Source organism: Fictibacillus nanhaiensis, assembly GCF_042686385.1.
Lineage (GTDB): Bacteria > Bacillota > Bacilli > Bacillales > Fictibacillaceae > Fictibacillus > Fictibacillus nanhaiensis.
Window position 1 is genome coordinate 1 of record NZ_JBHUPF010000001.1, and the last position, 55,521, is coordinate 55,521.

Sequence of the window (55,521 nt, forward strand, 5' to 3'; positions counted from 1 at the left end):
TAGGAGTCTGGGCCGTGTCTCAGTCCCAGTGTGGCCGATCACCCTCTCAGGTCGGCTACGCATCGTCGCCTTGGTGAGCCGTTACCTCACCAACTAGCTAATGCGCCGCGGGCTCATCTGTAAGTGTTAGCCGAAACCAACTTTCAAAAAGAAGAAATGCTTCTTCTCTTATTATCCGGTATTAGCCCCGGTTTCCCGGAGTTATCCCCGTCTTACAGGCAGATTACCCACGTGTTACTCACCCGTCCGCCGCTAAATCAGAGGAGCAAGCTCCTCATCATTCGCTCGACTTGCATGTATTAGGCACGCCGCCAGCGTTCATCCTGAGCCAGGATCAANCGTGTGTCGCTCGTTTTGGCGACTTTTATAAGATACCACCGTTGCCTAGTTGATGTCAACCGCTTTTTTTAGTGATTCTTATTTTGTTTATTTCGTTTGTTTGAGCCGCTGTAAAAGCGACAAGAAGTAATATACCATCTTCTAGATAATATGGTCAATAGTTTTTTGAAAAAAAGTTAATTTCTTTGTTTTCGCCTCAAATACCTTCTGCAATCTGAAGGCTTAGCGAACCTACAGAATAAACGGTAAATGATCTGATATCTCTCTTCTAAAACGGATTTAACGATAGCATCTATCTTTTGATCTTCTAGATCAAACCTTAGTTCCTCCATCTCCTTTTTTAACACATACTCAAATTCATGAAGTTCTTGGTGATTCAATAGCACTCCTACCAAAGACAATGGACGACACCCCGCTAAGTTTTTTTCTTTTACCATTATGGCCATGAAAAGTAGGAGTTATTATTTTTTACGAATGTCTAAATTTTCGGTATATCTTGTCCCTTTTATCATAGATATTTTGTAAGGAAGATGGACAGGGGGTAGATGATATTATGAAATTTTTCTTTGTTATTAACGGCAAGAAAGTAAAACAATACATGGTTGTTGTATTTGCTGCTTTCTTTGCTGCTTCACTTGCTTTTGTAGGGCAGCAGCAATTATCTGTATTTTCATCTAAAGATGGACCACGAGCAATTTATAAGGGAGAAGACCAAGGAAACAAAGTCTCTCTTACGTTTGATATCAGCTGGGGCGATAAGCGTGTTACACCAATCTTGGATGTCTTAAAGGACAAAGGCGTCAAAAATTGCACTTTTTTCATATCCGCCGCTTGGGCTGAACGACACCCTGAGATCGTTGAACGAATTGTAAAAGATGGTCATGAAGTAGCAAGTCTTGGGTATCAATACAAAAGTTATACCGATTGGGAAGACAAACAGATCAAAAGAGATATTCTTTTAGCTCAGGAAAAGATTAAAAAGGTATCTGGAAAAATGACTTCTCTTATCCGTCCGCCTAATGGGAATTTTGATGAGCGTGTCCTGAACATCTCTGAGGATCTCAACCATACGGTCGTTCATTGGAGCATCGATACGAAAGATTGGAAAAATCCTGGCGTAGATCGTATTGTGACGACAGCTACCGATAAGACGAAAGCTGGCGACATTATCTTACTCCATGCATCTGATTCTGTTAAGCAAACGCACAAAGCACTTCCTACGATTATCGATAAACTACGTGACGATGGATTTAAATTTGTAAGTGTAAGTGAGATGATCGCGAACACGGAAGCTAACAGTAAAGAGGTTAACTGATATAAAAAAGCCCCTGCCTATAAGGCAGTGGGCTTTGTTTGTTTAGACGATTTAGATTGGTTAGACTGCAAAAGTCGGTGCAGCATTAAAATTTGATACGTATTACAAAGCATGATCGGAACAAAGCCCATCCAAAGCGAAAGAGTATTGTTTTCTTTTAACACCGGCACCCACTCTAAAATGGTGACGACTGTGATAAAGAAAAGCGTTGGTATGAATGCTACATTCGATGTTTGTTTTACTTTTACATATGCAATGATCAATCCGTAGATTAAAATCGCTAACGGAATAAGAATGTAGTTAATGAGGCTGTCGCCTTCTTTGTGAAAGGATGTATATCGTAAATAGAACAGATCGAACAGAACGACTGCAATCAATACAAGTTGTACACCATTCCAAAGACGATGACTTTTAAAGATACCAAGTCCAAAGCGATGAACGGTTAAATATGCAAAAAAGCCCATCTGACTAAATACACTGAACAACGCACCGAAACCGATCAATCCAAAAATATATAGAAGAACTTCTAAAGCACTGCTGTCTTCCGGAAACTTTAATATAAGACCAACTGTGATTGCACTAACAATCCCAATTAACAATGTGGTAAAAAATAAAAAGATCCAACTTCTAATTTTCACGCTTGTTTTCCCCCTCTAACATGCTCCGTAACGATTGTACCAATGTCTTTTTTAAATTGCCAGTTTTCCTTTAAATAACCAGTATAAATACGTGCTAAAAATCAATCCTATTAGTATCGAGCTCAACTTGAAAGGAGGAGGAATTACTTTGAAAAAAATATACATTTTTCTCTTTTGTATCTCTCTTGCTGCTCTTTCGGGCTGTGCTCAAGAAGCCCAAGGCAGTTCTCAGGTCGATTACGAAGCAACAAAAAAGATGCTTGTCGATCTATTGAAGACAGATGAAGGAAAGAAAGCCATCAAAGAAGTGTTATCTGATAAAGAAATTCAACAAGACATACTTATTGATCAAGAAGTCATCAAACAGACGATTGAAAAGCAGCTTCTTTCTGAAAAAGGTCAGAAGTTTTGGCAGACCCTTTTTAAAGATCCGAAGTTCTCAGTAGCTTTTGCAAAAAGTATGCGAAAAGAACACGAGAAGTTGATGAAGGATCTTATGAAAGACCCACAGTATCAAGCAGAAGTGATGAAAATCATGCAAAATCCACAAATTGCAGAGAAGTTATTATCTCTTGTGGATACACAGCCTGTTAGAAAAGAAATGAAAAAAGTGATGCTTGAAACGTTCGAGAGTCCAATCGTACAAGCACAGATTCAAGAAATGTTAAAGAAAGTGGCTCATGAAGAAATTGATCAATCCATTTCTAAAAAAGGAAAAGAAGCTTCATCCGGCGGTGGACAACAACAACAAGATTCAACGAGCCCACAATAAAAGCCTCCCGACACTCGGAAGGCTTTTTTCTTTAGTTTGTTTTATCAATGATTTTCTTTGCCATCTGAATATAATGTTCACCGATCGGATGTGTTTGTTCATACACACTCGGCGCAAAATCATCTTCTTTTATCTCAGGTTGACCAAGCGGTATTTGGCCGAGCAACGGCACATTCAACTCTTCCGCTAAACGTTTTCCGCCGTCTTTACCGAATACGTATTCCTTCTCACCTGTAGACCCGCTTTGGAAGTAGGACATGTTCTCTACGATACCAAGAACTTCATGGTTGGTCTTGATTGCCATCGTTCCTGCACGTGCTGCTACGAAAGCTGCTGTAGCATGAGGTGTTGTTACGATTACTTCTTTACACTTCGGAAGCATCTTGTGAACATCCAAAGCCACGTCACCTGTACCTGGTGGTAAGTCTAGAAGAACATAATCTAGATCTCCCCATTCTACTTCGCTAAAAAAATTCATAAGCATCTTCCCGAGCATCGGCCCGCGCCAGATAACAGGTGCGTTATCTTCAACGAAAAATGCCATGGATATGACTTTTACATCAAAACGTTCAACAGGAAAGATGCGATCGCCTTTTACTTTCGGACGCTCAGTAATTCCCATCATATCTGGGACACTAAATCCGTAAATATCAGCATCGATCAATCCGACCTTTTTTCCAAGCCTTGCAAGAGCAACAGCTAAGTTGACAGATACCGTTGATTTTCCAACTCCGCCTTTACCACTAGCGATCGCGATAAATTGTGTCTTGCTGTTTTCGGAAAGAAGAGTCGTTGGTGCACTCTGCGCTCCCGCTTCACTAGGGTTCACAGCCGTAATGTCGTCTCTTTTCTCAAAACGAAGTCCGACAGATTCCACTCCTGCGTTTTTCAACACTTGAACGATCTGCTGCTGCAGCTGCATTTGTTCCGGTGTTCCTGTATGTGCTAAGCCGATCTTCAGCCCCACATATCCTTCTTTGATCTTCAACTCACGGATACTTCCAGAGTCGACCATGCTTTTATGTAAATAAGGGTCTTGAATAGGACCTAACAGCTCGATGACTTTTTCTTCTGTAAGCACATAGACACATCCTTTACCTGTAAAATTCCTTTTCAGTATATCACAACCCCCACCGACAATCATGTAAGCGGTTTTTTAGATGTGTAATTTTGCTCAAGCGAGGAGGCCCGCTACGGTAGGTATGAGCACTAACTGTAGACTTTTATGAAAATACTGTCCACTTTTCGAATTTTACTGTCCACTTTTCGAATTTTACTGTCCACTTTTACACTTTTACTGTCCACTTCGGTATTTTTACTGTCCACTCCAGGTTTTCCGCCCCGAAAGCGAGCAGCTAAAACGCAATAAAAAACACCCCCTCTAATCAAGAGGAGATGCTGGTGGGGTTTCATTTGTATAAAAGCGCAGCATCCCTTGGTAGATCGATGCCGCTATACTTTTCTGGTACGACTCTGTTTTTAACAGCTCACGTTCTGATGGATTGGATAAGAAGCCGACTTCGACTAGCGCTCCAGGTACTTCGGCCGTTCGAAGCAAGTATAGACCTTCTATGGATTTTGCGAATCGGTTCGTATTGTTTAAATTTCTCTTGATTTCATCTTGAATAAATTTAGATACCGCTTCGCCGTCTTCTTTTCCAGGATGATAAAAGACTTGAGCGCCTCTCCACCGGGATGAAGGCAAAGAATTGAGATGAATCGAAATGAATAAGTCCGCATGATTTTCGTTAATAATTCGTTTTCGTTCTTTTAAATCTTCATACTTGCGATGACGTAATTTTTTTGTTCCCTCGTTTGCGAGATCAGTGTCCGTCTCTCGTGTCATGATAACGAGTGCTCCCGCTTCTTGTAAATAATCTCGAAGCAGAACGGAAATGTTTAACGCGATTTCCTTTTCAAGAACTTCTCCATCACCAACCGCACCACCGTCAGCTCCCCCATGACCTGGGTCGAGAACGATAATCTTCCCAGAGAGTGGCATGTTCCACGATCGCCACGAATCATCATCTAAAAAATGATAGGTGAAAATAAAGATAAGGACTGCGCATCCAAGTGCAAATGCGGCTCCCTTCACCCACTTCTTCATGTTTCGTCCCCCTATACAAGCCATATAACATTATGTATATGGGACAAGAAGAAATTTATAACTGATTATTGTAGCTTCATGCGGTAGCGTTTTTCACCGTTTTTATAGCCTTCCATCCACCAGATATGAACGAATGCCTCACAGCAAAGATGAAGAGATTCCATCATCATCTCTGTTCCCCAGCACCAGAACTGCCAATATTCAAAAAGACCGTCTGCGATTGCCTTTTGTTTAGCATATGCCCGTTCTTTAATCTTTTCCAACGTTTCCCCGTGATACGCAAACCGGCTATAACCTGCTCCTAAAAGATAAGAATCGATCGCCATGTCGATGCACGCATCCTCAATATCGTTCTGATAAAGAAGCGAGTATTGAAAAAATGGTTGAAACAAACGCTGAAATTCTTTTTTTATAGTTGCCAAGGATAAGTCCCGAAGTACCTTTCGCTCGAACGTTTCTTTTTTGAAGCGCTGCTTTTCTTTAAAGTTGTTTAAAACGATTGCCATGATTACCTCCCCTTTCATCGTGTTGTGTTTTCCATATCATTATTTTCTCCAGAGATGTCTACACGACACTTCATAAAAGATGGGAATAACCTTACTGCTTGTGGCGGGGATATATGTAGAACCAAATTGGATCAGCCGTTAGACTTAATTTTTCTGATTTCGACTTAATTATTTTTAATTTAGACTTAATTATTTGGATTAAGACTCAATTTTCCTCGATCAGGCTTAATAGTTCCGGAATTAGACCCAATCTTTCCTAATCAGACGCGATTCATTACAAACAAAAAACCCCGCTCTCGAAAAGAGAACAGGGTTTTGATAAACGTAATAGAAATTAACGTTTTGAGAACTGAGGTGCACGACGAGCGCCTTTAAGTCCATACTTCTTACGCTCTTTCATACGAGCGTCACGAGTAAGGAATCCAGCTGCTTTAAGAGAACCGCGGTACTCAGGATCTGCTTCTAGAAGCGCACGAGAGATACCGTGACGGATAGCTCCTGCTTGTCCAGTGTATCCACCGCCATGAACAGTAACTAATACGTCATACTTGTCAGTTGTTTCAGTTGTGTTAAGTGGTTGCTTAACGATAAGCTTTAAAGTTTCTAATCCGAAAAATTCGTCAATGTCACGTCCGTTGATTACGATACGGCCTTCACCAGGAACTAATCGTACACGCGCTACGGAGTGCTTACGACGTCCAGTGCCATAATATTGTACTTGTGCCACGTAAATACCCTCCTTTTTATCCGCGTAACTCGTAGTTTTCAGGTTTTTGTGCTTGGTTGTTGTGCTCAGCTCCAGCGTAAACGTGAAGCTTTTTGAACATTTGGCGACCAAGGCTGTTCTTTGGAAGCATACCTTTGATTGCTAGCTCAAGCATTTGAACTGGACGAGTTGTACGCATTTCTAATGCAGTTCTCGTACGCAGTCCACCTGGGTGACCAGTGTGGCGGTAGTAAATTTTGTCTGTTAATTTCTTACCTGTTAATTCAATCTTCTCAGCGTTGATGATGATTACGTGATCACCAGTGTCAACGTGTGGTGTATAAATAGGCTTATGCTTACCGCGAAGGATAGATGCAACTTCACTGGATAGACGTCCAAGTGTTTTGCCTTCAGCGTCGATCACAAACCATTTACGTTCTACTTCAGAAGCTTTCGCCATGAAAGTCGTACGCATGTGTTTTCCCTCCTGTATCTTCAATCAAATTCATTATATTCATGTGAACATTTCCCGAGATATCTACACGGGGCATGTGGACGATATCTGTAGAAATACCAAATAATATCTTATAATATATAAACAACGATGTCAAGCGTATCCTAAATATTATTCCGTTTTATCTGCATAATCTACACGAAAGAGATAGAGTCCGTTTGCCGGAGCTGTTTTTCCAGCTAGCGCACGGTCCTTGCCTTTTATAATCGCAGAAATCTCTTCCGGTTTGAGTTTCCCTTGTCCAACTTCTAATAGGGTACCAACCAGAATCCGAACCATGTTATATAAGAATCCACTACCTCTTACCTTTAGCGTTAAGACGTTCCCTTCTTCTAAAACATCTAAAGCAAAGATCGTACGAATTTTATCTTCCACTTCCGACTTTGCAGATGAAAAAGAGGTAAAGTCATGTGTACCTAAAAATAACGATGCAGCTTGTTTCATATCCTCTACGTTTAAGGAGTAAGGAAAATGGAACATATGATTTCTTTGGAACACATCTGGTTGATTACTTCTTAAAATTTTATAGTGATACTCTTTACCTGTTGCAGAGAAACGAGAATGAAACGCATCGCTTACCATCTCGACGTCTTTAATCAGAATATCATTCGGGAGCATCGCATTCAATGCTTTCCCCCAAGCTTCTGATGGAATCTCCATATGTGTATCAAAATGAAACACTTGACCGATGGCATGAACCCCTGCATCCGTGCGCCCTGAGGCAAAGATCCCTACAGGTTCCCCTTTGTGCATCTTTTGCAGGACGGCCTGTATCGTCCCTTGAACCGTTCTGCCGCTAGGCTGTATTTGGTATCCAGCAAACTCAGTACCGTCATAAGCTACGGTTACTTTCATACGAGCCATGTTCAATCTCCTTTTAATTGCGTAATAAGAATAGCGAAAGGGTCAGCAAGGCTAATAGCAGCAGAGCAAACGTATCACGCTGATGCCACGCTAGCGCACGAAGTCGAGTTCTGCCTTCACCACCACGATATCCTCTTGCCTCCATCGCTAGAGCGAGTTCTTCAGCCCGCTTGAACGATGAAACAAATAACGGTACCAAGAGCGGTACAAAAGCCTTTGCTCGTTCTTTGATCGGTCCGCTCGTGAAATCAGCTCCACGTGCCATCTGCGCTTTCATGATCTTTTCCGTCTCTTGTAAAAGCGTTGGAATAAACCGGAGTGAGATCGACATCATTAACGCGAATTCATGAACAGGCAGTTTCCACTTTTTTAATGGACCTAACAAGTGTTCTAATCCATCTGTAATGTCGATCGGTGTTGTGGTTAAGGTCAAAAGTGACGTCATCATAACAAGAAGCAAAAGTCTTAGTGCGATGAATATCCCTTGAATCACTCCGCCTTCGTAAATTTCAAGAAAGCCTGCTTTATAGAGCAGATCCCCTTCTTTTGTTAAGAAGATATGCAAAAGCATCGTAAACACGACGAGCAAAAGAATCGGCTTTAATCCTTTATATAAAAAACGGAATGGAACTTTTGACAGACTGATCGTTACGACTGTAAAAGCGATCAGTACTCCGTAAGTCACCCAGTTGTTCGCCAGAAAGACGATAAACAAATAGAAGAAGGCAGCAATAAGCTTCGAACGTGAATCCATTCGATGAAGTGGAGAGGAAGCTGGATAATACTGCCCGATGATTACATTCTGCAGCATACTAGTTCCCCCTCTTCTTCAGACTCTGACTAACTTGTTTAGCCAGCTCTTCTACTGTAAATTTCGTTAAAGCAAGATGAAGACCAGACTTCTCGTTCCACTTTTGTAAAAATTGAACGGTCTCTGGTACATCTAATCCCGCTTTCTTTAGTGCTTCTCGCTCATTAAAGATATCCGTCGGCTTACCATGGAGATACAGTTCACCTTTATGCATCACAGCGATCTCATCTGCGTATCTCGACGCATCCTCCATACTGTGAGTAACAAGTATCGTAGTAAGGTTGTTTCTCTCATGCAGAGAATAGAACAATTCCATGATCTCTACACGCCCAGCTGGATCTAGACCTGCTGTAGGCTCGTCCAAGATCAGCACTTCGGGATTCATAGCAAGGACACCTGCAATCGCCACACGGCGCATCTGGCCGCCGCTTAAGTCAAAAGGAGACTTCGTTAGAACACTTTCTGGTAGTCCTACCATCTCGATCACTTTAGCAGCTGTTAGCTTCGCGCTCTCTTCTGACATACCAAAATTCCGCGGCCCAAACATAATATCTTTTTCTACCGTTTCTTCAAAAAGCTGATGTTCAGGATACTGAAAAACAATTCCTGCCTTTTTTCGAAGGGATTTCAAATCTTGCTTCTTACCGCCAGCTTTGAGTTCAGTACTGCCCATCTTTATCGAGCCCGCTGAAGGCTTTAACAATCCGTTAAGATGTTGGATAAGCGTAGACTTTCCAGAGCCAGTGTGCCCGATCAACGCAAGGAATGTACCATCCGCGATGTCGAGGTTAATATCGTGCAGGGCCCGTCTCTCGAACGGAGTTCCCTCCATATATCGATGCTCTAAACGGTTTATGCTAATTTCCATAATGCATTCACCAGCTCTTCCTGCGTTAAATAGCTTTTATCAAGCTCCACACCTTGTTGGCGAAGAGCCTCACTTAACTTTAGTGAAAACGGTAAATCCAGACCGGCCGATTTCAACAGTTCACGCTGCTGAAAAATGTCTTCAGGTATCCCCTCAGCTGCCTTCTCTCCCATTTTCATGACGACAACTCTGTCTGCACTTAGCGCTTCCTCTAAATCATGAGTGATGGAAATGACAGTGATGCCTTCTTTTTTATTCAGTTCGCGCACGGTATCGATCACTTCAATTCTACCGATCGGATCAAGCATCGATGTCGCCTCATCCAAAACGATAACAGAAGGTTTCTGCGCCAATATTCCAGCAATCGCGACTCTTTGCTTCTGACCACCGGATAACTGATGAGGTTCCTGGTTTAAGAAAGCTTCCATTCCCACTCTTGCTACACTTTCATTGATACGCTTAACCATCTCTTCACGCGGTACGCCGAAATTTTCAAGCCCAAACGCAATATCATCTTGTACGCTTGTGCCTACGAACTGATTATCAGGATTTTGAAAGACCATCCCTACAAGTCTTCTTACTTCCCAAATGTCGTCAGGACGGCCTGTCGTGTACTGTGAGACATATACAGCACCTTCACTAGGCAACAACAGTCCGTTGAGCATTTTTGCCAATGTGGACTTCCCAGAGCCGTTATGGCCCACGATTGAAAGCCATTCCCCTTTATGCACGTCTAGCGTTACACCTTTAAGTGTAGGTGTCTCTTCTCCCGGATAATTAAAGGTCACATCTTTAACGGTAATGATGTTTTCCATGTGACATCCTCCTCTTAACTGCTGCTCATTCTAAGCTGCTCTCTGCTCGTAGTAGTTTATATAAATTATTTTCAACAATGATGGGCGGCGAACTTTCAATAACTTTTCTAAAGGTTTTTTCTTTGGAATTGTTTGCCCCTTCATTGAAAAGTTGATTGGAGCGCATGGTGTGAGACTCTCGGCTAGGACAAGCGGTCAGTCCGAAGAGTGGAAGTGGCTCGTTCAGCCCCGACTAGCAAAAGGTAAATGGGTTTGAAGGCGCACTCTGCCTTCTGAGCTATTTACCTTTTGACCTCGAGGGGCTAGCCACTGCAACTTGACAGGTGAGACCCTTAAGGCGCAAAGCGGCAAGGGGCTCACCGCCTGCCCCGCGGAAAGCGAGCACCTGGAGCGCAAATCAACTCTCACAAATACTACTAGATTTTTCAATAAAAATAAAAAAGGGCAAGATTGTCATTGAAGACTTGATCCCGCCCTTTCATACGTTTTATTAAACTAATTCAATGATAACCATTGGTGCACCATCACCACGGCGAGGGCCGATTTTTGCGATGCGAGTGTAACCACCGTTACGCTCTGCATAGCGAGGTGCAAGATCACTGAAAAGCTTTTGTAGAGATCTTTGTCCAGACTCAGCGTCTGCTACTTCGTTACGAAGGAACGATGCAGCTTGACGGCGAGCATGAAGGTCTCCACGCTTACCAAGCGTAATCATTTTCTCAGCAAATTTACGAACTTCTTTTGCACGTGCTTCTGTAGTTTCAATACGCTCGTTGATGATTAAATCAGTAGCTAAATCACGAAGCATTGCTTTACGAACCGCAGATACACGACCTAACTTTTGGTATCCCATGCTTGTATTCCCTCCTCTGCGCGTTTCTCTCTCGTCTTGAAAAAGCGCGTATTACGAATTAATCGTCAGCGCGTAATGAAAGACCCAGCTCTTCAAGTTTCTCTTGAACTTCTTCAAGAGATTTCTTTCCAAGGTTGCGTACTTTCATCATGTCTTCTTCAGACTTATTCGCAAGTTCTTGAACTGTATTAATGCCAGCACGCTTTAGGCAGTTATAAGAACGAACAGAAAGATCAAGTTCTTCGATCGTCATCTCAAGTACTTTTTCTTTTTGGTCTTCTTCTTTTTCTACCATAATCTCAGCGTTCTGAGCTTGATCTGTTAAGCCAACAAAAATGTTTAAATGTTCGCTAATGATCTTCGCACCAAGAGAAACTGCTTCCTCTGGACGAATGCTCCCATCTGTCCATACATCAAGCGTTAGCTTATCATAGTTTGTTACTTGTCCTACACGAGTGTTTTCCACTTGATAGTTCACACGCGAAATTGGCGTGTAAATGGAATCAACAGGAATTACTCCGATCGGCAGGTCTTCGCGTTTATTGCCTTCTGCCTGTACATAACCACGACCACGTTTTGCATGAAGCTTCATTTGGAAATGAGCTCCTTTTGCTAGTGTTGCGATATGAAGATCCGGGTTAAGGACTTCAACATCGCTGTCATGCGTAATGTCGCCAGCTGTTACAACACCGTCACCTTGTACATCGATTTCAAGTGTCTTCTCTTCATCAGAGTAAATCTTCATTGCAAGTTTCTTTAAGTTTAAGATGATGGTTGTAACATCTTCAACTACACCTTCAACTGTAGAGAACTCATGCAATACGCCATTGATCTGAATAGATGTAACTGCTGCACCAGGTAGTGAGGACAACAAGATACGACGCAAGGAGTTGCCTAGTGTAGTCCCGTATCCACGTTCAAGTGGTTCAACAACAAACTTTCCGTATGTGGCATCGTCGCTGATTTCAACCGTCTCAATTCTTGGCTTTTCGATTTCGATCATTCAACTGAACCCTCCTTCAAACGTCGAATCTCGGCTGGAGGTTTCCAGCCGAAATTCCCCATAGGCATTCCGACTTATCATTTACCAAAACTTTCACTATAACCATTATAGACAAGTTATAGAAATATATACCGTGTATATTGTTACACGCGACGGCGTTTTGGCGGGCGGCAACCGTTGTGAGGTACAGGAGTAACGTCACGAATAGCTGTTACTTCTAAGCCTACCGCTTGAAGGGCACGGATTGCTGCTTCACGTCCAGCACCAGGTCCTTTAACGGATACTTCCAACGTTTTCATACCATGTTCCATTGCAGTTTTACCAGCTGTTTCAGCTGCCATTTGTGCTGCGAACGGAGTAGACTTACGAGAACCTTTAAATCCTAGGTGACCAGCAGTCGCCCAAGAGATTGCGTTCCCGTGCGTGTCAGTGATCGTAATGATCGTGTTGTTGAATGTAGAACGGATATGTGCTACGCCGACTTCAACATTCTTTTTGACACGACGTTTACGTGTATTAGTCTTACGTGCTTTTGCCATTTAGAGTTTACCTCCTTTACTTACTTTTTCTTATTCGCTACTGTACGACGAGGTCCTTTACGAGTACGGGAGTTGTTCTTCGTGTTTTGACCACGTACTGGTAATCCACGACGATGACGAACACCACGATATGCTCCGATCTCGATTAGACGCTTGATGTTTAGTGATACTTCACGACGAAGGTCACCTTCCACTTTGTGTCCATCGATGACTTCGCGGATTTTATTTAATTCATCTTCAGTAAGATCACGAACGCGTGTATCTTCAGAAACTCCAGCTGCAGCAAGAATTTGCTGTGCTTTTGTTTTACCGATACCGAAGATGTATGTTAAAGAGATTACTACTCGCTTATCACGAGGAATATCTACACCTGCAACACGTGCCATAATTTTTGCACCTCCTGTATATTAACCTTGTTTTTGTTTATGTTTCGGATTTTCACAGATCACCATTACAGTGCCTCTGCGGCGAATCACTTTACATTTTTCACATATTGGCTTGACTGATGGTCTTACCTTCATTTTTTATAACCTCCTTATGTCACGGAGTACATTGATTATTTAAAACGATACGTTATACGACCACGTGATAAGTCATACGGAGACAATTCTACGGTTACTTTATCCCCTGGAAGAATTCGAATGTAGTGCATACGAATCTTTCCAGAAACGTGCGCTAGAACTTTGTGTCCGTTTTCTAGTTCAACACGAAACATGGCGTTCGGAAGAGGCTCAATTACTGTACCTTCGACCTCAATAACATCATCTTTAGCCATCGACTTGATCTCCCTTCTTCAGAGCAATGACTTTCTCGTCGGAAAACTTCGCTACTGCATAACGCAATTTGCCATTGGTTACACGACCTGTTTCAAGAATGCTTTTAACAACTTCCGGAGAAGTAAAATCCAGCAGTTCTAAGTGGTTTAGGTTCTTGCGTTTGGCTCGATCAAACTTTCTTTTGTCACCATCTGCTACAAGGACGAAACGCCCATCGAGAATACCGACAATCACACCTAACCGATCTGCGTCTCTTCCTTTTAGTATCCGAACCAGTTGACCTATGTTCGGTACCGAATCAGATTCGCTTACCATCTCATCACCTTCACTTAGATCTTTGTTAAGATTTCAAAGCCTTCTTCCGTAATGACAACCGTGTGTTCAAAGTGAGCACACCATTTGCCATCCGTTGTGACAACCGTCCAGTTATCGGATAATGTTCGAACATAGCGAGTTCCCGCATTAATCATAGGCTCTATTGCTAGAACCATGCCCTTTTTCAGCACCGGCCCTTTACCAGGCGGTCCATAATGAGGAATTTGCGGGTCCTCATGTAAGTCCTGGCCTATTCCGTGTCCGACGTATTCGCGAACAACAGAAAACCCTTCACTCTCAGCATACTTTTGTATCTCATGAGAAATGTCAGTTAACCGGGCACCGGCTTTTGCTTTTTCAAGTCCTTTATATAAAGACTCTTCGGTTACATCCAGAAGTTTTTGAGCTTCATCTGAAATCTCGCCAACTCCATACGTCCAAGCGGAGTCACCGTGGTATCCTTTGTACTTCGCCCCAATATCTATAGAGATAATGTCGCCATGGTTGAGTACGCGTTTACCTGGAATTCCGTGCACAAGTTCTTCATTTACAGAAGCACAGATGCTTCCACTAAAACCATTATAGTTTTTAAATGAAGGAATTGCACCTTGGCTGCGGATAAACGTATCAGCAATTTTATCCAGTTCCTTAGTAGTTATGCCAGGCTTAATGTGTTTTTTTAACTCTTGATGAGTTAAGGCAACAATGCGACCTGCCTCCCGCATGATTTCAATCTCTCGCGGTGTTTTGCAGATTATCATTTCGCCAATCCCCCAATAAGTTGGTCAATGTCTTGAAAGACTTTGTCGATATCCTGATCACCATTCATGTTTTTCAGGTAACCTTTTTCACCATAAAAATCAAGCAGTGGTTTAGCCTGCTTCATGTTTACATTTAAACGGTTTCGAACGGTCTCTTCATTATCATCTTGACGTTGGATAAGCGTACCGCCGTCTTTATCACATACTCCTTCAACCTTTGGCGGGTTGAATATTACATGATACGTGCTTCCGCATGTTTGGCAAATCCGACGACCTGTTAATCGCTGCATAAGCTGATCAGAATCTACTGAAATGTTTAACACATAATCAATCGTTCTTCCAAGCTCTGTTGTGATTTCTTCTAATGCTTCCGCTTGGGCAACTGTCCGAGGGAATCCATCAAGTAAAAATCCTTTTTCGCAGTCTTTTTTAGAAAGTCGGTCACGTACGATACCGATTGTAACTTCGTCAGGAACGAGGTTACCCGCATCCATGTACGATTTTGCCTCAAGTCCAAGAGGAGTCTCCTCTTTAATTGCTGCTCGGAACATATCTCCAGTAGAGATATGAGGTATTCCGTATTTCTCAACAATTCTTTCTGCTTGAGTACCCTTACCTGCTCCGGGCAATCCCATTAAGACTAGATACATCTAATCCCTCCATAAATCACAATCGTCTTTTTTTAAGAGCATATGGGAAGATGAATCTTCCCGTGCTCTTATTTTATGAAGCCTTTGTAGTGTCGCTTGATCAGCTGACTCTCAATTTGCTTCATGGTGTCTAGTGCCACACCTACAACAATCAGCAAGCTTGTTCCACCAATTTGAATGGCTGGCGGAAGGTTCAAACCTGGAATTGCTGTAAAGACAACTGGCAGGACTGCAATTGCAGCCAGGAATAGAGATCCAACAAATGTTAATCGATACAGAATTCTTGTTATATAAGTTTGAGTGTTAGCTCCTGGACGAATGCCAGGAATGTATCCACCCTGCTTCTTTAAGTTTTCCGCCATTTGCTCCGGATTTACTTGGATGAACGTATAGAAATACGAGAATCCAATAATAAGGAGCGCATATATAATCATTCCGACTGGTTTCGTGTAGTCAAACGTGTTGATAATCCAAGTCGTAACATCATTCTGTCCGAAGAAGCCAGCAACAGTTCTTGGCGTGATGATCAAGGAAATCGCGAAGATAACCGGGATAACACCTGCTGCATTAACTTTAATCGGAAGATGAGTGGACTGGCCGCCAACAGGCTTTGTTCCAACGACTCGCTTTGCATACTGAATCGGGATTTTCCGAACACCTTGTTGAATAAAGATAACACCCATAATAATGAGTACAATCGCAAGAGCAAGCAGTACGATCGTTACAATATGCATGAATAACTGATCGTTACCACCTTCAAATTGCGTTGTGAAAAGCTGGTTAACTGCTGTAGGAATAGCTGCGGCAATCCCCGCAAAAATCAGAACTGAAATTCCGTTTCCAATCCCCTTAAGGGTAATCTGCTCACCTAACCACATTAAGAATGCAGTACCTGCAGTTAAAACTAACGCGATAAAAAGATACGTAGACATACTAGGGTTTTGAATAAGTCCTGGGAAAAGATTGTTAAAACCGATAGACATACCGATTGCCTGGATAAAACCAAGAACAATAGTTCCATAACGAGTGAATTGAGCTAACTTCTTACGCCCAACTTCACCTTGCTTACTCCACTCCGTAAATTTAGGAACAACGTCCATCTGCAGAAGCTGCACGATGATCGATGCTGTAATATACGGCATGATACCCATAGCGAAAATGGAGAAGTTCTGTAAAGCTCCACCGCCAAACGTATTCAAAAAACCAAAAATGTTAGCACTGTCGCCTGTACTGAATTTCAGTACATCGCGATTTACGCCTGGTACTGGGATAAATGTTCCTAGACGGAACACTACCAGCATAGCAAGTGTAAACAATATCTTGTTTCTCAGATCACCCACACGCATAATGTTGGAGATTGTCTGGAACATTAGATCACCTCAGTAGTTCCGCCCGCTGCTTCAATTGCTTCTTTAGCAGAAACAGAGAATTTGTGCGCCTTAACTGTAAGCTTAGCTTCTAACTTGCCATTTCCTAGAACTTTGATTCCGTTTTTAAGACTGCTAACTACTCCTGTTTCGATAAGAAGTTCAGGAGTAACTACTGTGCCCTCTTCAAAACGAACTAGCTTCTCAAGATTTACAACTGCATACTCTTTACGAGTAGGGTTTGTGAATCCGCGTTTCGGTAAACGACGTGCTAGTGGATTTTGTCCACCTTCGAATCCAGGTCTAACACCACCGCCTGAACGAGAGTTTTGACCTTTATGACCACGACCACTTGTTTTACCATTGCCTGATCCGATACCGCGACCTACACGGTTGCGAACTTTACGGGATCCTTCTGATGGCTTCAACTCATGAAGTTTCATCTGAGCACCTCCTCATGATTTATTTATCTTATTAAGCTTCTAATTCTTTCACTGTTAAAAGGTGAGACACCTTGTTAACCATACCGCGGATAGCCGCGTTATCTTCGTGTACAACCGTCTGGTGCATTTTGCGCAAACCAAGTGTCTTAACAACGATACGTTGGTTTTCAGGACGGCCGATAACACTACGAGTGAGGGTGATTTCTAATTTCTTAGCCATCTAAAGTTCCCTCCTTAACCTAAAAGCTCTTGTACTGATTTACCGCGAAGTTTCGCAACGTCTTCAGCACGCTTTAAATTTTTCAAACCTTCGATAGTTGCACGAACCATGTTGATTGGGTTGTTAGATCCAAGTGACTTAGAAAGGATGTCACCTACACCAGCAAGCTCCAATACTGCACGTACAGGTCCACCAGCAATTACCCCAGTACCTTCAGATGCAGGCTTAAGAAGTACGTTACCTGCTCCAAAGCGTCCAATTACTTGGTGAGGAATTGTTGTTTTTACGATCGGTACAGTTACTAAGTTCTTCTTAGCATCTTCAATCGCCTTACGGATCGCTTCTGGTACCTCTTGGGCTTTACCAGTACCGAATCCAACGTGACCGTTTTTGTCACCAACTACAACTACTGCAGCAAAGCGGAAACGACGTCCACCTTTTACTACCTTAGCTACACGGTTAACGGTAACGACGCGTTCTTCAAGTTCAAGTTTGTTAGGGTCGATACGCATCAGGTTCCCTCCTTCGATTAAAATTCTAACCCAGCTTCACGAGCTGCGTCTGCTAATGCTTTAATACGTCCGTGATATAAATATCCGCCTCGGTCAAATACTACCGATTTGATTCCTTTTTCAACTGCGCGCTTAGCGATTTCTTGACCAATCGCTTTAGCAGCATCTACGTTTCCACCGTTTTCTACACTTACACCTTTATCAAGGGAAGATGCAGATACAATTGTTACACCTGCTTGATCATCGATCAATTGAGCATAGATGTGCTTTGTAGAACGGAATACGTTCAAACGAGGACGTTGTGCTGTTCCGCTTACAACGCGGCGAACACGAGCATGTCTTTTCTTACGAGCGACATTCTTATCTGCTTTCGTGATCATCCTTTGCACTCCTTTCCGCTACCTAACGGCTTTATTTACCAGTTTTACCTTCTTTACGGCGAACGAATTCACCTTCGTAACGAATACCTTTACCTTTGTAAGGCTCAGGTGAACGAACTGAACGGATGTTTGCAGCAACTTCACCAACACGTTGCTTGTCAATACCCTTAACGATTACCTTCGTGTTAGAAGGTACTTCGATGTCGATTCCTTGCTCAGGAACGATTTCAACAGGATGAGAGTAACCTACGTTAAGTACAAGCTTGTTACCAGCTTTGGAAGCACGATATCCAACCCCGATAATTTCTAGAGCTCTTTCATAACCGTTAGTTACACCGATAACCATGTTGTTTAGTACGCTACGAGTTGTACCATGCAATGCACGGTGCTCTTTGTGGTCGCTCGGGCGTTCCACAGTAATTTCGTTATCTTGAACATTAATCTTAATGTCAGCATTGAATTTGCGAGAAAGTTCACCTTTAGGGCCTTTTACAGAAACCGTGTTGTCAGTTGCAACATCGATCGTAACGCCACCTGGAACTTCAATCGGTTTGTTACCTACGCGAGACATGTTGACACCTCCATTCGCTATTTATTACCAAACGTACGCTAGTACTTCGCCACCCATTTGTGATTGGCGAGCTTCTTTATCAGTCATAATGCCTTTAGAAGTAGATACGATCGCAATACCAAGTCCTCCAAGTACACGTGGAAGATCAGTTGATTTTGCATAAACACGTAGACCAGGCTTAGAGATACGCTTAAGACCTGAGATTACACGCTCATTGTTAGAACCGTACTTAAGGAAGATGCGAATCATTCCTTGTTTGCTATCCTCTACATATTCCACATCGCGAACAAAACCTTCACGCTTTAGGATTTCTGCGATTTCTTTTTTCATATTAGAAGCAGGAAGCTCCAATTTATCGTGACGAACAGTGTTTGCGTTGCGGATACGAGTAAGCATATCTGCAATTGGATCTGTCATAACCATTACTAGTTACCTCCTTCCCTTTTTTCAGGGTATTACCAGCTGGCTTTTTTAACGCCAGGAATTTGACCTTTGTAAGCAAGTTCTCTGAAACAAATACGGCACAGTTTGAACTTGCGGATTACTGAATGAGGACGCCCGCAACGTTCACAGCGCGTATATTCTTGCACTCCGAACTTTTGCTTGCGTTGTTGCTTAGCAATCATGGATTTCTTTGCCACGGGTAAACCTCCTTTGGCTAAAGGTTATTTTTGGAACGGCATTCCGACTTGTGTAAGAAGCTCACGTGCTTCTTCGTCAGTGTTCGCAGTCGTTACGATAACGATGTCCATTCCGCGAACTTTGTTTACTTTATCATAGTCGATCTCTGGGAAGATCAATTGCTCTTTAACTCCAAGCGTGTAGTTACCGCGGCCGTCGAAAGACTTCTTGGAAACCCCGCGGAAGTCACGTACACGTGGAAGGGAAACGCTGATTAACTTATCAAGGAAGTCATACATGCGCTCTCCGCGAAGTGTAACTTTTGATCCGATCGGCATACCTTCACGAAGTTTGAATCCAGCGATAGATTTCTTAGCACGCGTGATCACAGGCTTTTGACCAGCGATTGCTGTAAGTTCCTCTACTGCTGTATCTAACACTTTAGAGTTGGATACTGCTTCACCAACACCCATGTTGATAACGATTTTTTCGATCTTTGGTGCTTGCATTACTGAAGTGTAATTAAACTTTTCCATTAGAGATGGTAAGATCTCTGCTTTATATCGCTCTTGTAGACGGTTCATTATGTGTCCTCCTTTCACTCTGAGACTTATTTATCTAGGGTTTCACCAGATTTTTTGGCCACACGAACTTTTTTCCCATCAACTACATTGTAGCCTACACGAGTAGGAGCACCAGTTTTAGGGTCAAGAGGCATTACGTTAGAAGCATGAATTGGTGCTTCTTGGCTAAGGATTCCACCTTGTGGATTAGCTTGAGAAGGTTTTGCGTGTTTCTTAACAACGTTCACGCCTTCAACAAGCACTCTGTTTAGCTTCGGATAAGCTTCAAGGATCACACCTTGTTTACCTTTATCCTTGCCGGAAATAACTTGTACTTTATCGCCTTTTTTCACATGCAATGGCATTGTGATGTTGCACCTCCTTACAAGACAATAAACGCCTTGCTAGTAAATATATTAAAGAACTTCTGGAGCAAGAGATACGATTTTCATAAATTGCTTGTCACGAAGTTCACGTGCTACTGGTCCGAAGATACGAGTTCCTCGAGGACCTTTATCATCCTTAACGATTACAGCCGCGTTCTCATCAAAGCGGATGTAAGATCCGTCGTTACGGCGCATACCACGCTTAGAACGTACCACTACCGCTTTAACAACGTCACCTTTCTTAACAACGCCACCTGGTGTTGCGGACTTAACCGAACAAACGATAATGTCACCAACGTTAGCGTACTTACGACCAGAACCACCAAGAACTTTAATGCAAAGTAACTCTTTCGCACCGGAGTTATCAGCTACTCTTAAACGGGATTCTTGTTGAATCATGCGAATGGACCTCCTTTCGGATATGAGTATAATCCGAACAATTTATTAAATAATTACTGCTTCTTGTACTACTTCAACTAGACGGAATCGCTTGTCTTTAGAAAGCGGACGCGTTTCCATAACCTTTACGATATCGCCAATTTTAGCAGTGTTGTTTTCATCATGCGCTTTTAACTTTTTAGAGTATTTAACGCGCTTGTTATATAAAGTGTGAGTCTTGTAAGTTTCTACAAGCACTGTAATCGTTTTGTCCATCTTGTCAGAAACAACACGACCAGTGTACACCTTGCGCTGGTTACGTTCACTCATTGTGCGAACCTCCTCTCAAGATTTAACCGTTAGTAATCCCAAGCTCTCTTTCACGTAAAACCGTTTTTGCACGGGCAATTGCTTTACGAACTTCACGAATGCGGGCCGGGTTTTCAAGTTGACCTGTCGCTAGTTGGAAACGAAGGTTAAAAAGCTCTTCTTTAAGTGCTTTTGCTTTTTGTTCAACTTCTGCAGTGGTCAGGTTACGAATATCATTAGCCTTCATTTGTGTCACCACCCACTTCTTCGCGTTTAACAAACTTACATTTTACAGGAAGTTTGTGTGCTGCAAGACGCAACGCTTCGCGTGCCACTTCTTCAGAGACACCTGCGATTTCAAACATAACTTTTCCTGGCTTAACTACAGCTACCCATCCTTCAGGAGCACCTTTACCAGATCCCATTCGGACTTCTAGAGGCTTTGCAGTGTAAGGCTTAGACGGGAAAATTTTGATCCATACTTTACCGCCACGCTTCATATAACGAGTCATCGCAATACGAGCTGCTTCGATCTGACGGTTAGTAATCCAGCTAGCTTCAAGAGCTTGCAAACCGAATTCTCCGAAATGAACTTCAGTACCGCCTTTTGCGTTCCCACGCATTTTACCGCGGTGTTCACGACGATATTTAACACGTTTTGGCAATAACATAATTATTTGCCTCCTTCCTCTTTTTTCGTTCCTCTTGTTGGAAGGACCTCACCACGATAAATCCAGATTTTAACTCCAAGCTTACCGTAAGTTGTGTCTGCTTCAGCAGTACCGTAATCGATGTCTGCACGAAGTGTGTGAAGAGGAACTGTACCTTCACTATAATGTTCAGCACGAGCGATATCAGCTCCGCCAAGACGGCCTGACACTTGTGTTTTGATACCTTTCGCACCCATACGCATTGCACGTTGGATCGCTTGCTTCATAGCACGACGGAAAGATACACGGTTTTCAAGTTGACGAGCGATGTTTTCAGCAACTAGCTTAGCATCAACGTCAGCTTGTTTAATTTCAAAGATGTTTACGTGAACTCTTTTACCAGTGATGTCGTTAAGGGCTTTACGAAGTGCTTCAACTTCAGATCCACCTTTACCGATAACCATTCCTGGTTTAGCAGTTTTGATTGTGATATTCACACGGTTAGCTGCACGTTCGATTTCAACACCTGATACAGCAGCGTCTTTTAAACGCTTTTCAATATAAGAACGGATCTTAAGGTCTTCATGTAAAAGATTAGCGTAATCCTTTTCAGCGTACCATTTTGAATCCCAGTCACGGATGACGCCAATACGTAGACCTATTGGATTTACTTTTTGACCCACGTCTTAACCCTCCTTCTTTTCAGAAACAACGATTGTGATGTGGCTAGTACGTTTGTTGATACGGCTTGCGCGACCCATCGCACGAGGACGGAAACGCTTAAGAGTAATACCTTCATCAACGAACGCTTGCTTAATCACCAAGTTGTTCGGTTCCATTTCATAGTTGTGTTCTGCGTTTGCGATAGCAGACTTAAGCACCTTTTCAATTACAGGAGAAGCTGCTTTAGGCGTCAAACGTAGAATCGCAAGTGCCTCACCTACTTGCTTGCCTCGAATCAAATCGATTACGATGCGAGCTTTACGAGGAGCAATACGCACTTGTTTAGCAATTGCTTTTGCTTCCATTTTGTGTACCTCCCCTCAATTAACGTCTTGTTTTCTTATCATCAGCTGCATGGCCTTTGTAAGTACGAGTAGGTGCAAACTCACCTAACTTGTGACCGACCATATCTTCTGTGCAATAAACCGGCACGTGTTTACGACCATCATAAACAGCGATTGTGTGACCGATGAAGTCAGGGAAAATCGTAGAACGACGAGACCAAGTTTTAACTACTTTCTTGTCGTTAGATTCATTAAGTGCCTCGACCTTTTTCATCAAGTGGTCATCTACAAAAGGCCCTTTTTTCAAACTGCGACCCATTTGAGAACCTCCCTTTGTGTTTGCGCTACGGCTCGATTGAACCGTAGTACAATCACATTATTTTTTGCGACGACGTACAATGTACTTGTCAGTTTGGCTATTTTTCTTACGAGTTTTATATCCAAGAGTTGGTTTACCCCATGGAGACATTGGTGATTTACGTCCGATTGGAGCGCGTCCTTCACCACCACCGTGTGGGTGATCGTTAGGGTTCATTACAGAACCACGAACTGTTGGGCGGATACCCTTCCAACGAGAACGACCTGCTTTACCAACGTTTACAAGTTCATGCTCTAAGTTTCCAACTTGACCGATTGTTGCGCGGCAAGTAAGAAGGATCATACGAACTTCACCAGAACCAAGACGAACTAGCGCATACTTTTCTTCTTTACCAAGAAGTTGAGCTTCAGCACCAGCTGAACGAGCCAATTGTCCACCTTTACCAGGCTTAAGTTCGATGTTGTGAATTGTAGAACCTACAGGAATGTTAGCTAATGGAAGTGAGTTACCTACTTTAATATCAGCTTCAGTACCGGACATGATTTCTTGCCCTACTTTAATTCCTTTTGGAGCTAAGATATAACGCTTCTCACCATCTGCATAGTGGATTAGCGCGATGTTAGCCGTACGGTTTGGATCGTACTCGATTGTAGCAACGCGACCTGGTATTCCGTCTTTGTTACGTTTGAAATCGATGATACGATACTTACGCTTGTGTCCTCCACCTTGGTGACGAACAGTTAGTTTACCTTGGTTGTTACGCCCAGCTTTTTTGCTAAGAGGAGCAAGCAAGGATTTTTCTGGTTGGTCAGTTGTAATTTCAGCAAAGTCAAGCTGAGACATGTTACGACGACCGTTAGTTGTCGGTTTAAACTTTTTGATACCCATTGTAATTTCCCTCCTTTACGAGTTCTTTTTAAACTCCTTCAAAAAAGTCGAGTTCTTTGCTTTCTGGAGTTAATGTAACTACAGCTTTTTTACGTTTAGAAGTGTAACCAGTATGACGGCCTACACGCTTAAACTTACCTTTGTAGTTAGCAGTGTTAACAGATTGAATTTTCACGCCAAAGATTTCTTCTAGTGCGCCTTTGATTTGAGTCTTAGTTGCACGAGGGTTAACTTCGAACGTGTATTTTTTGTCAGCCATTATTTCAGTAGAACGCTCTGTAATAACGGGGCGCTTAATCACATCACGAGCTTCCATTATGCGAGCACCTCCCCTACTTTTTCCACAGCGTCTTTAGTCATAAGAAGCTTGTCGTGGTTTAACACGTCAAGAACACTAACGCCGTTAGCCGTAACAACTGTTACGCCAGGGATGTTACGTGCAGACAATGCAACAGCGTCATTGTAATCAGCAGTTACAACTAATGCTTTACGATCTGCGGATAGATTTGCAAGTACTTGCATCATTTCCTTTGTTTTAGGAGCTTCGAATGCAAGTCCTTCTAAAACGATCAAGTCGTTATCTAGAACCTTAGAAGATAGCGCTGATTTAATAGCTAAGCGACGAACCTTCTTAGGTAATTTGTAAGAATAGCTTCTTGGTGTTGGTCCGAAAACCACTCCACCGCCAACCCATTGTGGAGAACGGATAGATCCTTGACGAGCACGTCCAGTACCTTTCTGTTTCCAAGGCTTGCGTCCACCACCAGCAACTTCAGAACGGTTCTTTACATCGTGCGTTCCTTGGCGCTGTGATGCTTGCTGCATAATAACAGCGTCGAAAAGCACGCTTTTATTTGGTTCAATACCGAAAACGGAATCGTTTAATTCGATATCGCCAGCTTGAGTACCATCTTGTTTAAATAATGCTACTTTTGGCATCAGATTGTCCTCCTTCCTTATTTAGCATCCTTTGCTTTAACAGCAGAGTTAATTGTAACGTAGCTCTTTTTCGCTCCAGGTACGTTACCTTTGATTAGTAGAAGATTACGTTCTGCATCAACTCTTACAACTTCTAAGTTTTGTACAGTTACTGTATCTCCGCCAGTACGACCAGGTAATGCTTTCCCTTTGAAAACACGGTTAGGGTCAACTGCACCCATTGAACCAGGACGACGGTGGTAACGGGAACCGTGGCTCATTGGCCCGCGTGATTGCCCGTGACGTTTGATAACACCTTGGAATCCTTTTCCTTTAGATGTACCAGTAACGTCTACAGCGTCACCTTCTGCAAAAATGTCAGCTTTGACTTCCTGACCAACTTCGTATCCCGCAACATCAACATTACGGAATTCTTTAACGTAGCGCTTAGGGCTCGTGCTAGCTTTAGCCGCATGTCCTGCTTGTGGCTTGTTAGAACGAGAGTCTTTTTTATCATCAAATCCAAGTTGGATAGCTTCGTAGCCATCATTCTCAACGGATTTCTTTTGAAGAACAACGTTAGGAGTTACTTCTACTACAGTAACTGGAATTAGATCTCCGTTTTCTGCGAAAACTTGAGTCATACCAATTTTTCTACCTAAGATTCCTTTGGTCATTCGTCACACCTCCTATTAATAAGTAAAATATTTATAAGCAAACGTGAAATTATAGTTTAATTTCGATGTCTACACCAGACGGTAGATCCAAACGCATTAACGAATCAACTGTTTGTGGTGTTGGCTCGATAATATCGATCAAGCGCTTATGAGTACGCATTTCGAACTGCTCACGAGAGTCCTTGTACTTATGAACCGCACGAAGGATCGTGTAGATCGCTTTCTCAGTAGGTAGCGGGATAGGACCTGATACCTTTGCTCCTGAACGCTTAGCAGTTTCTACGATTTTTTCAGCTGATTGATCAAGAATTCTGTGATCATACGCCTTTAAACGGATACGAATCTTTTGCTTTGCCATTTTTTTCCCTCCTTTATTCGCCTATTTTGATAAACAGACATTGCTCCGCGGAAATTCAACCTGATATCACCAGCCATGGCAAAGGGGCCTAGTGTGTCAGCAACCTTCCGGATCATCGCAGTGAATGACCAACATTACTTATTATAGAGAAAAGCAACGCCCAATGCAAGTGTTATTTGCATTTATTTATTGCTAATCGCACTTTTTCTATTATAGAGACTTTATTCACGGATTTCAACTTCCTTTTTCTTCTTTTACCTATTTGAATGTGTTTCTTCTATATATAGAAGAGATGCGATTGGTGGTGGTGAATTTAGTTGCACAGCGGCGCGCATATAGTTGATTTTACAACTCGCGGATTTATGGTGTGAACTCGCGGGATTAATGATGAAACCGGCGGGAATATGTGTAAAATTTGCGGGATTATGCTTCAAATTTCAGGGAATTACGGTTTGATACATCGTTCAAATTGATCCTATATCTATTTTCCTTTTCCTTAATTGTTTTTTAAAACAATTTTATATGTTGTATTAATACTTTTTTCTATAAGAATGATCCTTTCAAATCCTTGTCTACTTTGACAGTTGATTGGAGTGGAAGTTGCGAGACTCCTGCGGGACAGGCGGGCAGGTGAGACACTTATACGTGAAACGTACGAATGTGGCTCATCGCATGCCCCGCGGAAAGCGAAGCACTGGAACGGAAATCAACTACTTTCACAATCAACAAAGCTTATGAAGACTTCCTTTACTAAAAACGAATCCAAAATAAAAAAACACCCTCCAAAAGGAGAGTGTTTTTATAAAAGAGTAATAAGATTACTCAGTGATTGTTGCAACTACGCCTGCACCAACTGTACGTCCACCTTCACGAATAGAGAACTTAGTTCCTTCTTCGATAGCGATTGGAGCGATTAGTTCTACAGTCATCTCAACGTTATCTCCAGGCATAACCATTTCTACGCCTTCAGGAAGTTGGATGATACCAGTTACGTCAGTTGTACGGAAGTAGAACTGAGGACGGTAGTTAGAGAAGAATGGAGTGTGACGTCCACCCTCTTCTTTTGAAAGAACATAAACTTCTGATTTGAACTTAGTGTGAGCTTTAACAGTACCTGGCTTAGCAAGAACTTGTCCGCGCTCAACATCGTCACGGGAAACCCCACGAAGAAGTGCACCAATGTTGTCACCAGCTTCAGCATAGTCAAGAAGCTTACGGAACATTTCAACACCTGTTACAGTTGTTGATTTTGGCTCTTCAGTAAGACCAAGGATCTCAACTACGTCACCAACTTTTACTACACCACGCTCAACACGTCCAGTAGCAACTGTACCACGACCAGTGATTGAGAATACATCCTCAACTGGCATCATGAATGGCTTTTCAGTGTCACGTGGAGGAGTTGGGATATAAGAATCTACAGCGTCCATTAGCTCGTAGATTTTAGCTTCCCAATCAGCGTCTCCTTCAAGAGCTTTAAGAGCAGAACCTTTGATTACAGGAATGTCATCTCCTGGGAAGTCATACTCAGAAAGAAGGTCACGAACTTCCATTTCTACTAGCTCAAGAAGTTCTTCGTCGTCTACCATGTCACACTTGTTCATGAATACAACAAGGTAAGGTACACCTACTTGACGAGAAAGAAGGATGTGCTCACGAGTTTGTGGCATTGGGCCGTCAGCAGCAGATACTACTAGGATCCCACCATCCATTTGTGCTGCACCAGTGATCATGTTCTTAACATAGTCAGCATGTCCTGGGCAGTCTACGTGTGCATAGTGACGAGAATCAGTTTCATACTCAACGTGTGCAGTTGAGATTGTGATTCCACGTTCGCGCTCTTCTGGAGCACCGTCGATTTGGTCATAAGCCATTGCTACACCCTTACCGTTTTTCTTAGCAAGAACAGTAGTGATAGCAGCTGTTAAAGTTGTTTTACCATGGTCAACGTGACCGATAGTACCAATGTTAGCATGCGTTTTGGAACGATCAAATTTCTCTTTACCCATGAGAAAGATTCCTCCTTAAATATGTTTACATATAGTAGATTTTTTATTTAAAACAGACAGATTGTACTGCCCATTTTAGATTACATGAAAATGTTGTTTCTTACAACCGAAGAGATTAAGCTCCAGTTGATTTTTTGATGATTTCTTCAGAGATTGACTTAGGTACTTCTTCGTAGTGATCGAAGTGCATTGAGTAAGTACCGCGGCCTTGTGTACGAGAACGCAAGCTAGTTGCATATCCGAACATCTCAGCAAGTGGAACCATCGCTTTAACGATTTGTGCGTTACCACGAGCTTCCATACCTTCAACACGTCCACGACGAGAAGTTACGTCACCCATGATATCACCCATGTACTCTTCAGGAACCGTTACTTCAACTTTCATGATCGGCTCTAGAATTGCAGGGTCACACTTTGATTTAGCGTTCTTAAGTGCCATTGAACCGGCAATCTTAAACGCCATTTCGTTGGAGTCAACATCATGGTATGAACCATCAACGATACGAGCTTTAAGGTCAAGTAATGGGAAACCAGCAAGCATTCCGTTTTTCATTGATTCTTCAATACCAGCTTGAACTGCAGGGATGTATTCACGAGGAACTGCCCCACCAACGATTTTGTTTTCAAATACGAATCCAGATCCTTCATCACCTGGCTCGAATTCGATCCAAACGTGACCGTATTGTCCACGACCACCGGACTGACGAACGAATTTACCTTCGACTTTAGCAGCTTGGCGAATTGTTTCACGGTAAGCAACCTGAGGAGCACCCACGTTTGCTTCTACCTTGAATTCACGGCGCATACGGTCAACTAGGATATCAAGGTGAAGCTCACCCATACCTGCGATGATCGTTTGTCCAGTTTCTTCGTTTGTTTCAGTACGGAATGTTGGATCTTCTTCAGCTAGCTTAGCAAGCGCCATACCCATCTTGTCTTGGTCTGCTTTAGACTTCGGCTCGATAGATAGTGAGATAACTGGCTCTGGGAATACCATGGATTCTAAGATAACAAGGTTCTTTTCATCACAAAGTGTATCACCAGTTGTAGTGTCTTTAAGACCTACAGCAGCTGCGATATCTCCAGCGTATACGATAGAGATCTCTTCACGGGAGTTTGCGTGCATTTGAAGGATACGTCCAACACGCTCGCGCTTTCCTTTAGTAGAGTTCTGTACGTATGATCCAGAGTTTAGTGTACCAGAGTACACACGGAAGAATGTTAACTTACCAACATAAGGGTCAGTCATAACTTTAAATGCAAGTGCAGAGAATGGTGCTTCGTCACTTGATTCACGAGTTACTTCTTCTTCAGAGTCAGGAAGTACACCTTTGATTGCTGGTACATCGATTGGCGATGGAAGGTAATCAAGAACCGCGTCTAGCATAAGCTGAACACCTTTGTTCTTAAATGCCGAACCACACATTACTGGGTAGAACTCAACGTTACAAGTTCCTTGACGGATACCTGCTTTAAGTTCTTCGTTCGTAATTTCTTCGCCTTCTAAGTACTTCATCATCATTTCTTCATCTAGCTCAGCAACCGCTTCGATAAGTTTTCCACGGTATTCTTCAGCTAAAGGCATGTGCTCTTCCGGAATATCACGAACTTCGATATCAGTACCAAGGTCGTTTCCGTAGAATACAGCTTTCATTTCGATAAGGTCGATGATTGCTTCGAATTGGTCTTCCGCACCGATCGGTAATTGGATCGGGTGAGCGTTAGCACCAAGGCGGTCATGAATCGTTTTTACGGAGTATAAGAAATCCGCACCGATTTTGTCCATTTTGTTTACGAATACTACACGAGGCACCCCGTAAGTAGTCGCTTGACGCCAAACTGTTTCTGTTTGTGGTTCAACACCTGATTGAGCATCAAGTAATGCAACCGCTCCGTCTAATACACGTAATGAACGTTCTACTTCAACTGTAAAGTCTACGTGTCCTGGTGTATCAATGATGTTGACACGGTGACCTTTCCATTGAGCAGTAGTAGCAGCGGAAGTAATCGTGATTCCACGCTCTTGTTCCTGCTCCATCCAGTCCATTTGTGAAGCTCCTTCATGAGTTTCACCGATTTTGTGGATACGGCCAGTATAGTAAAGAACACGTTCAGTAGTCGTTGTTTTACCAGCATCGATGTGAGCCATGATACCGATATTACGAGTATTTTTTAAGGAGAATTCTCTAGCCATGAATTTCTCTCCTTCCCTTTTTAAAAGGAATTTTTATAGTGTTTTAGAGACAGTCCGAGAACTGTCTCTATTATGATTTTACCAACGGTAGTGAGCAAACGCTTTGTTTGCTTCTGCCATTTTGTGCATATCTTCGCGCTTCTTAACTGAAGCACCAGTGTTATTTGCAGCATCCATGATCTCATACGCAAGACGTTCTTCCATTGTCTTTTCTCCGCGTAGACGAGAGTAGTTCGTTAGGTAACGAAGTCCTAGTGTTGTACGACGCTCTGGGCGAACTTCAACTGGTACTTGGTAGTTAGCTCCACCAACACGGCGAGCACGAACTTCAAGGACTGGCATGATATTTTTAAGAGCTTGTTCAAACACTTCCATAGGATCTTGGTTTGTACGTTCTTTAATAAGATCGAACGCATTGTACAAGATTGTTTGAGCTACCCCTCTCTTACCGTCAATCATAATTTTATTGATTAGACGAGTTACAAGCTTAGACTTGTAAATTGGATCAGGTAACACATCACGACGAGCAACAGGTCCTTTACGTGGCATGTGGTCCCCTCCTTTCTGATAGTTGTTTAGTTTATTTTAAAAAATATTACTTCTTAGCTTCTTTTGGACGCTTCGTTCCGTATTTAGAACGACCTTGCATACGGTTGTTAACACCAGCCGTATCAAGAGCACCACGAACGATGTGGTAACGTACCCCCGGTAAGTCTTTTACACGTCCTCCACGGATAAGAACAACACTGTGCTCTTGAAGGTTGTGGCCGATACCAGGAATGTAAGCTGTAACTTCGATTCCGTTAGTTAGACGAACACGCGCATATTTACGAAGCGCCGAGTTCGGCTTCTTAGGAGTCATAGTACCAACACGAGTACAAACTCCACGCTTTTGCGGAGATGAAACGTTAGTTTGGGACTTTTTGAAGCTGTTGTAACCTTTGTTTAACGCAGGAGAGTCAGATTTCTTTGATTTAGAAACACGACCTTTGCGAACTAATTGGTTAATTGTAGGCATTTTGTATTTCCTCCTCTCTTTTTTCGTAATACCACCGACCCAGGTGGTTCATTTTAGGACAAAAGAAAGTTTTTGCGAGAGGAGCGATATTGATGCCCATCGCAAAAACATGAATTTTATCCTTTTATCGCAACAGTTGCGGCCCCGACATCTATACCGCATGCTTTTCCAAGCTTTTTCATGGAATCAACCTTTACGATCGGTACGTGCTTCTCTTCGGCAATCTGCAATACTTTGCTCGTTACTCGAAAATCTGCGTCTTCCGCAACGACCAGCTCTTTGACCTCGCCGTTCTGTAAAGCTTTGATTGTTTGCTTAGTACCTACGATAATTTCAGAAGCCTGTGTCACTTTTTCATAAGACATACGAATATCCTCCAAAGTAACAAATCTTAGGAGCACATCCGTAATCATATCACCGATGCGCTCCCGATGTCAACATTTCATTTATTAATCTTGAGAAACAAGTTCAGTAGGCAGTTCTGCCTCTTCGCTGTTCTCATCTTCAACTACTGGAGAGTTGATTCCGATGTTTCTGTAACGGTTCATACCCGTTCCAGCTGGAATCAGCTTACCAATAATAACATTTTCCTTAAGTCCGAGTAACTCGTCACGCTTACCTTTGATGGCAGCATCCGTAAGAACTCGAGTTGTCTCTTGGAATGATGCAGCAGATAAGAATGATTCTGTCTCAAGAGATGCTTTTGTAATACCAAGAAGCACCGGACGACCTGTAGCAGGAGTTCCGCCTTCAAGAAGTACACTACGGTTAACATCCGTAAAGTTATGGATGTCCATAAGAGCTCCTGGAAGTACTTGAGAATCACCAGAATCGATGATACGCACTTTACGAAGCATCTGGCGAACCATAACTTCAACGTGCTTATCTCCGATTTCTACCCCTTGCATACGGTAAACTTTCTGAACCTCACGCAATAGGTATTCTTGAACGCCTTCTGCACCACGAACTTTAATTAACTCTTTAGGGTCGATCGAACCTTCTGTCAATACTTGACCAGCACTTACTTTATCACCTTCGACAACTTTAATACGTGCTCCGAAAGGAATTGCGTAAGATCTAGATTCGATTTCACCTTGAACGACTACTTCACGCTTATCTTTATTGTCGTTCACACCAACTACCGTACCTTCAAGCTCAGAGATAACCGCTTGACCTTTCGGGTTACGTGCTTCAAACAATTCTTGGATACGCGGAAGACCTTGTGTGATATCATCTCCTGCTACCCCACCTGTATGGAAGGTACGCATTGTAAGCTGTGTACCTGGCTCACCGATGGATTGAGCAGCGATAATTCCAACAGCTTCCCCAACTTCAACGTCAGAGCCTGTTGCAAGGTTGCGTCCGTAACATTTCTTACAAACACCGTGACGTGTGTCACAAGTAAATACAGAACGGATCGTTACTGCTTTCACGCCCACTTCTTCAATATGAGCGGCCATGTCTTCAGTGATCAGCTGATTAACGTCTGCAAGGAGTTCTTTTGTTTCTGGATGGTATACCTTTTTATAAGCAGTACGACCGATCAAACGCTCATGAAGAGGTTCGATTACTTCGTTGCCTTCTTTAATAGCTGCAACTTCTAAGCCACGGTCGGTTCCACAGTCATCTTCACGTACGATAACATCTTGAGCAACGTCAACCAAACGACGAGTAAGGTAACCGGAGTCAGCGGTTTTAAGGGCTGTATCGGCAAGACCTTTACGTGCTCCGTGAGTAGAGATAAAGTACTCGAGTACTGTTAGACCTTCACGGAAACTTGATTTGATTGGAAGCTCGATGATTTTACCAGCCGGGTTGGCCATCAGACCACGCATACCAGCTAGCTGTGTAAAGTTAGATGCGTTACCACGGGCACCGGAGTCACTCATCATAAAGATTGGGTTTCGCTTATCAAGTGTACCCATCAATTTATTTTGGATTTCGTCTTTAGCCAAACTCCAAACATTAATTACACGCTCATAGCGCTCTTCTTCCGTGATTAGACCACGTCTGAATTGCTTTGTAACGTTAACTACTTTTTCTTCGGCTACAGCAAGAATCTCTTGCTTCTCAGGTAATACAACGATATCGGATACACCGATCGTGATACCAGCGCGCGTAGAATATTTAAATCCTAAGTCCTTCATGCGGTCAAGCATCTTAGACGTTTCAGTAATCTTAAAGCGTTTGAATACTTCCGCGATAATCTTACCTAGGATACCTTTCTTGAATGGAACAATTTCCTCATGCTTCTGAATTTCTTCTTTTACATTAGCAGCCGGATCTAAGAAGTACTTTTCAGGTGTTTCCACTTGAAGGTTCGTCGTAGTCGGTTCGTTAATGTAAGGGAATGACGGAGGCAGGATCTCGTTGAATAACAACTTACCTACTGTCGTCATAAGAAGCTTAGATTGCTGTTCTTCTGTGAAAGTTTCTTTATTTAAGCTGGATACAGGTACTGCAATACGAGAATGCAAGTGCACGAATCCATTTTCATAAGCGATGATCGCTTCGTTGATGTCTTTAAATACAGACCCTTCACCAATAGCTCCTTCACGTTCAAGAGTTAGGTAATAGTTACCTAAAACCATATCCTGTGATGGTGTAACTACTGGCTTACCATCTTTCGGGTTCAAGATGTTTTGAGCAGCTAGCATTAAGATACGAGCCTCTGCTTGCGCTTCAGCAGATAGAGGAACGTGGACCGCCATTTGGTCACCGTCAAAGTCAGCGTTGTAAGCTGTACATACGAGCGGGTGAAGACGGATTGCACGGCCTTCTACAAGCGTTGGTTCGAATGCTTGGATACCAAGTCTGTGTAGTGTAGGTGCACGGTTTAGTAGAACTGGGTGTTCACGAATAACTTCTTCTAAAACATCCCAAACTTCTGGCTGAACGCGCTCTACTTTGCGTTTTGCACTCTTAATGTTGTGTGCAAGACCTTTTGAAACTAGCTCTTTCATAACAAATGGTTTAAAGAGCTCAAGTGCCATCTCTTTAGGAAGACCACATTGGTACATCTTTAAGTTCGGACCTACTACGATAACCGAACGTCCAGAGTAGTCAACACGTTTACCTAACAAGTTTTGACGGAAACGACCTTGTTTCCCTTTCAGCATGTGTGAAAGTGATTTTAACGGACGATTTCCTGGTCCAGTAACCGGACGGCCACGACGACCATTATCGATTAATGCATCGACTGCTTCTTGAAGCATACGTTTTTCATTTTGAACGATAATGTTAGGAGCACCTAAGTCTAATAGACGCTTCAAACGGTTGTTACGGTTGATAACACGACGGTAAAGGTCGTTAAGGTCAGATGTGGCAAAACGTCCACCATCAAGCTGAACCATCGGACGCAATTCCGGTGGAATAACCGGAAGTACTTCTAGAATCATCCAATCAGCATGGTTGCCCGAGTGACGGAATGCTTCTAGTACTTCTAAACGCTTAATCGCACGTGTACGGCGTTGACCTTGTGCTGTTTTAAGCTCTTCTTTTAACATCTCAACTTCTTTTTCAGCATCGATGTCTTCTAAAAGACGCTTGATCGCTTCTGCACCCATTTGTGCAGTGAAACCTTTTCCATACTTTTCACGGTATGTGCGGTATTCCTTCTCTGAAAGCAGTTGTTTCTTCTCAAGAGGAGTATCTCCTGTATCAGTAACAACGTATGAAGCAAAATAGATTACTTCTTCTAATGCTCTTGGAGACATATCCAAAACAAGACCCATACGGCTTGGGATACCCTTGAAGTACCAAATGTGAGATACAGGAGCAGCAAGCTCGATGTGACCCATACGGTCACGTCGAACTTTAGCTCTTGTTACTTCAACACCACAACGGTCACAAACCACGCCTTTATAACGGACGCGCTTATACTTTCCGCAATGACATTCCCAGTCTTTTGTAGGACCGAAAATTCTTTCACAGAACAAGCCGTCTTTTTCAGGCTTAAGTGTACGGTAGTTGATTGTTTCAGGTTTTTTTACTTCCCCTCTTGACCACGACCGGATTTTGTCCGGTGAAGCAAGACCAATTTTCATATATTCAAAATTATTTACGTCTATCAAGGAGCGTACCTCCCTTTTGATATCCTGTTTTAGTCATTCGAAGTGTAAGACTCAAGATTTAGATTTAATTTCTCGCTTGCCTGATCGTCTTCATCATCAAGCTCTCTCATTTCAATTTCCTTGTCATCTCCAGAACAGATCTTAACGTCCATTCCAAGAGATTGAAGTTCTTTGATCAATACTTTAAATGATTCTGGAACACCTGGTTCAGGAACGTTTTCACCTTTAACGATGGCTTCATACGTTTTCACACGACCGACAACATCATCGGATTTAACCGTAAGAATTTCCTGTAGTGTGTATGCCGCGCCATATGCTTCAAGCGCCCATACTTCCATCTCACCGAAACGCTGACCTCCAAATTGAGCTTTACCACCTAGAGGCTGTTGTGTAACAAGTGAGTAAGGACCAGTTGAACGAGCATGTAGCTTGTCATCGACCATGTGAGCCAGTTTGATCATATACATAACCCCAACTGATACACGGTTATCAAACGCAGCACCTGTACGTCCATCATAAAGTACCGTTTTACCATCGCGAGCCATTCCGGCTTCTTCGATCGTAGACCAAACATCTTCCTCACGCGCTCCATCGAATACCGGTGTAGCGACATGAATGCCTAGCTGACGAGCAGCCATTCCAAGGTGAAGCTCCAATACCTGCCCGATGTTCATACGAGAAGGTACCCCTAGTGGGTTTAACATGATGTCAACTGGTGTTCCATCTGGAAGATAAGGCATATCTTCTTCAGGCATAATCTTAGAAATTACACCCTTGTTTCCGTGACGGCCGGCCATCTTATCTCCTTCATGAATCTTACGTTTTTGCACGATATATGCACGAACGAGTTGATTCACACCTGGAGGTAGTTCATCGCCATCTTCACGGTTAAATACTTTAACGTCAAGGATGATTCCATCTCCACCGTGAGGTACACGCAATGATGTATCGCGGACTTCACGAGCTTTTTCACCGAAGATCGCATGTAATAGACGTTCTTCAGCTGTTAGTTCAGTTACACCCTTAGGCGTTACTTTACCAACTAAGATATCTCCATCTTTAACTTCCGCACCAACACGGATGATTCCGCGTTCGTCCAGGTTGCGCAATGCATCTTCTCCGACGTTTGGAATATCACGAGTGATTTCTTCCGGTCCAAGTTTTGTATCACGCGCTTCGGATTCATATTCTTCAATATGGATCGAAGTATAAACGTCGTCTTTAACAAGACGCTCACTCATGATAACAGCATCCTCGTAGTTGTAACCTTCCCAAGTCATGAAGGCAACAAGAACGTTACGACCTAATGCAAGTTCACCTAGTTCCATTGAAGGTCCATCCGCTAAGATTTCTCCTTTTGTCACGCGGTTTCCTGTGCTTACGATCGGACGCTGGTTATAACACGTTCCTTGGTTGGAACGAATAAACTTAAGCATGTTGTAAGTGTCAAGGTCGCCTGAAACTTCCTTGCCATCTACTTCTTTAATGCGGCGTACTTGAACTTGTTTAGCCGTTACGCGTTCAACAATTCCTTCGTGCTTACAGATAACTGCAGCTCCGGAGTCTTTTGCTGATACGTGCTCCATTCCTGTACCGACGATTGGTGATTCAGGAACAAGTAGAGGTACAGCCTGACGTTGCATGTTCGCTCCCATTAGGGCACGGTTGGAGTCATCATTCTCTAAGAACGGAATACAAGCTGTCGCAGCAGATACTACCTGTTTCGGCGATACATCCATATAATCGATGCGTTCGCGTTTAACAACAGTGTTATCTCCGCGGAAACGTGCAATTACGTCTTCGTTCATGAACTCTCCGTTATCACCTAAGATCGAGTTCGCCTGTGCAACTACGTATAAATCTTCTTCATCAGCAGTCAAGTAATCAATGCGGCTCGTTACACGACCTGTTTCAGGATCAACCCGACGGTACGGTGTTTCGATAAATCCATATTGGTTCACTTTTGCGTAAGAAGAAAGTGAGTTGATCAAACCGATGTTCGGACCCTCTGGCGTCTCAATCGGACACATACGACCGTAGTGAGAGTAGTGAACGTCACGAACTTCAAAGCCTGCACGTTCACGTGTAAGACCACCTGGCCCTAGTGCAGATAGACGACGTTTGTGCGTCAATTCTGCTAGTGGGTTCGTTTGATCCATGAACTGTGAAAGCTGAGAGCTTCCGAAGAACTCTTTAATAGATGCAATTACAGGACGAATATTGATCAATGCTTGTGGTGTGATCGCGTTTGTGTCTTGGATTGACATACGCTCACGCACAACACGCTCCATTCTGGAAAGTCCGATTCTGAATTGGTTTTGAAGAAGCTCACCAACAGAACGCAGACGACGGTTTCCAAGATGGTCAATATCATCTGTAGTACCTACTTGATGCAACAAGTTGAAGAAGTAGTTAATAGAAGCAATAATGTCAGAAACCGTGATGTTTTTAACTTCTTTATCAACAAGTCCGTTTCCGATAACATTAATGATTCTTTCACCCTCTTGATCATCAGGCGCATAGATTTTGATAGATTGAAGAGCGATATCCTGATCTTCAGCCACTCCTCCTGCTGGTGTTACGGTTTTAAAGCCTACACCACTCTCAAGAGCAGGGATAATCTTATCTAGCGTTCTACGGTCAAGAAGCGTACCTTCTTCAGCGATCACTTCACCAGTTTCAGCATCCACAAGCGTTTCAGCTAGTTTTTGGTTGAAGAGACGATTCTTTATATGAAGCTTTTTATTGATTTTATAGCGTCCAACGTTAGCTAAGTCATAGCGTTTAGGATCAAAGAACCTAGAATCTAATAAACTTTTTGCATTATCTACTGTTGGAGGCTCTCCCGGACGAAGACGCTCATAGATTTCGAGAAGGGCTTTTTCTGTTCCTTCTGTATTATCCTTATCTAGCGTGTTGCGAAGATACTCGTCTTCTCCAAGCAAATCAATGATTTCTTGATCAGACCCAAACCCTAAAGCACGAAGCAATACGGTAATAGGGATTTTTCTTGTGCGGTCAATACGCACATAAACTACGTCCTTAGCATCTGTTTCGAACTCCAGCCAAGCACCGCGGTTTGGAATGACAGTAGCGGTAAAACCTTTTTTACCGTTTTTGTCGATTTTCTCACTATAGTAAACACTTGGTGAACGAACGAGCTGTGATACAATTACACGCTCTGCCCCGTTGATCACAAAGGTTCCCGTATCTGTCATTAACGGGAAATCTCCCATAAATACTTCCTGCTCTTTTACTTCGCCCGTCTCTTTATTGATCAGACGCACTTTCACACGAAGCGGAGCAGCGTAAGTAACATCGCGCTCTTTTGATTCATCTACAGGATACTTCGGCTCACCTAAGTTATAATCAATAAACTCTAAAACGAGGTTCCCTGTAAAATCTTCAATCGGCGAAATGTCTCGGAACATTTCACGTAACCCCTCATCAAGAAACCATTGATAGGAAGCGGTTTGAATTTCAATTAAGTTTGGTAATTCAAGCACTTCGCTAATCCTTGCATAACTTCTTCGTTGGCGGTGGCGTCCAAACTGAACTAGTTGACCTGTCAACTGCTTCACCCCTCAAATCCAGCGTTTTTTTCGTGTATCATATTTCTATCTAACATTCTATTAAGAAGGTTAGAAAACAAAAAGAAAAAGGGTTTCATATTTTTAAAACCGCAGTTTTCCTATTTTGATAAAAGCTATTATATAATTTTGTCCAACTTTTTCGCATTCTATACGTCTAAACATGAGTAAAAAACGTTGATTTATCAACGTTTTTTCGCTTACCACGAAAAATAAGCAGCAAAATGCGAATCCATTGGCATTTTATAATACTAACATACGGAATTTATCAAGTCAAACTTTTATTGCACGTAAAATAAAGTAGCCTTTTTTCTTAGCAACCGTTTCAACTTGACCGAATAATTGTTCCATTTTATCCATAGCAGATGGTGCACCTTGTTTCTTTTGAATAACTACCCACAACTCGCCACCAACGCAAAGTTTGTGATAAGCTTCTTCAAAAATTTGATGAACAACTGACTTACCTGCACGAATCGGCGGATTTGTGATAACAGCAGCGAACCCTTCATCCTTCACTTCCGCAAACAAATAACTTTTGTAGATCTTAACGTTATCTACCTTGTTCTTATCAGCGTTCAGTTTAGCAAGCTCAACTGCTCGTTCATTGATATCCACCATTTGAACAACACGATCTTGTTCCGCTCTAGCAAGTGAAAGTCCGATCGGTCCGTATCCACATCCTACATCTATATAATCACCAGATACCTCTGGAGGTACAAAGGACTCTATTAAAACGCGACTGCCAAAATCTACTTCTTTCTTCGAAAAGACACCAGCATCTGTCGTAAAACGAAATTTTTCGCCGTTTAATAAAAAATCCCATGTTTCTCTTTTGCTTTCTGTACCAGGTGTTTCAGAGTAATAATGGTTCTTCATTGTTTTCAAACTCTCCTTACCTTCTGATAAAGACAGTATTCCCGTTCCAAATTTCTTTAACGGTCTATCTATAAAGATGCTTTAACAATGTCGCCTTTGTAAGTGTTGATTTCCGTTTCAGGTTGCTCGCTTTCCACGGGGCGTTTGGTGAGCCTCCTGCCGCTTTGCGCCATTAGGAGTCTCCACCTGACCACTCGTCCCGTAGGAGTCTCGCACCTTGCATTCCAATCAACTTGCATATGATGAGAATAGCAACACCCTTCTAGAAGAAAGCCTTCTAAAAAAATCAAGCGAAACAAACAAAAAGGTCCGCCATCGGGCGAACCTTTTCTTTTGAATTACTTAACTTCAACAGAAGCTCCAACTTCTTCAAGCTTAGCTTTGATTTCTTCAGCTTCGTCTTTAGATACGCCTTCTTTAACTGGCTTAGGAGCACCGTCAACAAGTTCTTTCGCTTCTTTAAGTCCAAGACCTGTAAGTTCACGAACAACTTTGATAACTTTAATTTTTGAAGCTCCACCGCTTGCAAGAATTACGTCGAATTCAGTTTTTTCAGCAGCAGCGTCTCCACCAGCAGCTCCACCAGCTACAGCTACAGGAGCAGCAGCAGTTACACCAAACTCTTCTTCGATTGCTTTTACTAGGTCGTTAAGCTCTAAAACAGTCATTGTTTTTAAGCTTTCAATGATTTGCTCTTTAGACATTATAATTTCCTCCTTATGGAATGTAAGTTATTGGTTGAAAGTAAGACTTAAGCGCCTTGCTCTTCTTTTTGTTCTGCAACAGCCTTAGTAGCCAACGCAAAGTTGCGGATAGGTGCTTGAAGCACGCTGAGTACCATTGAAAGAAGACCATCTCTTGATGGAAGTTCAGCAAGAGCTTTCACTTCTTCTAGAGACGCAATGCGTCCTTCGATTACACCAGCTTTAATTTCAAGCGCTTCGTGTTTCTTAGCGAAGTCGTTAAGGATCTTAGCCGGAGCTACAACATCTTCATTTGAAAATGCGATCGCTGTAGGACCAGTTAAGTGTTCAGCTAATTCTTTAAGGTCATTCTCTTCAGCAGCGCGAACTACCATTGAGTTTTTGTAAACTTTAAACTCGATGCCAGCATCACGTAAAGACTTACGAAGTTCAGTAACCTCAGAAACAGTAAGACCACGGTAGTCAACAAGGATTGTTGATTGGCTATTTTTGATTTTCTCAGAAATAGTGGATACTAACTGCTTTTTTGTTTCTAAAATGCTGCTCATTATTACACCTCCTGTAAAATGATTGCATCACCGCAGGTTTTGTCCAAAAACAAAGCCTCCATGTCGAGACATGGAGGCGTGAGTATCTAAAGTCATAAGTAATTAACTAATGAGCTTATCGATGCTTCACCTCGGCAGGAAGATTTAAGCCAGTTGGCTCCTGCTGTCTACGGCATTCATCTGATGCGTTTGTGTTTAACAGTATATAATATAACGGGTCGAAACCCGTTTGTCAACTATCGTTTTACAGCGAATGAAGATGGATTAACTTTGATCCCAGGTCCCATAGTTGAAGAAACAGCAACGTTCTTCATGTAAGTTCCCTTTGCAGCTGCAGGCTTAACTTTCAACAATGTTTCGATGATTGTGTTAAGGTTTTCTGCAAGCTTCTCAGCTTCGAAAGATACTTTACCGATTGGAACGTGAACGTTACCAGTCTTGTCGACACGGTATTCTACTTTACCAGCTTTGATTTCGTTAATCGCTTTTTCAACTTCAAATGTAACTGTTCCTGTTTTAGGGTTAGGCATTAATCCTTTAGGCCCTAGAACACGTCCAAGTTTACCAACTTCAGCCATCATGTCCGGAGTAGCAACGATTACGTCGAACTCGAACCAACCTTGTTGGATTTTGTTGATGTAGTCAGAATCGCCAACGTGATCTGCTCCAGCAGCTTCAGCTTCTTTTGCTTTTTCACCTTTTGCGAATACTAATACACGTTGAGTCTTACCAGTTCCGTTTGGAAGCACTACTGCTCCACGAACTTGTTGGTCAGCTTTCTTCGTGTCTACACCTAAACGAACTGCAACTTCTACAGACTCGTCAAATTTTGCAGGAGCAGCTTTTTTAACTAGCTCGATCGCTTCTGCAGCGTCATATGCTTTTGTGCGGTCTACTAATTTAGCCGCTTCTTGGTACTTCTTACCTTTGTTTGCCATTGTATTGTCCTCCTTATGTGGTTTAGCGGATATTCCTCCCACTTATTGCACTTACCATCAAGTGCAATCGAACGCATTGCATGAATAAAGGTTGCGAACCGTTTGACGGGCAGGATATTAATCCATTTACTCGCAACCTAATAGACATCAAACACAGGGATTAGTCTTCGATAACAATTCCCATGCTGCGTGCTGTACCTTCAACCATACGCATTGCAGCTTCAACACTAGCAGCGTTTAGGTCAGGCATTTTTGATTCTGCGATTTCGCGAACTTTATCACGCTTTACAGTCGCAACTTTTTTCTTGTTAGGCTCACCAGAACCTGACTCGATTCCTGCAGCTTTCTTTAAAAGAACAGCAGCCGGAGGAGTTTTAGTGATGAATGTAAATGAACGGTCTTCGAAAACCGTGATTTCTACCGGAATGATTAAACCAGCTTGATCAGCAGTACGAGCGTTGAATTCTTTACAGAATCCCATGATGTTTACCCCAGCTTGTCCTAGTGCAGGTCCAACTGGCGGTGCCGGGTTTGCTTTACCAGCAGGGATTTGCAATTTTACCATCTTAATAACCTTTTTAGCCACGCGACACACCTCCTTAAGTCCGTGATGTGGTATTATGGGCCGAAACCCTCCCACTCAAAAATACGCTTCCCCTCCTAAAAGAGAGGAAGCAGTTGATTAGTAATATCAAACATAAAAAATTCTATCACCTTTTTGAAGTGATTACAAGTCTTTTTCCATTATAACTTGCTAACTTGGGTAAACTCAAGTTCGACTGGTGTTTCACGACCAAACATGTTGACGTGAACTTTCAGCTTCTGTTTTGTTGCGTCGATCTCTTCGATCGTACCAACAAAGTCAGCAAAAGGACCTTCTTTTACTTTTACAGATTCCTTGATTTCGAAATCAACTTCAACGCGCGGAGCTTCCATACCCATACCTTTAAGAATATGTTCTACTTCCTCAGGCAAAAGTGCCGTTGGCTTTGAGCCCGCTCCAGCAGAACCGACAAATCCTGTTACCCCAGGTGTATTACGCACAACGTACCAAGAATCATCTGTCATGATCATCTCCGTTAATACATAACCAGGGAAAACTTTCTTCATGCTTGTTTTTGTCTTACCGTTCTTTGTTTCGGTCTCTTCTTCTACAGGTACAAGTACACGGAAAATCTTATCTGTCATCCCCATAGATTCCAAACGCTTTTCCAAGTTTGCTTTTACTTTGTTTTCATAACCTGAATAGGTATGAACTACGTACCAATTTTTTTCCATACGATGGGACCCGTGTCCTTTCCCTCCTAAAATGGATATACTCTAGCATTCTATCCAAAAGAAGCTATATCTAATCTACCCTAAAATAAGCTCAACTAATTGTGAAATCCCTAGATCCACAACCCAGAAGAACAAAGCCATAATCACTACAGTTGACAGTACAATCCCCGTATAGCGAAATAATTCTTTTCGCGTAGGCCAGCTTACACGCTTCATCTCCTTATTTACATCGGAAAGAAACTTTGCTGGTGATTTTTTTGTCTTTTCTGCAACATCCGCCATCTTCATAAACCCCCATGCCTTTTGATCAATTAACATTTATAAAAAAAGCTTGTTTCGCTTACTTCGTTTCCTGGTGAATGGTATGAGCATTGCAGTAGCTGCAAAACTTTTTAACCTCGACTCGTTCAGGATTGTTTTGCTGGTTCTTCATCGTTGTATAATTTCGTTTTGAGCATTGTTTACAGGCTAAAAAAACTTTTTTTCTCATGCTAAATAAACACCTTTCGTGCGACAAAGCCACTCATCCACGTTACAATGTTACTTTTAAAACCTTAACATAGGGGTATACGCTTGTCAATAAAGGGAAAATGACGTTTTGAGCGCTAAATGTGTTGGAGATGTAAGTGGTTGATTAACGTTTTAGATGCTTCGTTTTGTTAGTGAAGGAATCGTGTGATGTGAGTTGCTTCTTAAAATTGCCGGGTAAGCAGTGAGCGAGTAACTAAACAAAAAGACTCCAAAAAGGCTCTTTAGTTGAGAAGATAGGGGGAAAAACCAGCCGAAAATGATCACCTGGCCTATTTTTGTTCTCATGAATACAATATTTCATGAGATTTTTTACTCAAATTAGGCAATAAACGTATACCCACCACAGTATTCAAGATGCTAATCCTAAAATTTTTGCATTAATCCTAGAAATTATCCTGTTAATCCCGCAAGTTAGGGCTATAATCCCGCGAGTTTTGCCCATATATCCGCGAGTTGACAAAATTCGACTGTCATCACCCCGTCCAATACCCCCACCCACACGCATACTAGCTCATACAACCACTTAAAACCAAAAGAAAAAGAGCAGGAACACTCCCCGCTCTTAAGATGATATTTCTCTTAGCTCTAAATAACGCTCTAATTTACGTTTCACTCGCTGAAGCGCGTTGTCGATCGACTTCACGTGTCTGTCGAGATCCACTGAGATTTCCTGGTATGATCTTCCGTCAAGGTACAGCATCAGAACTTTACGTTCCAGGTCACTTAATATTTCCCCCATCTTCACTTCAATATCATCAAATTCTTCTTGATTGATAATCAGTTCTTCTGGATCAGTGACTTTTGTACCGCATATTACATCCATTAGTGTACGGTCAGACTCCTCGTCATAGATCGGCTTGTCCAACGACACGTATGAATTTAACGGAATGTGCTTTTGTCTAGTTGCCGTTTTGATAGCGGTAATCATTTGCCTTGTTATACATAGTTCGGCAAAAGCTTTAAAGGACGACAGCTTGTCCTCTTTAAAATCGCGAATGGCTTTATACAGCCCGATCATACCTTCTTGAATGATATCTTCACGGTCTGCACCGATCAAAAAGTATGATCTTGCTTTCGCACGAACAAAGTTTTTATATTTGTTGATCAAATATTCAAGTGCTGCGCTGTCCCCCTCATGAACCAGTTCCACAAGGCTTTCATCTTCCATGAGCTCGTAATCGCTTACTGACCGTTCCTTGAGATCTATGTTCACGACAAATCCCCCCACCAGGTTTTTACCGGCAAAATATAGCAATATTATAGCTCATAGTTCACAAAAGCGTCAAGATTCCTTATTTTTGCCCTCTTCTCCATCTTTCAAATATTTCGGCAATTTCGTCTGAAAGAAGGATAGAGGAGGAGGTTTGCTTCCTTTTCCGCTCGCCAACGGACACATGAATATGCTTTTCGATCTCATCCATCTCATTCTTTAATTCTCTCGCAGATTTTCGCAATGCGCCTTTACCGAAAATCTGCCACTGTTCTGTTGAATCTGAAGTTGCGACATAAATGCGCGTATCAATTGATTTTAACTCTCCGACTAGACGTTCGATCCGTTCATCTGCCGTTTCGTTCTCTCTTGTAAAAATGACTTCAACGCGGTGGTTTTTTGTTTTCTTCTCTATGCCAGGTGTGAGATGGGCATCAAACACGACGATCACTTGATACCCAGTCGTTCCCTGGTATTCTGCCATATATTCGATCAGCAGGTCTCTTGCTTTGGCAAAATCCGATGTTTTTAAGCTCCGTAGTTCGGGCCAAGCGCCAATGATGTTGTAGCCATCAACAATCAAATAGTGGCGAGTTTTCATTTTCGCGCTTCTAACGGATTGCGGTTACGGTACACTTCATACATCAAAAGACTAGCTGCAACCGATGCATTAAGCGAGGTAACCTTCCCTTTCATCGGAAGCTGAACAAGGAAATCGCACGTTTCTGATACGAGTCTTCCCATCCCTTTTCCTTCGCTTCCAATTACAAGACCTAAAGGCATGTCCCACTTCGCTTGTCTGTAGTCATCTTTGCCTTTCATGTCAGCGCCGGCAAACCACATACCACGATCCCTTAACTCTTTCATCGTTTGGACAAGATTCGTTACACGAACAACAGGAATGTACTCGATCGCACCTGTTGAAGCCTTTGCTACCGTAGCTGTTAATCCTACCGAGCGTCTTTTCGGAATGATGATGCCATGTGCCCCGACTGCATCTGCCGTACGCATGATCGAACCTAGGTTATGAGGATCTTCAAGCTCGTCCAATAAAATAAAGAACGGCTCTTCCCCACGCTCTTCAGCAATTTTAAACAGATCATCGATGTCTGCGTAAGAATAGGCTGCAACACCCGCGATCACGCCTTGGTGATTGCCTCCTCCGCTTAATGAGTCGAGCTTTTGTTTCGGTACATATTGCACAAGTACATTTTGCTTTTTTGCCATAGAGACGATCGTACTTACTGGTCCTTTTTGCGAACCTTCACCTACAAAAATTTTATTAATATCACGGCCGGAGCGCAGAACTTCCATAACCGGATTTCGGCCAATGATCAGTTCTTGTTCTTTTTGTTCTTTTGCTTCACTCATCTTTAGACCTCCCCCTTTTTATTTTCTGATAACACATATTCCATCATGTTCGTTAGACGTTCGTGGTTATTTAACAGATAAAGATAACCGATGATTGCTTCGAAGCTTGTGGCATGCCGATACGTTTGAACATCCGTATTTTTTGGTACAGTTCCCTGGTTCGCATTGCGGCCACGCTTAATCACAGCGACCTCTTCTTCTGTAAAATAGTTTTCTTCAAGCAGCTGAACGACCATGCTTGCTTGAGCTTTTGCTGAAACAAACTTCGTGGCCGATACATGGAGCTTATTCGGCTTCACCTGTCCGTTACGGATAAGGTGTTCACGCACGAATTGCTCCATTACTGCATCTCCCATATAAGCAAGCGTGGTTCCGTTCAGTTGTTTAATATCTGAGTCCGTTATCTTCATTTACTTATCTCTTTTCCACCGAACACCCTGTGCAGTATCTTCCAAAATGATGTTCTGTTCTTTTAACTGATCACGAATTTCGTCAGCGCGAGCAAAGTTCTTTTCTTTACGTGCTTGATTACGTTCTTGAATGAGAGCGTCAATCTCTTCATCTAACAATTCCTCTTCTTTATGAAGAGTTAGCCCAAGCACACCAGCAAGCTCATCGAACAGAGCGATAAACTCTGTAATAACCGCTTTAGAAGTGTTCTTCTCTTGCAGGTATACGTTCGCTTCTCGCGAAAAATCAAAAAGATGAGAGATCGCGTTCGCTGTGTTGAAATCATCGTCCATATCCGTGATGAATTTCTCTCTTGTTTCTTTAACAAGCTGAGTCCATTTTTCTGTATCTATAGATAGATCTGCCGATACACTCAAGCGGTGTTTCAAGTTTTCATAAGACGTACGGATTCTATTCAATCCTGCCTCCGCCGCTTCCAACAACTCCTGACTGAAGTTGATTGGATTGCGGTAGTGTACAGCTAGCATAAAGAATCGGATAACTTGCGGATCCTGCTGTTGTACAAGGTCATGAACCAGCACGAAGTTCCCAAGTGATTTCGACATTTTTTCGTTATCAATATTAATATACCCATTATGCATCCAATACTTAGCCATCGGAGCTTCATTTAATGCTTCAGATTGCGCGATTTCATTCTCATGATGCGGAAAAGCTAAATCTTGACCGCCACCATGAATGTCGATCGAATCACCTAAGTATTTTTTTGCCATCGCCGAGCATTCGATATGCCAGCCAGGACGACCTTTACCCCAAGGACTCTCCCAATAGATCTCTCCATCTTTTGCTGCTTTCCATAGCGCAAAATCAAGAGGATCTTCTTTTTTCTCTCCGACTTCAATTCTCGCACCAGATCTTAAGTCATCGATCGACTGATGAGATAGTTTGCCATAACCGTTGAACGAACGCGTTTTGAAATAAACATCTCCCGCTGCTTCATAAGCAAAACCTTTTTTGATAAGGTTCTCGATAAAATCAATGATCTCTGGCATCGTTTCTGTTACACGCGGGTGTGCGTCCGCTTTTTGTACGCCTAGTGCGCAAGTATCCTCGTGATAGGCATTGATGAACTTCTCGGCAATCGTCGGAACATCGCTTCCCATCTCGTTAGCCGCTTTGATGAGCTTATCATCAACATCCGTAAAATTGGAGATGAACTGTACATCATAATCTCTATACTCCAAGTACTTTCTCACTGTATCGAAAACAATAGCCGGTCTTGCGTTACCGATATGGATATAGTTATATACAGTCGGTCCGCACACATACATCTTCACTTTTCCTTCTTCTAACGGAACGAAAGTCTCTTTTTGACGTGTCATCGTATTATAGATTTTAATACCCATCTATACTTCACTCCCTTTTTTCAATGTTTCCAGTTCTTCACGCATTCGTTTCATCTCGTTATGCATTTCTCTAAATTTATCAGCTACTGGGTCAGGCAGATCGCGATGATCAAGTTCGCATCCAACTTTAATGCCATCTTTAATCACGACTCTTCCTGGGATTCCAACTACGGTCGCATCGGGCGGAACATGTTGAAGAACAACCGATCCTGCCCCAACTTTTGAATTCTTTCCGATCGTAATGTTCCCTAACACCTTGGCTCCTGTAGCAACAAGAACGTGATCTTCAAGCGTGGGATGCCTTTTTCCTTTTTCTTTTCCCGTACCTCCGAGCGTTACACCTTGGTAGAGTGTCACATCATTACCGATGATACACGTTTCGCCGATCACCACACCCATTCCGTGATCGATAAAAAAGCGTCGTCCGATCTGTGCGCCCGGGTGTATTTCGATGCCGGTGAAAAAGCGGCTGATCTGTGAGATCAAGCGGGCTAAAAACAGCCAGTTTCGTTTGAATAGCTTATGTGCTAATCTATGGGCCCAAATCGCGTGCAGTCCAGAGTATGTTAAGAATACTTCGAATGAACTTCTAGCCGCTGGGTCTTTCTCAAAAACAACCTGAATATCTTCTTTCATGGCTGAAAACATGTTTTCCAACCTCCTTGCATAAAAAATTAAAAGCTGTTGTAGTAAACTATGCTGCTCTTGAAAGTTGTTGATTTCCGTTTCAGGATGCTCGCTTTCCGGGGGGCGTGCGGTGAGCCCCCTGCCGCTTTGCGCCTTTAGGGGTCTCTCCTGCCCACTCGTCCCGCAGGAGTCTCGCACCTTCCACTACAATCAACTAGGCAAAGTTGAAAAAAAGTGATTCATAAGCAACAACAGTTTAGAAATATACCAGACATTAGAAAATAAAAAACGTCCCTGTGCCAAATATGACACAGAGACGTACGGATAGACGCGGTTCCACTCTGTTTAACAGGTTTTATAAAAACTCACCTGTTCCCTTAAGCTCCATAACGGGGAGTTGCCGCCCAAACCTACTAAAATTTTCGGCATGGGACTCCGAGGGGCACTTCAGCAAGCATTTTCATGAACCACTTTCAGCCGGTGATGGTTCTCTCTACTATGAAAAGGCGCTAGCCTACTTTCCTCATCTACGTTTTACACGATTATTATAAGTTTCTTTTACTATATTATAATCTTTGCAAAATGTGTACTTTTATTACTTTTTAATTTGAGTCAGTACAGCATTTACGCGCTTGATAATCACATCTTTACCTAAAAGAGAAACAGCAGCAGGCAGATCTGGACCATGTTGTTGACCAGTTGTCGCAACACGGATCGGCATGAACAAGTTCTTTCCTTTTTGGCCCGTTTCCTTTTGAACAGCTTTCATCATCGCTTTGATGTCTTCCGCTTCAAAAGAATCACTGTTTTCGATCTGAATTAAGAATGATTCCATAACAGAAGGAACACCTTCACCTTGCAGTACTTCCAGTGCTTCTCCTTCATATTCGATCTCTTCTTTGAAGAACAGTTCTGTTAAGTCTACGATTTCAGCACCATAGCTCATTTTTTCCTGATGAAGAGCGACAAGCTTTGTGATCCACTCTTGTTCTTCAGGACTTGGGTTCTCAGAAACTCTACCCGCTTTAACAAGGTGAGGCATACATAACTCAACAATACGAGCTACGTCTTGCTGCTTCATATATTGGTTGTTCAGCCACTCTAACTTTTGTGTATCAAAAACAGCAGGTGCTTTAGATAAACGGTTCGGGTCAAAGATCTCAATAAACTGCTCTCGACTGAAGATCTCTTCTTCTCCACCCGGAGACCAACCTAATAACGCAATAAAATTAAACAGCGCTTCTGGCAAATATCCTAGATCTTTGTACTGCTCAATAAACTGAACGATCGACTCGTCACGTTTACTTAACTTTTTACGGTTTTCATTCACGATTAATGTTGTATGACCAAACTTCGGATGCGAAAATCCTAACGCATCATAGATCAATAACTGCTTCGGTGTGTTTGAGATGTGATCATCTCCACGCAGTACGTGAGTGATCGCCATTTCGTGGTCATCGATAACAACCGCATAGTTGTAGGTTGGAATTCCATCTTTTTTCACGATAACAAAGTCACCAAAGCCGCTTGATTCAAACGAAACTTCACCTTTTACCATGTCATCAAACGTGATCGTACGGTCTTGTGGAACCTTAAAACGAATGCTCGGACGGCGACCTTCTTCTTCTAATGCCGCTTTTTCTTCCACTGATAAGTTTAGACAGCGTCCATCATAAACAGGAGTATCCCCTTTTGCCATCTGCTCTTCACGAGAAGCCTCAAGCTCTTCTTCTGTACAATAACAAGTGTATGCAAGACCTTTTGAAAGTAGTTCATCTGTATACTTCTCGTATAGTTCTAAACGTTCCATCTGACGATACGGACCGTAATCTCCTCCGATATCAACACTTTCATCCCAATCCATACCGAGCCATTTTAAGTGATCCAGCTGACTCTCTTCTCCGCCTTGAATGTTACGCTTTTGATCCGTATCTTCAATACGGATAATAAACTTTCCGCCAGAGTGGCGAGCGTATAAATAGTTGAATAGAGCTGCACGTGCATTCCCTATATGTAAGTGTCCCGTTGGACTTGGTGCATAACGCACTCGAACTTCGTTTGCCATCATGTTTCACCTCTAAAAATATTTTTTACTTAACGATGATGCCTTTGAAAGTAGTTAATTTCCGTTCCAGATGCTCGCTTTCCGTGGGGCAGTCGGTGAGCCACATTCGTACGTTTCACTCTTAAGTGTCTCACCTAACCGCCTGTCCCACAGGAGTCTCGCATCTTCCACTCCAATCAACTTTATCAGAGAAGATAATGAACGGAATGCTCCCAAAGCAACATTTTTTAAAGTGCCTTTTCTATCAAAACAACCGCTTGAGCTGCGATTCCCTCTTCGCGTCCAGGAAATCCTAGCTTTTCAGTCGTTGTTGCCTTCACGTTGATTCTCTCTACTTCAACCCCAAAAATACCGGCGATCACTCCGCGCATCTCTTCAATGTACGGAAGCATCTTTGGTTTTTGAGCAATGATCGTACAATCTATATTACCTAAAGAATAACCTTTTTTCTCAACCAATTTCCAAGAATCGAGCAACAAACGCTTCGAATCTGCGCCTTTGTACGCTGGATCTGTATCTGGAAAGTGTTTGCCGATATCTCCTTCACCCGCTGCACCTAGCAATGCATCTGTGATCGCATGCAAAAGAACGTCAGCATCAGAATGCCCTAAAAGTCCCTTCTCATAAGGAATCGTTACACCGCCAATGATTAACGGACGACCCTCACTAAAGGCATGTACATCAAAACCCTGTCCGATGCGTATCATGCTTTTTCCCCCTGTCTCTCTAACAAAATGGCTTGTCCAAATAACAAGTCATCAGACGTAGTTAATTTTATATTATGATAGTCTCCCATTACAATAGCCACTGTTTGTCCAATTCGTTCCACGAGGCTCGCATCATCCGTTTCAATATAGCCTTCTTCGTCTGCCTTCCTGTGTGCATCCATTACGATAGAAAGACGAAAAGCTTGCGGGGTTTGAACAGCCCACAAGCTGGAACGGTCGATCGTTTCTTCCACTTGATTCTCGATTACCCGCTTAACCGTGTCCTTTACCGGAACAGCTAACACGGCAGAGCCTGTATCTCGTGCCGTGTTAAGAAGTTGTAAAATAGAATCTTGTGTGATGAAAGGTCGTGCTGCATCATGAATGAGAACGAGGTCTGCTTCAGTAGGCACGACCTTCAAACCCTCATAAACACTTTGCTGACGCTCTTTTCCGCCTGGAACGATTTTACGCACTTTTTGATATTGGAACGACTCTACAAAATCTTGCATCTGCTGCAATTCCTTTTCACTACCGACCAAGATGACTCCCTCGCAATTTGAATCTTTTTCAAACACATCAAGTGTGTGTGCGAGTACTGGTTTTCCTAAGAGTTCGATCCACTGCTTAGAGATACCAGCATTCATTCGCTTACCTTGTCCAGCAGCAGGAATGACTGTCCAATAATTCACGTGCTTCCCCACCGTTCGTTACAATGCTTTTTCTAATAGTTTCTTTTTAGCAAAGATCATTCTGCCCGCTGATGTTTGGAGTACTGAAGTGACCACAACATCAATCGTCTTACCAACATAATCACGACCGTCTTCTACGACGATCATCGTTCCATCGTCCAGATAACCTACACCTTGACTCTGTTCTTTACCGTCTTTGATCACTTGTACAACAAGCTCCTCACCCGGAAGAACAACTGGTTTGACCGCATTGGCAAGGTCATTAATATTTAGTACTGCCACGTTTTGTAGCTCACATACTTTGTTCAAGTTAAAATCGTTTGTTACGACAACACCGGATAACAGCTGAGCGAGTTTCACTAGCTTGCTATCCACTTCTGTAACCTCTTCAAAGTCACCTTCATAGATTTCAACTTTCATAGAAAGCTCTTTTTGAATTCGATTTAGGATATCAAGACCTCGGCGCCCTCTGTTACGCTTTAGAACATCTGAAGAATCGGCAATATACTGCAGTTCTTCTAAAACAAAACGAGGAATAATGAGTGGACCTTCTAAAAAACCAGTCTGACAGATATCAGCTACTCGACCATCAATGATGACGCTCGTATCTAAAATCTTATACTTACCACTCGGCTTTTCGATCTCTGCTTCTTTTTTACGTTCTTTACCTTGGCTCTTCAAAGAGAACAGCTGAATCAACTCATCTCTCTTTTTAAACCCTACCTGAAAGCCCAAATAACCGAGCAGGAATGTAATAGCGATCGGCAGTATGGAGCTGACCACAACAATATCCATAGAACTTAACGGTGACTGGATCAAAAATGCGACGATCAGTCCGATGATCAGCCCCATCGTTCCAGATAAAAGGTCAGTTGCCGGAGCTTTTACAACTGTTTCCTCAGCCCAGCGGATTAATCCTACTACGTAATCTGACAGCCAAAATGTAGATAAAAAAAGTATAAGTGCACCAATCACTGCCCCGACATACGGGGATGTTACTTGATTCGGAAGATCACCGAAGTTAAGTACACGAATGAGATCTGGTATATATAGATAGCCGAGCATGCCACCTATTACAATGAAAAATAGCTGAACAATTCTTTTTAGCATGCCTGATTCACCTCCCCTAATCATTATTTACAAAATGACCGTATTAAAAACGTGTAAAAGATAGAAAATTCCTTTTTTTACGTAGGAAGTTTTCTTTAGATATGACGATCAACGAAAAGCTGTTCCTGAATGCGTTTTAGACCTTCTTTTACTTTTTTGGCACGAATCTCACCGATACCTTCTACCTCGTCCAATTCATCAATAGATGCGCGCAAAATTTGCGGAAGGTTTTCAAATGCATCTGTTAAGTTCTCGATAATAACCGCTGGAAGTCTTGGAATCTTACCAAGAATGCGGTATCCGCGCGGATGAATCGTCTCATCCTGCATATTCATACCGGCTGAGAAGCCTAAAAGTTTCATAATTACGGATTCATCGAACAATTCTTCAGATGATAGTTTGTTTAATTGGCGAAGAATCGCATAAGGATCACTTTCACGATCTTTCATATAGTCCTTGATTAAAAGCAGTGCTTCTTCCTCGATGTTAGAAACAAGCTCCTCCATCTGGATTCGAATCAGCCTGCCTTCAACACCAAGTTCATTAACATATTTAATAATCTCATTTTTTATGCGTAAAACCATCTCAATTCTGTGAATAACTTGTGTAACTTCTTGGAAAGTCACTAATTCTTCAAATTCTAGTGCACCAAGGTTCGTAACACTTTGGTCGAAAACCACTTTATATTTCTCAAGCGTTTGAATCGCCTGATTCGCTTTCGTCAAGATCACACCGATCTCTTTTAACGAATAACGGATCATCCCCTGATATAGAGTGATAACGTTACGTCTTTGAGAGATGGAGATCACAAGATTGCCTGTTTGACGCGCAACGCGCTCTGCCGTTCTGTGACGGATCCCCGTTTCTGTTGACGGAATAACCGTATCCGGAATCAGTTGTGTGTTCGCATACAGAATCTTAACAGCATCTTCGTTTAAAATGATTGCCCCATCCATCTTGGCAAGTTCGTATAGAGATGCTGGTGAGTATTTGCAGTTAATAGAGAAACCTCCATCAACGATTTCTTTTACTTTATCGTTATATCCAACAACGATCAGTCCACCTGTGTTCGCTCGCAATACGTTGTCGATCCCTTCTCGTAATGGTGTTCCGGGAGCAACTAGCTGTAGCATTTGGCTTATGATTGCTTCTTTTATCGCATGATCCATAATTTACATTACCCTCCTAACGCTGCTTGTAATGCCTCATAAACGGTCGATACGCCGACGACTTGAATTCCTTTTGGAACCGTCCAGCCACCGATATTTTTATCAGGTATAATAGCTCGCGTAAAACCTAACTTTGCAGCTTCATGAACACGCTGCTCAATACGGGAAACTCTTCTAACCTCTCCCGTTAATCCTATCTCTCCAATCATAACATCTGTTGGCTTGGTTGGTGAATCGCGAAAGCTTGAAGCGATGCTGATCGCAACAGCAAGATCGATCGCTGGCTCATCCAAGCGCACACCACCTGCAACATTCAGATAAGCATCTTGGTTCTGAAGAAGCAACCCGACTCTCTTTTCTAAAACGGCCATGAGCAGTGATACACGGTTGTGATCGATCCCAGTAGCCATCCTTCTAGGATTACCAAAGCTTGTCGGCGATATTAAAGCCTGCAGCTCTACTAGCATCGGTCGCGTTCCTTCTAGAGAAGCAACTACGGTTGAACCCGCTGCCCCTTTCGAACGTTCTTCTAAAAAGATTTCAGAAGGATTCAATACTTCTTCCAGTCCTACTTCTTTCATTTCAAAGACACCAATTTCATTGGTAGACCCAAAACGGTTCTTAACGGCACGTAAGATTCGGAAAGTATGATGACGTTCTCCTTCAAAATACAATACGGCATCTACCATATGCTCTAATAGACGCGGGCCGGCTATATTTCCTTCTTTTGTAACATGTCCTACGATAAATACAGCGATACCTTTTGTTTTTGCCATTCGCATCAAATGTGCTGTACACTCTCGTACTTGCGATACACTCCCAGGAGCAGAAGTGACTTCAGCTCGATAGACGGTTTGAATCGAATCGATGATCATCACAGAAGGCATCACATCAGACATCGCCTGTTCGATCAGTTCCAAATCTGTTTCTGCCAGTACAAACAAGTCCTTCGCGTCGATATCTAACCGATCGGCACGAAGCTTTGTCTGCTTTACAGATTCCTCACCAGATATGTATAGAACGCGCTCACCTTTTTTGGCAAGCTGTGCGGATGTTTGCAACAACAATGTGGACTTACCGATTCCAGGGTCTCCACCCACTAAAACCATTGAGCCTGGAACGATCCCTCCGCCTAGCACACGGTTGAACTCCTGGTAGTTTGTCGGTATACGCGGCTCTTGCTCGCTTTTCACATCTGCGATCGACTGAGGTTTTTGCTTTACGTTCTTATCCCCACCAGAGGTTAATCCTCTTATATTTTTTTCAGGTCGGATCGTT

Annotated in this window: 71 protein-coding genes, 1 rRNA gene and 2 other annotated features (1 of these 74 only partly in view); of the genes, 2 read left to right on the forward strand and 70 right to left on the reverse strand. The window is 42.6% G+C overall.

The genetic code is table 11. From position 1 onward, the window contains the following. A 16S ribosomal RNA gene (locus tag ACFS5O_RS00005) occupies positions 1 to 350 on the reverse strand; the annotation flags it as partial. A gap of 165 nt (positions 351 to 515) precedes the next feature. After that, a complete protein-coding gene (locus ACFS5O_RS00010) occupies positions 516 to 719 on the reverse strand; it encodes a hypothetical protein (protein ID WP_379838468.1) in 204 nt (67 codons plus the stop codon). Between the two features lie 173 nt (positions 720 to 892). Between ACFS5O_RS00010 and pdaB the strand changes: the two genes are divergently transcribed. After that, a complete protein-coding gene (pdaB, locus tag ACFS5O_RS00015) occupies positions 893 to 1,654 on the forward strand; it encodes a polysaccharide deacetylase family sporulation protein PdaB (RefSeq protein ID WP_205724233.1) in 762 nt (253 codons plus the stop codon). A gap of 17 nt (positions 1,655 to 1,671) precedes the next feature. Here pdaB and ACFS5O_RS00020 read toward each other — a convergent pair whose 3' ends face one another. Beyond that, positions 1,672 to 2,292 carry a KinB-signaling pathway activation protein gene (locus ACFS5O_RS00020; RefSeq protein ID WP_205724232.1) on the reverse strand — a complete coding sequence of 207 codons (621 nt, stop codon included), beginning with the start codon at positions 2,290 to 2,292 and terminating at the stop codon, positions 1,672 to 1,674. A 148-nt stretch (positions 2,293 to 2,440) separates the two neighbouring features. Between ACFS5O_RS00020 and gerD the strand changes: the two genes are divergently transcribed. Continuing rightward, on the forward strand, positions 2,441 to 3,064 hold the full coding sequence (gerD, locus tag ACFS5O_RS00025; protein ID WP_318300054.1) for a spore germination lipoprotein GerD: 624 nt from the start codon (positions 2,441 to 2,443) through the stop codon (positions 3,062 to 3,064). A 31-nt stretch (positions 3,065 to 3,095) separates the two neighbouring features. On the opposite strand, the gene ACFS5O_RS00030 is transcribed toward gerD, so the two are convergent. The 67 genes from ACFS5O_RS00030 to radA all read right to left on the reverse strand — a co-directional run. Next, a complete protein-coding gene (locus ACFS5O_RS00030) occupies positions 3,096 to 4,145 on the reverse strand; it encodes an Mrp/NBP35 family ATP-binding protein (RefSeq protein WP_205724231.1) in 1,050 nt (349 codons plus the stop codon). 300 nt (positions 4,146 to 4,445) lie between these two features. Further along, positions 4,446 to 5,171, reverse strand: coding sequence for an N-acetylmuramoyl-L-alanine amidase CwlD (gene cwlD / locus ACFS5O_RS00035; RefSeq protein ID WP_205724230.1), 726 nt, complete (start codon positions 5,169 to 5,171; stop codon positions 4,446 to 4,448). A gap of 65 nt (positions 5,172 to 5,236) precedes the next feature. Beyond that, positions 5,237 to 5,677, reverse strand: coding sequence for a DUF2521 family protein (locus tag ACFS5O_RS00040; protein WP_066390704.1), 441 nt, complete (start codon positions 5,675 to 5,677; stop codon positions 5,237 to 5,239). Between the two features lie 334 nt (positions 5,678 to 6,011). Beyond that, entirely contained in the window at positions 6,012 to 6,404 is a 393-nt protein-coding gene (gene rpsI, locus ACFS5O_RS00045; protein ID WP_066237857.1) for a 30S ribosomal protein S9, read from the reverse strand. A gap of 16 nt (positions 6,405 to 6,420) precedes the next feature. Next, positions 6,421 to 6,858 (reverse strand): 50S ribosomal protein L13, encoded by a 438-nt coding sequence (gene rplM, locus ACFS5O_RS00050; RefSeq protein ID WP_066237860.1) that lies wholly within the window; start codon positions 6,856 to 6,858, stop codon positions 6,421 to 6,423. 150 nt (positions 6,859 to 7,008) lie between these two features. Beyond that, on the reverse strand, positions 7,009 to 7,761 hold the full coding sequence (gene truA / locus ACFS5O_RS00055) for a tRNA pseudouridine(38-40) synthase TruA (RefSeq protein ID WP_205724229.1): 753 nt from the start codon (positions 7,759 to 7,761) through the stop codon (positions 7,009 to 7,011). A 13-nt stretch (positions 7,762 to 7,774) separates the two neighbouring features. Further along, a complete protein-coding gene (locus ACFS5O_RS00060; RefSeq protein WP_153236523.1) occupies positions 7,775 to 8,572 on the reverse strand; it encodes an energy-coupling factor transporter transmembrane component T family protein in 798 nt (265 codons plus the stop codon). A gap of 1 nt (position 8,573) precedes the next feature. After that, on the reverse strand, positions 8,574 to 9,440 hold the full coding sequence (locus tag ACFS5O_RS00065) for an energy-coupling factor ABC transporter ATP-binding protein (RefSeq protein ID WP_205724228.1): 867 nt from the start codon (positions 9,438 to 9,440) through the stop codon (positions 8,574 to 8,576). Continuing rightward, entirely contained in the window at positions 9,425 to 10,255 is an 831-nt protein-coding gene (locus ACFS5O_RS00070) for an energy-coupling factor ABC transporter ATP-binding protein (RefSeq protein ID WP_205724227.1), read from the reverse strand. The genes ACFS5O_RS00065 and ACFS5O_RS00070 overlap by 16 nt, the downstream gene beginning before the upstream one ends. A gap of 490 nt (positions 10,256 to 10,745) precedes the next feature. Beyond that, positions 10,746 to 11,108 (reverse strand): 50S ribosomal protein L17, encoded by a 363-nt coding sequence (gene rplQ / locus ACFS5O_RS00075; protein WP_066237878.1) that lies wholly within the window; start codon positions 11,106 to 11,108, stop codon positions 10,746 to 10,748. A gap of 58 nt (positions 11,109 to 11,166) precedes the next feature. Further along, positions 11,167 to 12,111 (reverse strand): DNA-directed RNA polymerase subunit alpha, encoded by a 945-nt coding sequence (locus ACFS5O_RS00080; protein ID WP_066390697.1) that lies wholly within the window; start codon positions 12,109 to 12,111, stop codon positions 11,167 to 11,169. A gap of 143 nt (positions 12,112 to 12,254) precedes the next feature. Then, positions 12,255 to 12,650 (reverse strand): 30S ribosomal protein S11, encoded by a 396-nt coding sequence (gene rpsK, locus ACFS5O_RS00085; protein WP_066237883.1) that lies wholly within the window; start codon positions 12,648 to 12,650, stop codon positions 12,255 to 12,257. Between the two features lie 20 nt (positions 12,651 to 12,670). After that, positions 12,671 to 13,036 carry a 30S ribosomal protein S13 gene (rpsM, locus tag ACFS5O_RS00090; protein WP_066237886.1) on the reverse strand — a complete coding sequence of 122 codons (366 nt, stop codon included), beginning with the start codon at positions 13,034 to 13,036 and terminating at the stop codon, positions 12,671 to 12,673. A gap of 21 nt (positions 13,037 to 13,057) precedes the next feature. Next, positions 13,058 to 13,171, reverse strand: a complete 114-nt coding sequence (rpmJ, locus tag ACFS5O_RS00095) for a 50S ribosomal protein L36 (RefSeq protein ID WP_007203526.1) — start codon at positions 13,169 to 13,171, stop codon at positions 13,058 to 13,060. Between the two features lie 35 nt (positions 13,172 to 13,206). Then, positions 13,207 to 13,425 carry a translation initiation factor IF-1 gene (gene infA, locus ACFS5O_RS00100; protein WP_066237890.1) on the reverse strand — a complete coding sequence of 73 codons (219 nt, stop codon included), beginning with the start codon at positions 13,423 to 13,425 and terminating at the stop codon, positions 13,207 to 13,209. After that, positions 13,418 to 13,741, reverse strand: coding sequence for a KOW domain-containing RNA-binding protein (locus tag ACFS5O_RS00105; protein WP_066390694.1), 324 nt, complete (start codon positions 13,739 to 13,741; stop codon positions 13,418 to 13,420). Before ACFS5O_RS00105 ends, infA begins: the two co-directional genes overlap by 8 nt. Positions 13,742 to 13,755: 14 nt before the next feature. After that, positions 13,756 to 14,502, reverse strand: coding sequence for a type I methionyl aminopeptidase (map, locus tag ACFS5O_RS00110; RefSeq protein ID WP_066390693.1), 747 nt, complete (start codon positions 14,500 to 14,502; stop codon positions 13,756 to 13,758). After that, a complete protein-coding gene (locus tag ACFS5O_RS00115) occupies positions 14,499 to 15,152 on the reverse strand; it encodes an adenylate kinase (RefSeq protein WP_066390692.1) in 654 nt (217 codons plus the stop codon). Before ACFS5O_RS00115 ends, map begins: the two co-directional genes overlap by 4 nt. 68 nt (positions 15,153 to 15,220) lie before the next feature. Then, complete coding sequence (gene secY, locus ACFS5O_RS00120) at positions 15,221 to 16,522, reverse strand: preprotein translocase subunit SecY (RefSeq protein ID WP_066390690.1); 1,302 nt, start codon at positions 16,520 to 16,522, stop codon at positions 15,221 to 15,223. Then, positions 16,522 to 16,962 carry a 50S ribosomal protein L15 gene (rplO, locus tag ACFS5O_RS00125; RefSeq protein WP_066390689.1) on the reverse strand — a complete coding sequence of 147 codons (441 nt, stop codon included), beginning with the start codon at positions 16,960 to 16,962 and terminating at the stop codon, positions 16,522 to 16,524. Before rplO ends, secY begins: the two co-directional genes overlap by 1 nt. A gap of 31 nt (positions 16,963 to 16,993) precedes the next feature. Then, the gene (gene rpmD, locus ACFS5O_RS00130) at positions 16,994 to 17,182 is read right to left on the reverse strand and encodes a 50S ribosomal protein L30 (protein ID WP_066237910.1); all 189 of its coding nucleotides are present in this window, start codon (positions 17,180 to 17,182) and stop codon (positions 16,994 to 16,996) included. 14 nt (positions 17,183 to 17,196) lie between these two features. Next, positions 17,197 to 17,697, reverse strand: coding sequence for a 30S ribosomal protein S5 (gene rpsE, locus ACFS5O_RS00135; protein ID WP_066237913.1), 501 nt, complete (start codon positions 17,695 to 17,697; stop codon positions 17,197 to 17,199). Positions 17,698 to 17,711: 14 nt separating this feature from the next. Further along, positions 17,712 to 18,074: a 50S ribosomal protein L18 gene (gene rplR, locus ACFS5O_RS00140; RefSeq protein WP_066237916.1), complete on the reverse strand. Its 363-nt coding sequence runs from the start codon at positions 18,072 to 18,074 to the stop codon at positions 17,712 to 17,714. A gap of 31 nt (positions 18,075 to 18,105) precedes the next feature. Next, entirely contained in the window at positions 18,106 to 18,645 is a 540-nt protein-coding gene (rplF, locus tag ACFS5O_RS00145) for a 50S ribosomal protein L6 (protein ID WP_066390685.1), read from the reverse strand. A 24-nt stretch (positions 18,646 to 18,669) separates the two neighbouring features. Next, positions 18,670 to 19,068 carry a 30S ribosomal protein S8 gene (gene rpsH, locus ACFS5O_RS00150; RefSeq protein ID WP_066390683.1) on the reverse strand — a complete coding sequence of 133 codons (399 nt, stop codon included), beginning with the start codon at positions 19,066 to 19,068 and terminating at the stop codon, positions 18,670 to 18,672. A 32-nt stretch (positions 19,069 to 19,100) separates the two neighbouring features. Next, positions 19,101 to 19,286, reverse strand: a complete 186-nt coding sequence (gene rpsN, locus ACFS5O_RS00155) for a 30S ribosomal protein S14 (protein ID WP_066390681.1) — start codon at positions 19,284 to 19,286, stop codon at positions 19,101 to 19,103. A 24-nt stretch (positions 19,287 to 19,310) separates the two neighbouring features. Then, positions 19,311 to 19,850, reverse strand: coding sequence for a 50S ribosomal protein L5 (gene rplE / locus ACFS5O_RS00160; RefSeq protein WP_066390678.1), 540 nt, complete (start codon positions 19,848 to 19,850; stop codon positions 19,311 to 19,313). A 26-nt stretch (positions 19,851 to 19,876) separates the two neighbouring features. Beyond that, positions 19,877 to 20,188 carry a 50S ribosomal protein L24 gene (gene rplX / locus ACFS5O_RS00165; RefSeq protein ID WP_066294477.1) on the reverse strand — a complete coding sequence of 104 codons (312 nt, stop codon included), beginning with the start codon at positions 20,186 to 20,188 and terminating at the stop codon, positions 19,877 to 19,879. 57 nt (positions 20,189 to 20,245) lie between these two features. Further along, a complete protein-coding gene (gene rplN, locus ACFS5O_RS00170; RefSeq protein ID WP_066237936.1) occupies positions 20,246 to 20,614 on the reverse strand; it encodes a 50S ribosomal protein L14 in 369 nt (122 codons plus the stop codon). A gap of 45 nt (positions 20,615 to 20,659) precedes the next feature. After that, entirely contained in the window at positions 20,660 to 20,923 is a 264-nt protein-coding gene (gene rpsQ, locus ACFS5O_RS00175) for a 30S ribosomal protein S17 (protein WP_066390676.1), read from the reverse strand. Positions 20,924 to 20,945: 22 nt separating this feature from the next. Further along, positions 20,946 to 21,149 (reverse strand): 50S ribosomal protein L29, encoded by a 204-nt coding sequence (rpmC, locus tag ACFS5O_RS00180; RefSeq protein ID WP_066237940.1) that lies wholly within the window; start codon positions 21,147 to 21,149, stop codon positions 20,946 to 20,948. Next, positions 21,139 to 21,573, reverse strand: a complete 435-nt coding sequence (rplP, locus tag ACFS5O_RS00185; RefSeq protein ID WP_066237943.1) for a 50S ribosomal protein L16 — start codon at positions 21,571 to 21,573, stop codon at positions 21,139 to 21,141. Before rplP ends, rpmC begins: the two co-directional genes overlap by 11 nt. Before the next feature lie 2 nt (positions 21,574 to 21,575). After that, positions 21,576 to 22,235: a 30S ribosomal protein S3 gene (gene rpsC, locus ACFS5O_RS00190; protein ID WP_066237945.1), complete on the reverse strand. Its 660-nt coding sequence runs from the start codon at positions 22,233 to 22,235 to the stop codon at positions 21,576 to 21,578. A gap of 3 nt (positions 22,236 to 22,238) precedes the next feature. Then, positions 22,239 to 22,580 (reverse strand): 50S ribosomal protein L22, encoded by a 342-nt coding sequence (gene rplV, locus ACFS5O_RS00195; RefSeq protein ID WP_066237948.1) that lies wholly within the window; start codon positions 22,578 to 22,580, stop codon positions 22,239 to 22,241. A 19-nt stretch (positions 22,581 to 22,599) separates the two neighbouring features. Beyond that, complete coding sequence (gene rpsS / locus ACFS5O_RS00200; RefSeq protein ID WP_066237951.1) at positions 22,600 to 22,878, reverse strand: 30S ribosomal protein S19; 279 nt, start codon at positions 22,876 to 22,878, stop codon at positions 22,600 to 22,602. 57 nt (positions 22,879 to 22,935) lie between these two features. After that, positions 22,936 to 23,766, reverse strand: a complete 831-nt coding sequence (gene rplB / locus ACFS5O_RS00205; protein WP_066390675.1) for a 50S ribosomal protein L2 — start codon at positions 23,764 to 23,766, stop codon at positions 22,936 to 22,938. A gap of 28 nt (positions 23,767 to 23,794) precedes the next feature. Continuing rightward, positions 23,795 to 24,082, reverse strand: coding sequence for a 50S ribosomal protein L23 (rplW, locus tag ACFS5O_RS00210; protein WP_066390671.1), 288 nt, complete (start codon positions 24,080 to 24,082; stop codon positions 23,795 to 23,797). Further along, entirely contained in the window at positions 24,082 to 24,705 is a 624-nt protein-coding gene (rplD, locus tag ACFS5O_RS00215; RefSeq protein ID WP_066390669.1) for a 50S ribosomal protein L4, read from the reverse strand. The genes rplW and rplD overlap by 1 nt, the downstream gene beginning before the upstream one ends. A 17-nt stretch (positions 24,706 to 24,722) precedes the next feature. Next, positions 24,723 to 25,361, reverse strand: coding sequence for a 50S ribosomal protein L3 (gene rplC / locus ACFS5O_RS00220; RefSeq protein WP_066390667.1), 639 nt, complete (start codon positions 25,359 to 25,361; stop codon positions 24,723 to 24,725). Positions 25,362 to 25,410: 49 nt separating this feature from the next. Beyond that, positions 25,411 to 25,719, reverse strand: coding sequence for a 30S ribosomal protein S10 (gene rpsJ / locus ACFS5O_RS00225; protein WP_053356198.1), 309 nt, complete (start codon positions 25,717 to 25,719; stop codon positions 25,411 to 25,413). Between the two features lie 818 nt (positions 25,720 to 26,537). Continuing rightward, entirely contained in the window at positions 26,538 to 27,728 is a 1,191-nt protein-coding gene (gene tuf / locus ACFS5O_RS00230) for an elongation factor Tu (protein ID WP_066285528.1), read from the reverse strand. Positions 27,729 to 27,843: 115 nt separating this feature from the next. Continuing rightward, positions 27,844 to 29,922 (reverse strand): elongation factor G, encoded by a 2,079-nt coding sequence (gene fusA / locus ACFS5O_RS00235; protein WP_066390663.1) that lies wholly within the window; start codon positions 29,920 to 29,922, stop codon positions 27,844 to 27,846. Positions 29,923 to 30,000: 78 nt separating this feature from the next. Continuing rightward, positions 30,001 to 30,471, reverse strand: coding sequence for a 30S ribosomal protein S7 (gene rpsG / locus ACFS5O_RS00240; RefSeq protein WP_066237973.1), 471 nt, complete (start codon positions 30,469 to 30,471; stop codon positions 30,001 to 30,003). A 46-nt stretch (positions 30,472 to 30,517) separates the two neighbouring features. Then, positions 30,518 to 30,940, reverse strand: a complete 423-nt coding sequence (rpsL, locus tag ACFS5O_RS00245) for a 30S ribosomal protein S12 (protein ID WP_066390653.1) — start codon at positions 30,938 to 30,940, stop codon at positions 30,518 to 30,520. Between the two features lie 116 nt (positions 30,941 to 31,056). Continuing rightward, positions 31,057 to 31,305, reverse strand: a complete 249-nt coding sequence (locus ACFS5O_RS00250; protein ID WP_066237983.1) for a 50S ribosomal protein L7ae-like protein — start codon at positions 31,303 to 31,305, stop codon at positions 31,057 to 31,059. Positions 31,306 to 31,389: 84 nt separating this feature from the next. Further along, positions 31,390 to 35,013, reverse strand: a complete 3,624-nt coding sequence (gene rpoC, locus ACFS5O_RS00255; RefSeq protein ID WP_205724226.1) for a DNA-directed RNA polymerase subunit beta' — start codon at positions 35,011 to 35,013, stop codon at positions 31,390 to 31,392. A gap of 29 nt (positions 35,014 to 35,042) precedes the next feature. Continuing rightward, on the reverse strand, positions 35,043 to 38,585 hold the full coding sequence (gene rpoB / locus ACFS5O_RS00260) for a DNA-directed RNA polymerase subunit beta (RefSeq protein ID WP_066390648.1): 3,543 nt from the start codon (positions 38,583 to 38,585) through the stop codon (positions 35,043 to 35,045). A gap of 291 nt (positions 38,586 to 38,876) precedes the next feature. Further along, positions 38,877 to 39,479 carry a class I SAM-dependent methyltransferase gene (locus ACFS5O_RS00265; protein ID WP_205724225.1) on the reverse strand — a complete coding sequence of 201 codons (603 nt, stop codon included), beginning with the start codon at positions 39,477 to 39,479 and terminating at the stop codon, positions 38,877 to 38,879. A 338-nt stretch (positions 39,480 to 39,817) separates the two neighbouring features. Beyond that, positions 39,818 to 40,183: a 50S ribosomal protein L7/L12 gene (rplL, locus tag ACFS5O_RS00270; protein WP_198769413.1), complete on the reverse strand. Its 366-nt coding sequence runs from the start codon at positions 40,181 to 40,183 to the stop codon at positions 39,818 to 39,820. A 47-nt stretch (positions 40,184 to 40,230) separates the two neighbouring features. Continuing rightward, positions 40,231 to 40,731, reverse strand: a complete 501-nt coding sequence (rplJ, locus tag ACFS5O_RS00275) for a 50S ribosomal protein L10 (RefSeq protein ID WP_205724224.1) — start codon at positions 40,729 to 40,731, stop codon at positions 40,231 to 40,233. A gap of 39 nt (positions 40,732 to 40,770) precedes the next feature. Beyond that, positions 40,771 to 40,922: a sequence feature (ribosomal protein L10 leader region), on the reverse strand. Between the two features lie 45 nt (positions 40,923 to 40,967). Then, positions 40,968 to 41,669, reverse strand: coding sequence for a 50S ribosomal protein L1 (gene rplA / locus ACFS5O_RS00280; protein ID WP_066390636.1), 702 nt, complete (start codon positions 41,667 to 41,669; stop codon positions 40,968 to 40,970). A 160-nt stretch (positions 41,670 to 41,829) separates the two neighbouring features. After that, the gene (rplK, locus tag ACFS5O_RS00285; protein WP_066285502.1) at positions 41,830 to 42,255 is read right to left on the reverse strand and encodes a 50S ribosomal protein L11; all 426 of its coding nucleotides are present in this window, start codon (positions 42,253 to 42,255) and stop codon (positions 41,830 to 41,832) included. A 158-nt stretch (positions 42,256 to 42,413) separates the two neighbouring features. Continuing rightward, positions 42,414 to 42,947, reverse strand: a complete 534-nt coding sequence (nusG, locus tag ACFS5O_RS00290; protein WP_198769410.1) for a transcription termination/antitermination protein NusG — start codon at positions 42,945 to 42,947, stop codon at positions 42,414 to 42,416. 75 nt (positions 42,948 to 43,022) lie between these two features. After that, positions 43,023 to 43,229, reverse strand: coding sequence for a preprotein translocase subunit SecE (gene secE, locus ACFS5O_RS00295; RefSeq protein WP_197134200.1), 207 nt, complete (start codon positions 43,227 to 43,229; stop codon positions 43,023 to 43,025). 58 nt (positions 43,230 to 43,287) lie between these two features. Next, positions 43,288 to 43,437, reverse strand: coding sequence for a 50S ribosomal protein L33 (gene rpmG / locus ACFS5O_RS00300; RefSeq protein ID WP_077365486.1), 150 nt, complete (start codon positions 43,435 to 43,437; stop codon positions 43,288 to 43,290). A gap of 603 nt (positions 43,438 to 44,040) precedes the next feature. Then, positions 44,041 to 44,691, reverse strand: a complete 651-nt coding sequence (gene sigH / locus ACFS5O_RS00305) for an RNA polymerase sporulation sigma factor SigH (RefSeq protein ID WP_066390628.1) — start codon at positions 44,689 to 44,691, stop codon at positions 44,041 to 44,043. A 79-nt stretch (positions 44,692 to 44,770) separates the two neighbouring features. Then, the gene (locus tag ACFS5O_RS00310) at positions 44,771 to 45,289 is read right to left on the reverse strand and encodes an NYN domain-containing protein (RefSeq protein WP_205724223.1); all 519 of its coding nucleotides are present in this window, start codon (positions 45,287 to 45,289) and stop codon (positions 44,771 to 44,773) included. Beyond that, positions 45,286 to 46,059, reverse strand: coding sequence for a 23S rRNA (guanosine(2251)-2'-O)-methyltransferase RlmB (gene rlmB, locus ACFS5O_RS00315; RefSeq protein ID WP_066390621.1), 774 nt, complete (start codon positions 46,057 to 46,059; stop codon positions 45,286 to 45,288). Before rlmB ends, ACFS5O_RS00310 begins: the two co-directional genes overlap by 4 nt. Before the next feature lie 2 nt (positions 46,060 to 46,061). Beyond that, positions 46,062 to 46,469: a Mini-ribonuclease 3 gene (locus tag ACFS5O_RS00320; RefSeq protein WP_066390618.1), complete on the reverse strand. Its 408-nt coding sequence runs from the start codon at positions 46,467 to 46,469 to the stop codon at positions 46,062 to 46,064. Continuing rightward, a complete protein-coding gene (gene cysS / locus ACFS5O_RS00325) occupies positions 46,470 to 47,873 on the reverse strand; it encodes a cysteine--tRNA ligase (RefSeq protein ID WP_205724222.1) in 1,404 nt (467 codons plus the stop codon). Further along, entirely contained in the window at positions 47,874 to 48,698 is an 825-nt protein-coding gene (gene cysE / locus ACFS5O_RS00330; protein ID WP_318300053.1) for a serine O-acetyltransferase, read from the reverse strand. 111 nt (positions 48,699 to 48,809) lie between these two features. Further along, positions 48,810 to 49,039, reverse strand: a binding site (T-box leader). Between the two features lie 56 nt (positions 49,040 to 49,095). Further along, on the reverse strand, positions 49,096 to 50,565 hold the full coding sequence (gene gltX / locus ACFS5O_RS00335; RefSeq protein ID WP_205724221.1) for a glutamate--tRNA ligase: 1,470 nt from the start codon (positions 50,563 to 50,565) through the stop codon (positions 49,096 to 49,098). 227 nt (positions 50,566 to 50,792) lie between these two features. Continuing rightward, the gene (gene ispF, locus ACFS5O_RS00340; RefSeq protein ID WP_205724220.1) at positions 50,793 to 51,272 is read right to left on the reverse strand and encodes a 2-C-methyl-D-erythritol 2,4-cyclodiphosphate synthase; all 480 of its coding nucleotides are present in this window, start codon (positions 51,270 to 51,272) and stop codon (positions 50,793 to 50,795) included. After that, positions 51,269 to 51,964 (reverse strand): 2-C-methyl-D-erythritol 4-phosphate cytidylyltransferase, encoded by a 696-nt coding sequence (ispD, locus tag ACFS5O_RS00345; RefSeq protein WP_205724219.1) that lies wholly within the window; start codon positions 51,962 to 51,964, stop codon positions 51,269 to 51,271. The genes ispF and ispD overlap by 4 nt, the downstream gene beginning before the upstream one ends. Before the next feature lie 18 nt (positions 51,965 to 51,982). Continuing rightward, positions 51,983 to 53,074, reverse strand: coding sequence for a PIN/TRAM domain-containing protein (locus ACFS5O_RS00350; protein WP_066390605.1), 1,092 nt, complete (start codon positions 53,072 to 53,074; stop codon positions 51,983 to 51,985). A 95-nt stretch (positions 53,075 to 53,169) separates the two neighbouring features. Next, entirely contained in the window at positions 53,170 to 54,243 is a 1,074-nt protein-coding gene (gene disA, locus ACFS5O_RS00355) for a DNA integrity scanning diadenylate cyclase DisA (protein WP_066390602.1), read from the reverse strand. 8 nt (positions 54,244 to 54,251) lie between these two features. Further along, positions 54,252 to 55,521 carry the 3' portion of a DNA repair protein RadA gene (radA, locus tag ACFS5O_RS00360; RefSeq protein ID WP_205724218.1) on the reverse strand. 107 nt of this gene lie beyond the right edge of the window, so the window shows 1,270 of its 1,377 coding nt (coding positions 108-1,377); the start codon falls outside the window, past its right edge — the gene reads right to left on this strand; it ends in the stop codon at positions 54,252 to 54,254.

What these genes read in the sequence shown, in the direction of transcription:
- secY (WP_066390690.1), bottom strand. Translation starts at nt 16,522, where the DNA reads ATGTTCCAGACAATCTCCAACATTATGCGTGTGGGTGATCTGAGAAAC.
- rpsK (WP_066237883.1), bottom strand. Translation starts at nt 12,650, where the DNA reads ATGGCAAAAGCACGTAAGACTAATACACGTAAACGTCGTGTCAAAAAG.
- rpmD (WP_066237910.1), bottom strand. Translation starts at nt 17,182, where the DNA reads ATGGCTAAGAAATTAGAAATCACCCTCACTCGTAGTGTTATCGGCCGT.
- rpsG (WP_066237973.1), bottom strand. Translation starts at nt 30,471, where the DNA reads ATGCCACGTAAAGGACCTGTTGCTCGTCGTGATGTGTTACCTGATCCA.
- map (WP_066390693.1), bottom strand. Translation starts at nt 14,502, where the DNA reads ATGATAATCTGCAAAACACCGCGAGAGATTGAAATCATGCGGGAGGCA.
- rplE (WP_066390678.1), bottom strand. Translation starts at nt 19,850, where the DNA reads ATGAACCGTCTACAAGAGCGATATAAAGCAGAGATCTTACCATCTCTA.
- ACFS5O_RS00310 (WP_205724223.1), bottom strand. Translation starts at nt 45,289, where the DNA reads ATGAAAACTCGCCACTATTTGATTGTTGATGGCTACAACATCATTGGC.
- rplR (WP_066237916.1), bottom strand. Translation starts at nt 18,074, where the DNA reads ATGATCACGAAAGCAGATAAGAATGTCGCTCGTAAGAAAAGACATGCT.
- ACFS5O_RS00115 (WP_066390692.1), bottom strand. Translation starts at nt 15,152, where the DNA reads ATGTATCTAGTCTTAATGGGATTGCCCGGAGCAGGTAAGGGTACTCAA.
- rplC (WP_066390667.1), bottom strand. Translation starts at nt 25,361, where the DNA reads ATGACCAAAGGAATCTTAGGTAGAAAAATTGGTATGACTCAAGTTTTC.
- rpsQ (WP_066390676.1), bottom strand. Translation starts at nt 20,923, where the DNA reads ATGAGTGAACGTAACCAGCGCAAGGTGTACACTGGTCGTGTTGTTTCT.
- rpsS (WP_066237951.1), bottom strand. Translation starts at nt 22,878, where the DNA reads ATGGGTCGCAGTTTGAAAAAAGGGCCTTTTGTAGATGACCACTTGATG.
- rplL (WP_198769413.1), bottom strand. Translation starts at nt 40,183, where the DNA reads ATGTCTAAAGAGCAAATCATTGAAAGCTTAAAAACAATGACTGTTTTA.
- rpmJ (WP_007203526.1), bottom strand. Translation starts at nt 13,171, where the DNA reads ATGAAGGTAAGACCATCAGTCAAGCCAATATGTGAAAAATGTAAAGTG.
- rpmG (WP_077365486.1), bottom strand. Translation starts at nt 43,437, where the DNA reads ATGAGAAAAAAAGTTTTTTTAGCCTGTAAACAATGCTCAAAACGAAAT.
- rplP (WP_066237943.1), bottom strand. Translation starts at nt 21,573, where the DNA reads ATGTTATTGCCAAAACGTGTTAAATATCGTCGTGAACACCGCGGTAAA.
- rpsH (WP_066390683.1), bottom strand. Translation starts at nt 19,068, where the DNA reads ATGGTTATGACAGATCCAATTGCAGATATGCTTACTCGTATCCGCAAC.
- rplN (WP_066237936.1), bottom strand. Translation starts at nt 20,614, where the DNA reads ATGATTCAACAAGAATCCCGTTTAAGAGTAGCTGATAACTCCGGTGCG.
- rpsL (WP_066390653.1), bottom strand. Translation starts at nt 30,940, where the DNA reads ATGCCTACAATTAACCAATTAGTTCGCAAAGGTCGTGTTTCTAAATCA.
- ACFS5O_RS00060 (WP_153236523.1), bottom strand. Translation starts at nt 8,572, where the DNA reads ATGCTGCAGAATGTAATCATCGGGCAGTATTATCCAGCTTCCTCTCCA.
- fusA (WP_066390663.1), bottom strand. Translation starts at nt 29,922, where the DNA reads ATGGCTAGAGAATTCTCCTTAAAAAATACTCGTAATATCGGTATCATG.
- ACFS5O_RS00350 (WP_066390605.1), bottom strand. Translation starts at nt 53,074, where the DNA reads ATGCTAAAAAGAATTGTTCAGCTATTTTTCATTGTAATAGGTGGCATG.
- rlmB (WP_066390621.1), bottom strand. Translation starts at nt 46,059, where the DNA reads ATGAGTGAAGCAAAAGAACAAAAAGAACAAGAACTGATCATTGGCCGA.
- cwlD (WP_205724230.1), bottom strand. Translation starts at nt 5,171, where the DNA reads ATGAAGAAGTGGGTGAAGGGAGCCGCATTTGCACTTGGATGCGCAGTC.
- ACFS5O_RS00265 (WP_205724225.1), bottom strand. Translation starts at nt 39,479, where the DNA reads ATGAAGAACCATTATTACTCTGAAACACCTGGTACAGAAAGCAAAAGA.
- rpmC (WP_066237940.1), bottom strand. Translation starts at nt 21,149, where the DNA reads ATGAAGGCTAATGATATTCGTAACCTGACCACTGCAGAAGTTGAACAA.
- disA (WP_066390602.1), bottom strand. Translation starts at nt 54,243, where the DNA reads ATGGATCATGCGATAAAAGAAGCAATCATAAGCCAAATGCTACAGCTA.
- rplO (WP_066390689.1), bottom strand. Translation starts at nt 16,962, where the DNA reads ATGAAACTTCATGAGTTGAAGCCATCAGAAGGATCCCGTAAAGTTCGC.
- ACFS5O_RS00105 (WP_066390694.1), bottom strand. Translation starts at nt 13,741, where the DNA reads ATGGTAAGCGAATCTGATTCGGTACCGAACATAGGTCAACTGGTTCGG.
- infA (WP_066237890.1), bottom strand. Translation starts at nt 13,425, where the DNA reads ATGGCTAAAGATGATGTTATTGAGGTCGAAGGTACAGTAATTGAGCCT.
- rpsM (WP_066237886.1), bottom strand. Translation starts at nt 13,036, where the DNA reads ATGGCACGTGTTGCAGGTGTAGATATTCCTCGTGATAAGCGAGTAGTA.
- ACFS5O_RS00080 (WP_066390697.1), bottom strand. Translation starts at nt 12,111, where the DNA reads ATGATCGAAATCGAAAAGCCAAGAATTGAGACGGTTGAAATCAGCGAC.
- secE (WP_197134200.1), bottom strand. Translation starts at nt 43,229, where the DNA reads ATGGCGGATGTTGCAGAAAAGACAAAAAAATCACCAGCAAAGTTTCTT.
- ACFS5O_RS00250 (WP_066237983.1), bottom strand. Translation starts at nt 31,305, where the DNA reads ATGTCTTATGAAAAAGTGACACAGGCTTCTGAAATTATCGTAGGTACT.
- rplF (WP_066390685.1), bottom strand. Translation starts at nt 18,645, where the DNA reads ATGTCTCGCGTAGGTAACAAACCGATTGAAGTTCCAGGTGGCGTTACG.
- rpsJ (WP_053356198.1), bottom strand. Translation starts at nt 25,719, where the DNA reads ATGGCAAAGCAAAAGATTCGTATCCGTTTAAAGGCGTATGATCACAGA.
- ACFS5O_RS00070 (WP_205724227.1), bottom strand. Translation starts at nt 10,255, where the DNA reads ATGGAAAACATCATTACCGTTAAAGATGTGACCTTTAATTATCCGGGA.
- tuf (WP_066285528.1), bottom strand. Translation starts at nt 27,728, where the DNA reads ATGGGTAAAGAGAAATTTGATCGTTCCAAAACGCATGCTAACATTGGT.
- ispF (WP_205724220.1), bottom strand. Translation starts at nt 51,272, where the DNA reads ATGATACGCATCGGACAGGGTTTTGATGTACATGCCTTTAGTGAGGGT.
- ACFS5O_RS00065 (WP_205724228.1), bottom strand. Translation starts at nt 9,440, where the DNA reads ATGGAAATTAGCATAAACCGTTTAGAGCATCGATATATGGAGGGAACT.
- rplJ (WP_205724224.1), bottom strand. Translation starts at nt 40,731, where the DNA reads ATGAGCAGCATTTTAGAAACAAAAAAGCAGTTAGTATCCACTATTTCT.
- ACFS5O_RS00320 (WP_066390618.1), bottom strand. Translation starts at nt 46,469, where the DNA reads ATGAAGATAACGGACTCAGATATTAAACAACTGAACGGAACCACGCTT.
- gltX (WP_205724221.1), bottom strand. Translation starts at nt 50,565, where the DNA reads ATGGCAAACGAAGTTCGAGTGCGTTATGCACCAAGTCCAACGGGACAC.
- rplD (WP_066390669.1), bottom strand. Translation starts at nt 24,705, where the DNA reads ATGCCAAAAGTAGCATTATTTAAACAAGATGGTACTCAAGCTGGCGAT.
- nusG (WP_198769410.1), bottom strand. Translation starts at nt 42,947, where the DNA reads ATGGAAAAAAATTGGTACGTAGTTCATACCTATTCAGGTTATGAAAAC.
- rplM (WP_066237860.1), bottom strand. Translation starts at nt 6,858, where the DNA reads ATGCGTACGACTTTCATGGCGAAAGCTTCTGAAGTAGAACGTAAATGG.
- pdaB (WP_205724233.1), top strand. Translation starts at nt 893, where the DNA reads ATGAAATTTTTCTTTGTTATTAACGGCAAGAAAGTAAAACAATACATG.
- rplA (WP_066390636.1), bottom strand. Translation starts at nt 41,669, where the DNA reads ATGGCAAACAAAGGTAAGAAGTACCAAGAAGCGGCTAAATTAGTAGAC.
- rplW (WP_066390671.1), bottom strand. Translation starts at nt 24,082, where the DNA reads ATGGAAGCTCGTGATGTGATTAAGCGCCCCGTTATTACAGAGCGTTCT.
- ACFS5O_RS00040 (WP_066390704.1), bottom strand. Translation starts at nt 5,677, where the DNA reads ATGGCAATCGTTTTAAACAACTTTAAAGAAAAGCAGCGCTTCAAAAAA.
- rplQ (WP_066237878.1), bottom strand. Translation starts at nt 11,108, where the DNA reads ATGGGATACCAAAAGTTAGGTCGTGTATCTGCGGTTCGTAAAGCAATG.
- cysS (WP_205724222.1), bottom strand. Translation starts at nt 47,873, where the DNA reads ATGGGTATTAAAATCTATAATACGATGACACGTCAAAAAGAGACTTTC.
- truA (WP_205724229.1), bottom strand. Translation starts at nt 7,761, where the DNA reads ATGGCTCGTATGAAAGTAACCGTAGCTTATGACGGTACTGAGTTTGCT.
- rplV (WP_066237948.1), bottom strand. Translation starts at nt 22,580, where the DNA reads ATGGAAGCAAAAGCAATTGCTAAACAAGTGCGTATTGCTCCTCGTAAA.
- rplB (WP_066390675.1), bottom strand. Translation starts at nt 23,766, where the DNA reads ATGGGTATCAAAAAGTTTAAACCGACAACTAACGGTCGTCGTAACATG.